Genomic DNA, 55,244 nt, shown 5'->3' on the forward strand with positions numbered 1-55,244 from the left:
TGGGCAATGTAGACTTCAGTGGAAATCAGCGTGATGGGCAGTTTGGCTTGTGCCTTGGCAGAACCGAGTTCTACACCATCAAGGCTGAAGGTGACGGTTTCGCCCGTGATGTAATTGAATTCGCCCTTGTCGTTGGTCACGCCGCTTTGGGTGGCGGTTTTGTAGGTCAAGCCTTTGACTGGCGCATCAATGAACACGCCAGTTTTGAGGCTGGTATCTGGTGTTACTGGAGTGGTAACAATCGGTGAGGTATCGCCAGTATCACCTGTCGCTGGCGTGGAACTACCACCGCCACAAGCAGACAATAGCGTAAGGCTGGAAAGTAACAGCGTGGTGGATGCCAAGGTGGTAAGGCGTGATGGATGTGTCATGAGTATTCCCCAAGTTACGGATAGAAAAAAGCCCACTGTCACTGTCAGCCGTATGTGACAACAACATAATACGACTGTAACAGAAGATAAGTAATGACCGGTTTACATCGCAAAAATTTTTATTGAAAAATATAAGAATTAATAATCTTGCAATTTCCTCAAAGCTTTGCCAGCCTTACCGCTTTACTCCTACAAGCGATGGTTATGAACCCGTTTTCTCACATCGGTCTGTTTACCAAACCCAACGATACCCGCGTTGACAAGACACTGTTCCAGTTGCACGAATTCCTTCTGGAACGCGGTTATCACGTCCATTGCGACCGCGATGCAGGCATTATTTTAGGTTTGCCCACCCTGCCATCCGACATGCTGGCTCGCAGTATTGATCTTGCGATTGTCGTGGGTGGTGATGGTACTTTACTCGCCACCGGACGCTTACTCGCCGATCATGAAGTTCCCCTGATTGGTATCAACTTGGGGCGATTGGGTTTTCTGGTCGATATTTCCCCTGACGAAATGCTCACCCAATTGGAGCAAATGTTAGCGGGGCAATACAAAGAAGAAGCCCGTTTCGTGCTCCACGCCGACGTTATTCGTGAAGATGAAATCATCGGCAGCGGCGAAGCACTCAACGACGTGGTGCTGCATGTGCGCAATGAGGTACGCATGATCGAATTCACCACCCGCATTGACGGCTATTTTGTCAATACCCAACGCGCCGACGGCATTATCATTACCACGCCCACCGGTTCAACCGCCTACGCACTTTCCAGTGGCGGTCCGATTCTGCACCCTGCCCTGCAAGCCTTGGCACTGGTGCCGATTTGCCCGCATACCCTGAGCGATCGCCCGTTGGTGATCAGCAATCAAAGCGTCATCGACATTCAATTGTGCGAAGACCGCGATATTCCCGCCCGCGTCTCTTTCGATGGGCATAACAATATTGAACTGGAATCCGGCGATGCCTTGCGCATTCATACCCGCCCGGAAAAAGTGCGGTTATTACACCCACAAGGCTATGATTACTACCATATTTTGCGTGAAAAACTGCATTGGGGAGTGCAACCGTAAGCCATGCTGACACATATCCACATCCGCGACTTTGCGATTATCGACACGCTGGAACTCGAACTGCATTCCGGCATGACTGCCTTAACCGGCGAAACCGGCGCGGGCAAATCCATCCTGCTGGATGCCATCGGTTTAGTGCTTGGCGATAAAGCCGACAGCAGCACAGTACGCCACGGTGCAGACAAAGCCGAAATCACCCTGAGCGTCGACATTACCCAAACCCCTTCCGCCCGCGTGTGGCTGGAAGCGCAAGGCATGGAAGGCGCGGATGACACCTGCATCCTCCGCCGCGTCATTTCCACGCAAGGCAAATCACGCGCTTGGATCAACGGCTCCCCCGCCAACCTCACCCAATTGCGCGAACTCGGCGAACAACTGGTCGACATCCACGGTCAGCACGAACACCAGTCGCTGATGAAAAAAGACGCGCAACGTCAAATGCTGGATGCCTTCGCCGACAACGATACCTTGTTGGAGAACACCCGTCGCGCTTGGTCGGCATGGAAAAAACTGCACGAGCGCGTCACTCTCATCAGCAGTCAAAACCAGCAGCACCAAGAACGCATCGACTTATTGCGTTTCCAGTCGCAAGAACTCGAAACCCTCGCCGTGCAACCCAACGAAGCCGAGCAGCTTGACGACGAACTCAACCGCCTCGCCAATGCCGAACAACTCCGTAGCACTGCCGCGCAAGGTTACGCACAACTCTACGATGACGAACCCTCGCTGTATTCCGTCTTGGGTCGCCTGATCCACGATCTTGCCCAACAAGTGCGCGTCGATGCACAGTTGGAACCGTCACTGGAATTGCTCACCAGCGCCCAAATTCAACTGCAAGAAGCCGCTGCACAATTGCGCAATTACGCCGAAAGCCTCGATATTGACCCCGAACGTCTGCAAGCAGTCGAAAATCGCATTGCCGACATTCGCAGCCTTGCCCGCAAATACCGTACCGAACCGGCTGAACTCCCCGCCCGTTTAGCTCAAATCCAGCAAGAACTGGCGCAACTTGGCAGCGACGATTACGACCTCGACGCGCTCGAACAACAGTTACAAGCAGCAACGACAAGCTATCAAAAACAAGCCGGTTTGCTGAGTCAAGCACGTCAACAAGCCGCGCAACAACTTTCCGCAGGGGTTTCGCAAGCCATGCAACAACTCGGAATGCAGGGCGGCAAATTCGCGATTCAAGTGGTTCACGATGCCACCAACGCTTTTCAGGCGACCGGCATGGATAGCATCGACTTCACCGTCAGCGCTAATCCCGGTCAACCCTTGAAACCACTGATGAAAGTCGCATCCGGCGGCGAACTGTCACGTATCAGCCTCGCGATTCAAATGATTGCCGCGCAAAAAGTCACCCTGCCCGCGTTGATTTTCGACGAAGTGGATACTGGCATTGGTGGTGGAATTGCCGAAGTGGTTGGCAAACAACTCCGCAGCCTCGGCACGAATCGGCAAGTATTGTGTGTGACACATTTACCACAAGTTGCCTCGCAAGCGCACCAACACTACAAAGTCACCAAGATCAAAGGCACAGAACAAACCACTACCGGTATCGAGCATCTCACTCGTGCACAACGGGTGGAAGAAGTGGCACGAATGATTGGTGGGGTCGAAATTACGCCAGCAACACGAGCGCTGGCAGAGGAGATGCTTACAACTGGTTCCTAAGCATTAACTCTTTAGGGTGCGGGTTCAGGTAATGCTGACGTTCAATATACGGTTGCGGATGTCGCCGGAAATGGTGTTTCAACAAAGTAATCGGTACCACTAAGGGTACATAGCCGTGCCGGTATTGGTGAATGGTTTCCAGCATTTCCTGCCGGTCTGCCGCATCAATACAACCTTTCAGATAGCCCATCAAATGCATCAGCACGTTGGCGTGTTGCCCGCGTGTTACCCGTTTTTCTAACGCTGTCATGAGTAAACGAAAATAAGCAGCCGCCAGTGCGGGGAAATCCTCCGCCCGCCCGACTTGAGCGACCATTTGCCCCAACTCACGAGCAATATCCTGATCGTGTGCCATAAGCACGTATTTATGATCGGAATGGAAATCAACCAAAGCACCCGGCGTTAACCCCGCCGCTAATAACTGTTGCCAACGGTAATACACAAAAATCCGCCCGATGAAATTTTCCCGCAGTACCGGGTCACACAAGCGCCCTTCTTCCTCAATCGGTAACAAGGGAAAGGTTGCACGTAAGGCTTGCGCAAAAATACCCACACCATCACGTTCCGGTGGCGTATTGGGTTTTGCCAGCGAATACACTTTGACCCGCTCCATGCCGCAACTGGGGGAGTTTTTTTTCAGGATATACCCATGAATCCCCTGCAATTGCGGCACGGCAGTGTCGATATAACGCGCCAACGCCTCGGTATGGTCAATAGTGGCATCTTTGGTATTCACCGCACGTAATGAACCGTCTTTACGCATCAAATGCAGGGTTGGGCGCGGCACACCTAACCCCGCCCCCACTTCCGGGCAGAGTGGCACAAAATCAAAGTACAAACCCAGTGTGCCGGTAATATAACCGTCATGCTTATGTCCGCCATCAAAGCGCACTTTCTGACCTAGTAGGCAGGCGCTGATCCCAATTTTTATTTTGTCTTCATGCTGCATTATGGCAAATTCGCTTCAATTAATTTCACCAATTTATCACTTTGCGGGGTCACAAAGCTGGAAAAACTGCCGATTAACTCGCCCTTGGTGTTCAACACGTATTTGTGGAAATTCCAACCGGGGTGTTCGCCTGCCATTTCCCCTAATACTTTATACAGCGGCGAAGCGTTCTTTTTAAGTACTTGGGTTTTCTCAAACATGGGGAATTTGACCCCATAGGTCAGCTCGCAGAAATCCTTAATCTCTTTTTCTGAACCGGGGTCTTGTCCGGCGAAATCATTGGAGGGGAACCCCAGCACCACCAAACCACGGTCTTTGTAATCGCTGTACAATTTCTCCAACCCCTCAAACTGCGGGGTGAAGCCACACTTGCTTGCCGTATTCACCATAATGACAACTTTGCCCTTGTAGGCTTCACATAAATTAACCGTTTTATCCGAACCCAATTCACGTAAGGTGAAATTCAGCGCCGCTGGGCAACCATTGTCGGTGGCAGGCCCTGCCACGGGTTCAGCCAGTGCATTGCTGGCGGCAAACAAACTGATTGCCAAACCGAAAAGTTGCTTAATCATGATCATCTGCTCTCTTTCATAGTGGTAAATACAAGTATTGTCCCACCTTTGTCGCACTTCTGTTAAATAGCTACAAGCAAATAAGGGGAAAATAACCGTATGCGCCAATGCAGAATAACAGTCGCCCTCAACAAAACAGCTTTGTATAATCGCCGCTTTGTTAGCCGATGATGTGACCAAACCTGATGGAAAACCGTGACTTTCTCGCCGAATGGCATCCCCAATGGGGCGTTTTACTGGCATGGCCGCACCCAGACACCGACTGGGCAGACAATATGGACGCTGCCGAAACCTGTTACGCCGAAATCGTCAGTGCCATCAGCCACCGCGAAAACGTGTTATTGCTCTGTCACGATGCACCGCATCAGGCACATATTGCCGCCGTATTAAGCACGCAAACCTACCGACCAGAACGGGTACATTTCGTGCAAATTCCTTACAACGATACGTGGGCGCGGGATTTTGGGTTTATTACCGTCATGGAAAATGGTAAACCGCTGTTGCTGGATTTCACCTTCAACGCTTGGGGCGGCAAATTCGGCGCGGAACAAGACAACGCAGTCAATCAGCAACTCGCCGCACTCCCCTTGCTTCAACACAATGCATTGGAAGCACATACACTGGTGATGGAAGGCGGCAGCCTCGAAACGGATGGACAAGGCACGTTGCTGACTACGGAAATTTGCCTGCTCAACCCTAACCGCAACCCAACACTGGATAGAACCGCAATCGAAGCCGAATTGCGCCAAACACTCGGTGTTACCCGCATTTTATGGCTGGCACACGGGCATTTGGAAGGCGATGATACCGATGCACACATCGACACGCTGGCACGCTTTGCTGACGCTGGCAGTATCGTGTACATGAGTTGCACAGATTCAGCCGATTCGCATTACTCCGCGTTGCAAGCGATGCAAGCGGAATTGCAAGCCTTGCGCCAAGCCAATGGAGAACCGTATCGACTGTTCCCGATCCCCATGCCAGCAGCGATTTACGAAGAAGGGCGGCGTTTGCCCGCGAGTTACGTCAACTTTCTGATTATTAATGGTGCGGTATTGTTACCTGTGTATGCCGATGAATGTTTTGATCCGGTCGCCATTGAGCAAATGCAAGCGGCGTTCCCACAGCATGAAATTATCCCGATTGATTGCCGCGCATTGATTGCCCAAAACGGCAGTCTCCACTGTATCACCATGCAAATTCCGCAAGAGGTCGTTAACGTATGAGTCGTCCTGTCACCGTTGCAGTGGTGCAACATAGTAATACAGCGGATTACACCGCCAATCTGGAACAGAGCATCGCGGGAATTCGCCGTGCTGCCGCGCAAGGCGCACAGTTGGTGATGTTGCAGGAATTGCATACTGGGCTGTATTTCTGCCAAGTCGAAGACACCGATTACTTTGACCTTGCCGAAACCATCCCCGGCCCTAGCACCGACACCTTGGGCAAACTCGCCGCCGAATTGGGTATTGTGATTGTGTGCTCCTTGTTTGAAAAACGCGCTACGGGTTTGTATCACAACACCGCCGTGGTGCTGGATACCGATGGCAGCATTGCAGGGAAATACCGCAAAATGCACATCCCCGATGACCCCGGTTATTACGAAAAATTCTACTTTACCCCCGGCGATCTGGGTTTCACCCCAATTAAAACCAGCTTGGCAACGTTAGGTGTGCTGGTTTGTTGGGATCAGTGGTATCCCGAAGCGGCACGGCTGATGGCACTCGCGGGCGCAGAATTGCTGCTCTACCCCACTGCGATTGGCTGGAACCCGCAAGATACGCCGGAAGAACAAGCACGGCAGCGCGAAGCGTGGATTACGATTCAACGTTCGCACGCCGTTGCCAACAATATTCCGGTATTAAGCGCAAATCGCATTGGCTTTGAAGGCGACCCCAGCGGGCAAACCGCAGGCAGTCAATTTTGGGGGTCGAGCATGATTGTCGGCTGGCAAGGCGAATTGCTAGCACAAGCCGATACCACCAACCCTACCGAACTGGTCCTCACGCTGGATTTAGACCGCATTGAGCAAGTCAGACGTTGGTGGCCTTACCTGCGTGATCGGCGGATTGATGCGTATGCCGACTTGGTACGCCGCTATCGCGATTGAGCCAAAGTCAATAAAATTTTTATCAAAAACAAAATTTCCTCTATAAATGTGAACCTGCTCACATCACAATACGACTAATGAGCGCAATAATATATCTTATTATAGAGCGTTGGGCTGGTTAGAACACCAATAGAGGAACTTATCATGTGCAAAGTTGTTGCATTAGGGGCATTATTTATTGCAACCTCACTCGCTGCGTCACCGGTTGATGCTCGTCTGAAACATCACCCGATGGCGCAAGACACCACTCACACCGCCTTTGAATTGCCTTACTTGTACGAAAAATTGCGTACTTTATTAGGTAACAGGCTTTACCAAGATTTATTGAAAAATGACGAATTCATCGTTTTACAGGATTTGGTCATGACCCATTTGGAGAATCACTACCCCGTAGTGGCAAAATAAAAGGGGCAAGAAACCTCTCGCCCCTTCTCAGCAGTGCATTTATTCGCCGGTTAAACGGAGGCGATACGCCCCAAAGCACTCTCCAGATTCGCCATGCTGGTCGCAAAAGAAATACGGATGTGCCCCTCCAGACCAAACGCTGAACCAGGCACCACCGCCACACCGGTTTTATCCAGCAAATAGCTGGCAAGCGCGGTATCGTTTTCCAACCCCAAACGTTGGATCATGCCTTCTACATTCGGAAAACTGTAGAACGTGCCGTCGGCTGGCAAACATTCCACCCCATCCATTGCATTAAAAGCTTTCACCACAAACGCGTGGCGCTGTTCAAACGCGCTGACCATCGTCTGAATGAAGCTCTGATCGCCGTCCAAAGCGACCACTGCCGCGTATTGCGAAATCGAGGTAGGGTTCGAGGTGCTTTGCGACTGAATAATATTCATCGCCTGAATCAGCTTTTCCGGGCCACCAGCATAACCAATCCGCCACCCGGTCATGGCATACGCTTTGGAAACCCCGTTCAGCACAATGGTACGCGCGTACAAATCCGGGCAAACATTCAGAATATTGACAAACTTTCTGCCTTCAAACAGTACATGTTCGTACATATCGTCAGTCGCAATCAAAACCTGGGGATGACGCCGCAATACCTCGCCGAGTGCTGCTAATTCTTCACCTGTATACGCCACCCCAGTCGGGTTTGAAGGGCTATTGATCACAAATAAGCGGGTTTTCGGGGTAATCGCCGCCTCTAATTGAGCGGCTGATAACTTGAAGTTGTCTGCCTGACCCGCAGCAACAATGACTGGCACTGCGTCAGCCAATAACACCATATCGGGGTACGATACCCAATATGGCGCAGGAATAATCACTTCGTCCCCCGCATTCAGCAGCGCTTGGCACAGGTTATAAAAACTCTGCTTGCCACCGCACGACACCAAAATCTGTTTTGGGGTGAAATCCAAACCGTTATCACGTTTGAATTTACGGATAATAGCCTGCTTCAACGCAGGTGTGCCGTCTACTGCCGTGTAGCGGGTTTCGCCTTTTTGGATGGCTTCGATGCCCGCCTGTTTAATGTGATCGGGAGTATCAAAATCGGGTTCACCTGCCCCCAAACCGATAATATCGCGGCCTGATGCTTTAAGCTGAGCTGCCAATGCCGTGATGGCAAGTGTAGGCGAAGGTTTGACGCGCCCAACGCGCTGTGAAAGTTGTATATCCACTGAAACCAACCGTATTACGTGTTATCCATAAACTCGGCAAGCGTTACTCGTTGCCGTACCTGTATACCTATTTTGCGGTGGGTAATGTTACTGCATTACAGACGTGCCAGCAATTCGGGATCAGGGTAGCCATCCACCGGCAAGCCTAATTTTTGCTGCACCTGACGCACGGCTTCGCGAGTTTCCTCACCGATAATCCCATCAATTTTGGAAATAGCCTGTCCCTGTGCTTGCAATTTCGCTTGTAACTGTTTGGTTTGCCCGACTGTCAGCACCTTAACGGGCGCATTACCTTGACGCAGCACGGGCGCACCCGCCAACCGCGTGGCAAAATAGCCCGCAGTCGTGGCATACACCGTCGATTCATTCCATTGCAGAAACACCTCGAAGTTCGGAAAGGCAAGAAATGCGGGGCCATGTCTGCCCATCGGTAGCAACAAAGCCGCCGTACCGCTGCCACTTAAAGCACTGCCATCAGCATCCTTGACACCTTGCACCGCCCAATCCTCCAAAGGCAAGCGACTATTCAAGCGGGCGAGTGACCAATCCATTGCCGCAGGTACCTTAACTTCTTGCAACCACGGCTCGCCCGCCCGCCAACCGTTAACCTTGAGCAAATTCGCCGCAGACGCCAAGGCATCAGCACTGGAATGAATCAGATCACGGTGCTTATCGCCATCAAAATCCACCGCGTAACGATCATAACTGGATGCCATGAATTGCAATTGCCCCACCTCACCCGCCCATGCACCGCGCATTTTTGCGGGGGTCAAATCACCTTTTTGCAGCAATTGCAGCGCACTGAGCAATTCGGCACGAAACATTTCCGGGCGACGGCAATCATGTGCCAACGTTACCAGCGAACGTAGCGTGGAAAAATCGCCCGTGACTGCCCCAAAATCGGTTTCCAAGCCCCATAGCGCCACCAGAATTTCAGCCGGTACGCCGTATTCCTGCTCGATGCGCTTCAGCAACGCCGCGTGTTTTTTCAGATGCGTGCGCCCCAATCCCAAACGGTTTGCACTGACTTTTTTGGTGGCAAAGGTGAGGAAATCCTGCGCGAATACTTGCTGCGAACGGTCACGCTGAATCGCAGTAGGATCAGGTTTGAGGTTATTGAGTACGTCTGCTGGCAAACCGGCGGCGGTAGCTTCTTGCTGGAAATCCGCTATCCAACCCTTAAAATCCGGTGGCGTGCAATCGGCGTACACGGCTGAACCTGACAACATCCCCATAGTGAACAACACGGTTTTTAAATACTGCATGGTGCGGCTGATTCCTTGTTAGCATCCCAATAATACGACGCATTATAGCAGGCTGATGGTTATGATGGCGGGAACTGCAAATCCCTAACAAAAATACTAGCAGCCAGCGTGAGAGTTAGGTAAGATTAGCGCCCTACCTTACTCCCCCCTGCCCGGATGGTGAAATCGGTAGACACAAGAGACTTAAAATCTCTCGCTGGTAACAGCGTGCCGGTTCGAGTCCGGCTCCGGGCACCATTTTTTTCAAGGCGTTACGCCATTTTACCCGCTGCATCATTTTCGCCCTTTTTGGTCGGGGTCATGTTGGGGTCATTGGTGTGCGATTTTCGGGGACAAGCCGCAAAAGATTAGCGCCCTACCCTATGAGCAAAAAAAAGCCGCATCAGGTGAGGCGGCTTTGTTGATCGGTTGTTGATTCGGGTCATAACATCGCGATAAACCAGCCTACCCCGGCGACGTAAAAACCTATGACAAATTGCCATGCATCGCTGCCTACTTCGTCGAGCAAATCCATGTCTAGCTTTTTTGCTTTGGGGAATATTAACCCCGCTCCGATGGTAAAAAAGACGGATTGAATAAATCCAGTTCCCCACCACAATTCCCGCGCTTCTTGCCATTTTGCAAGCTGAATTAATTGCTCAGGTTCGATTAGCCACATGACCATTAATAATAGTCCGATGGAATAAGCCGCCCTAGCCCATTGTCTTCGATCTTGATACAAAATATTTACCTCACTTACTGATTAATATAAATGTTAATACAAAAAAGCCGAGAATAATCCCGGCTCTTTGATGGTTATTTAATGCGGGTCAGGTGCTACCCTGCCCGCTTTGGTGATTATGCTTTCAAATATTTTGTTTTCCTATTTCCGGGTGTGTATTCAGGATTAATAATCAGCTTTCCCTCTGCTACGCCACGTTGCCCGAACTTGTCCCAGATAATGGCTAATTTTGCCTTGTTCAGTCCTGCCCGCTTCGAGTCGATGTGAGCGTTAACAAAGTCGGCAAATGCGCCTTCTGATGATTTAACAGTTCCATCGAGAACGCCAGTTATCCACAGACGATAGAGAGCGCTCAACTGTCCGCCCTCACTACCCTTTAGGTAGTCCGGGGTAGTCGCTGGGGTAGTCCGTTCACTACCCTTTAGGTAGTCCGGGGTAGTGGTTGGGGTAGTCGCTGGGGTAGTCCGATCACTACCCTTTAGGTAGTCCGGGGTAGTCGCTGGGGTAGTGGTTGGGGTAGTCCGTTCACTACCCTTTAGGTAGTCCGGGGTAGTGGTTGGGGTAGCGGTTGGAAGGGGTAGCGGATAGTGCTCTTCGGCAGTGCCTAACGCGGGGTTGTGCAAGCCGGTTGCCCCGGTGCGTTGGCTGAACGGCATGGCAGGGGAAGGGGTAGCAGGTGCTTCGCTTTTGGCGATTTTAGCCGCTACTTTTTGAAGGTCGCCGTCATCCAGATCAGCAGGGTTAAATAGTTTTGAATAGCCATCGAATACCGCTGCTTGAATATCGGCTTCAGATTTTGCACCTGATTTTTTTACCGCATCCACTAACGCACGGATAGTTTCAGCAACAGACTGGCGCTTGATTTCCGGGGCAGGGGATTCACTGAAAACCTTGCCCGCTTCATAATCCTGCATTTGCTCTTTATACAAGCGCTGGACATTGGCTAACTGTTCCGGTGATTGTTTCATGTTCGCTGGTTTAATTTCAGGTCTGTCTAATTCAATCGAATCAGGTTTTTTAAATGCTGATTCGATTTTATCGCCCACGGTTTTTAATGTGTCGCCAGTTTTTGCCGCCATCTGTTCGCGGGCATTTTGTGCGCGTGCATATTCGGTGGCGATAACTTCAGGGGATGATTTTAATCCCGCCTCAACTTTTGCCGCGTATTCGCCCACAGTTTGTTTGGCAGAGTTCGCGCCGCTGGTGAATGCGGATACTGGAGCGGATTCGTTCCGATCGGAATAGGTGCTGATACTGCCATCGAATTTCCGGGGCGGTTGGCGTAACTTGCGGGTCACGTCGTAACCATTGTCTATGAGTTTCTGGCGTGCGCGGTTGAAATCACCGCCCAAGTAATGAAAGGCATACTCGAACATCGAGATAATAATCACGCTGAACAACAGGCTGGCAGTTTTGCCGCTGACACCTAACCATTCCACGATCACACCCACGATGGGAAAATAATTGCTTTCGTCCTTTTCCATCGACTTGGCTTTATCCAGCAGGGCGGTGGCTTGTTGTTGGCTTGCTGCGTTGTGGGTGGCAATCATCTTGTTTACCGCATCCACACGCGCCGCGCTGCCATCACAATGTTTTTCTTTGCCTTGCGCCAGTCGAGCTTGGCACTGTGCGAGCTTCACTTCAGCGGCTTGCAGGTCGGCAGAGTAGGGGTTATAGCTGGTGCTGGCGCTATTACCGAGCGCTGCCAGTGCTGCTTGGTAGGTTGGGGACTCTTGGCTTTTGGTCTCCATGCGCACTTCGTCGCGTTCCATGCCTTGCCCGACTTCAGAGAGCAAGGAAAATGCCACTGCGACCACCACAGCGAGGACACCGACCTTGCCGCCGCCGTGCATATCGCCATTGCCATAGAGTCGGAACTGAAACCCGGTCATCACCGCTGTTACCATCACCGCTGTGATTGCATACTTCCATTCCATCGCTGTCCACTTATCAAAGTCTATGCCGCCGGTCGCGTATGACACCATGAAGTAGGAACTCATGAGAAAAGCAGCCATCGCGCCCAACAAGAAAAGTAGACCTGCCTGTTTATAATCTGCGAAGGCAAAGCCAGCATTGAAGTTTTTATCATCGTTTTTCATTTGAAATCTCCTTAAAACCAGTAGCTAAGCAGTAACACGGCGAAGGTAAAGCCGATTGCATGAACACCATGCTTGGCTTTTGCTGCGCGGAATGCTGCGAGACAGAGGGTCAAACCCATTGCGACATATGACCAATTCGACATAGCAGGGAACATGTCCGCGTAGTGAAGGTTAAATGCCGTTGGGATTAGTAGGAACATTGCCCACATGACCACTGCGCCGATGACTGCGAACCACGGGATTAGTGCATGAATGCGTTGCCAGTCGATCGGGGTGTTTTCCGTTTCCGTTTTCCAGTGTGATACGGATCCCGCGCTGGCGTTGCGTAGCGCGGTCAATTCTGTATTCTGTTGTGGTGTCAGTAGTGGATTCATGCTGAAACCCTCCGATAACCACGTTTGAGCATGTCCGCCTCAATAGCAGCAAAAGCCGCCTCACGGTTGCACTTGTGTTGATCGTGCTGATAGCAGTCGATTACCCACGGCATACGCCCACGCCCTGACCACACCACGCCTTGAAATTCATACTTGGCGGGGTAGTCCTTGAACGTGTCGCCACGGGGAACACGCACGATTAGCGGTGAACCGTCGGGTTTGTACCAGTGCAAACCGCTGATAGTTGGTTCTGGCGCAACTGGTGCAACTGTTGGCAGTGCAAAAAGGTCTAGTTGATTGAGTGGCTTAGTCACACATCACCTCCGATTCTTTGAGCGTGGGAAGTTGTTCCAACGAGTCCGAGGGGCGGTGAACCGCCCAAAGAGGAAGAGGAGGAGGGGGAGAACATGACGATTCCGGCGCGTTCTGCCAGCTTGTGCAGCTTGCCTTGTGTCTTGGCTTGATCAATCACGCCTTGAATATCGTCGCTGAAGGTCGGGGACAGGTCTGATTTTTTGGTGTCGGATTCACGAAGGAACTTTTGCACGAGCAACTTGTTCAGCGAGCCGATGTTCAGCAGATACCAATCTTTCAGGCGGGTGCGGATTTCTGCATCTTCCACGAGCAAACCGCGTACCTGATTGATGACTTCGCCGTATTGGTTGTGGGCATCGGTGGCGGTTTCTGCATCCTGCTTGGGTTGGCGCATCATGCGAATAGGACGTTCACGAGCGGAACATGCCGCGCCGCCGTTGATTTCGGTGTATGCCTTCCAGTCTTTGGCGTGTGCCGCTTGGCGGGCGGATTCGAGCAGGGGGTTCTCTTGTGCGTCGGTGATGCGGCGCAATTCGCGCCACGCCATGACGCTGGGGGCATTCCAGAAAGCGTACTGACGCAAGCCCCACACGGATTTTCTAGCCATGATTTTGATAATGGTTTGATCGGATGGGACGCCCGCTTGTAAATCATCCCAGTCTGCACCGGTTAAGCCCTTGGTGATGTATTTCACCATGTAGCTCACCATGCCCGCCGCGCTGGTCATGATTTTGAAACTGAGGCGACGTTCATTCGCGCCACGTTCGGTGGCGTCACGCGCTAGACCATAGACACATGCGCCTTTTTTGGTGAGCCGGTCAGTGTGCGCACCTCTGAGTGCTTTGTTATAGAAAATTTCAACGGCGCGTTGCACATCTTTGGACTTTACCCATATAGCGTAATGGTAGTGACTCACACCGTCATGATGGGTTTCATCCATGCGGAATCCGTAGCCGTCGATAGGGCGGATGTGCTTCGTTTTGCGCTTCCATGCGGTCTGGGTGAGCTTCCATGTTTCTTGCAACCAGTCCCGCGCATCGGCTGGGGTTTTGCTGGGGTCATAGTTGCGGTTTAGCTCCAACGTGCTGTTGGTGCGGGTGCTGTAACGATGGAAACGTGATGGGGTGGTGAGGGTGAAAAACACACCTACCCATGATTCTGGTTCAGCAGACGCAAACACATTGAGTTCCGGGAGGTCTGCCAATGCGCCGCCGCGTTTGCCGGTGGTCATGTGTTCCGGCAGTGCATCGACAATATCAGCCGACACGTAGTCGTCGCTGGCAATGGCTGACATCTCGTTAACCCTTACCATGAATTCGGCAAATTTGATGAATGCCGCCGTGTGTTCGCTGTCAGCGTCATCTAGGCTGATTTCGTCGCCTTCATTGGAAATCAGCACGGCTTGCTTTTTCCATGCTTCCAGCAGTGTTTGGCGGTACTGGTAATTATCCACAGCCTCTTGGGATGCGTAGGGGGAGGCGTCTTTGCTAACGTTGCCCGCGCGGATTTGCGCGGCTTCTGCATCCCGGCGGTGTTTTTTGGTGCGTTGCGCATCCCACCACTCAACCGAACATAGGCGCGATTTCACCGCCGCTTGGCTGTTGGGCTTGTGCGGGTCAGTTTCGACTTTGGGGTAAGTGGGGACGCGCACACCTTGACCACGCGCCCATTCTGCGGTGGTGTCCAGATCGGCAATTTGCAGCATTTTCGCGGCTGTGAGTGCGAGGCGGTGTTTGGCTTCTAAGCGTTTGTCGCCTGATGCGAGGGTCAGGGAATTGATGGTTTCCCGGAACCATAGATTGGTGTTCCGGCGGCGTTCACCTTCGGTTTGGGTGTCAGTGTTGCTCAGGTAGCGGTCAGCGTATTGTGAGCGCACGATTGCATGGAAGTCTTCCGGGATTTTGGCAAGTTGCTTGTCAATCCATACGCCGTCATGCAGGTGATGGGTGAGGTTAGCCATGAGTGTTACCCTCCATTTCGCGCTTCAAGCCGGTGCGGATTTCGTCAAGTTCATCCAAGATCAGCATGATGGTGGTGAGCATTTCTTGCTTGCGTAGATCGGTGCAGTAGTCATTGGTAGCGCCTTTCGCGAAGATAGCCAATGATGACGCGCCGCTTCTTTTGAGTTGCTCTAACAGGGTGATGATTTCAGGATTCATAGCGCCACCTCTGCATTCAGCACGTTGCGATTCAGCCAAGACACCCACAGACGCGCTACGTAGTGGGTAGGGTTGTCGGGGTTGGTTTCGGATTTGCGGCGCTGGATTTCTTCATGCACCAGCTTGACGCGATCTTCAAAGGGGATAGGGGCGACGATTGCGCCGGTAGTGGTTGGGTTACTCATTTGCTCACCCCACGTCCGTCTGTGACGGTGTGAGCAGCAAGGAATGCGTCGAGTGCTGATTTACGGTAGCGCACGCTACGCCCCACGAGGATATACGGCAGGCGGTCGGGGTAGTCGTGACGCCATTTCTCTAAGGTGCGAGGGGCAAAACCGATATAAGGAGCGGCTTCTTTCTCTTTAAAGAGCGGGTCGCCGTTGAGGGTATAGCCGGGGATTTGCTCAACGATTTGCGCCCGGCGGATTGCGTCACGATTGCGACGGATGCGACGGGTTGCGCGGCTGGGGGTGGTGGTCTGTTTGATCATTTGACACCGCCTTGCATGGCAGTTGCCGCCTTGATCAGATCGGAATAACCGAGGTTATACGTAGCGGTCTGCACGGCTTCGATGCGCTTTTCGATGGTCTCGAACAGATGCGCCAGTTCCGCCGGTTCGCATTCCTCAAACGCTGCCTTTTTGCCAATACTGGCAAGGCATTGCAACGCCCACAGTTCTTTGCTTGATTCTAAGATGGTGTCTTGCAGGTTCATTAGTTTGCACCTCCGTTGTCAGAGGCTTCACATTCTGCGAGCGCTGAAAAAGGGGTTGCGGTACTGCCTTGCTTTTCCTGTGGGATTGCAAACAGGGTGAACAGGGCGGTTTTTGCGTCTTGCAGATTGGCGCATTCAAACGTTTCAAGATTGATGCCGTGCAGGGTTTGGCGGTGGTACGCCACGTCAACAAAGGTGGTGGTCTTGGGTTTGCCGCCGACTTGACCTTGATGGTAGCCAAGCACAATCCATGCTACTGGGGTGTCTTTGCGATAGGCGATTACGCCGGTACGTGATTGCTTGAATACCAGCAGGGGCGATTCTTTGCGCTTACGTCCGATGGGTGCAATAGGGAGGTGTGGCAGGTACGCCGATAGATTGCGGGCAGTGTTGCCCATAGTGAGTGCTGTCATGATGACCGCTCCATGTTTAGTTTTACGATTGGGCAAAAGTTGCCGGGTACTCGTATCGTCTACATGGAGCACGACGCGCTTATTCCCTCCGAGGAGGTTTCTTAGTCCACGCATACCCGGCATAAAGCCGCTGTGTGCGAAGTCTACGGGCATAAAAAATCCCGCTGCGTCGTTAGGGCGGGTTTGCCGCCATGTATGGGGATACGAGTCCCAGAATTTTGCTGTTTGCCGGTGCTTTGCATCGACACGAACAGGATAGGGGAAAAGCGGGGATACGGTCAACTTATCAGCGGATAAGATGCGTTTTGTTTTTTGGGATGATCGCGCAGAATCATTCGGTTTTGTGTTTTGGCGGTGGAATGTTTGGATGTGTCGGGTTATCATGGCGGCTCAACTTTTTTGTTCAAGGCTAGCCGCATTGCTAGCCTTTTTTTATTGTGCCGATAAAAAACACCGGAAAGCCGGAATTCCGGTTTTTCCGGTTTTTGTCCCACTATTTCACTGGGTTTTTCTCCAACTCTTTCAGCGTTTCACTAATGATGTCACTGATATGCCCGACGGATACGCCGGGGTTCATGCTGCCATCAATAGCCACAGCAATAGTTTTAAGTTTGCGGTCTCGCTTGTTCTTACCAGCCGCCCACAACTCACGCGCCTTTTGTTTCATTTGTTCGTTACGCTGCTTGGTTTCTTCTTTGACTGGCGTTTTGCTGATGCTGCGTGGTGCTGGTTCGTCGGTGAGCCTTGCGCGGTCGTGGTAGCGTTTCCATAAGGTGTGGGCTTGTCGCTGGAATGTTTCGGTGGTGGTCAAACCGCGCCCTAGTTCGTTAAGTTCTATGATTGCGAACACTTGTTCTGTGAGCGGTAATCTTAGGTAAGCTTGCAGCTTTTCGCGGTCACTTAGTCCACGATCTTCTAGGGAGTCTGGATACACATAAGGCTTGAGGTTGCCGCGCTTGATTTCAATAATTATCCCTTGGCAAAGTTGCCGCCGATATATGGCAAGGTCGATCAGCGGATAAATCAGCATGGATAATTTAATAATCGACAATGCCGACGGGGTGTCACGTAAGCCGAGCGCCGCATCATGCCACAAGTCTCTTGCATCGTCGTCTCTGTTAGCGAGCCGCGCCAGACTGGTTTTAATGGCATAGGCGGGATAATGCTTGTGCTGTAGGAAGTCTCGATGCCAATCAGGGAGCAATTGCTCAAAGACTTCTTTTTCTCCAGCAGAAAGCGCTGCATTGTGATTCCTACTCACGATTCTTAGCCAGTCATTCGCTTTTTCCGAGGGTATGGCTAACTCTGTGATTGCATCGGTTAGCGTGTTGTACCTGCACCATTTTTCTTCCATACTTCGCTTGTCCTTTCTTTCACCTGAAAGACACTCTAGGGGAACGGTGTTTGCGCGTTGTTCCCCTTTTTTGTGCCTGCTTGATCGGATTCTATGGCGTGCAGCGGATTCCGGGCAAAAAAAAGCGGGTTAGGTTGCCCCATCCCGCAAAATGACCCGACGAAGGGATTCTCTCAAAAAGCATATTGTCTTGAATAAAGTGGCGAGCTACCGACAAGGGAAGAACAATAGCCCGCCGTTGGGCAAGGGTTCGAGAATGACGCGGATTTAATACACCCCGTGTTCTCGGATGGATTTCTTGATGGATAAACGGGTATGCAGTGACGCGGCTTTTAATGCCAGCCACGCCGAGAATGCTTGCATCGCGGTCACGAGTTTGAAACCTAATCGAATGTGCATGTGCTACTCCTTAAAATTCGTAAGTGTTGCTATCGTCGGCTAGGGTTTTTCCCAGTGTGCCGAGTTTGGCTTGCGCCGCTGCATTTTCGGCTTCGACTTTTGCCAGCTTTTCCGCTGTGGTGCTAATCGGTGGCGTGTTGTTGCCAACGTCCGTTTTTAGGCGGTTTTCAGCCACTTGCAGGCGATTTTCTAAGGTGGCGATTCGTTCCGCGAATGCCTCCGTTATGGGGGTAAGCGCATTTTCTAGCGCCTTATCCACCCCTTTCATGACCGCCTCAAGGTCTTGCTTTGTCATGCCCATTGTTTACGTCCTTTCTGGCGTTCACCAGATGATGTTTCATGTATGCCTTAACGTGCTTCGGATTGAAGCGGTAAAGGTGTCGAGTGCCTACCGGAATTTCTAGCCGGGGCAATAGTTCAGGGTGTTTTTTGGCATGGCGCAAAAATGCGGGTGCTGTCATGTTTGCCAGCGTTGCCGCTGCCCGTGCTGATAGGCTGTAATCCGCTATCTTTTCGGGGGCTTGACTGGGTGTCGGCTTAGCGCCCGCATCCAACGTTTTGAGGTAACGTTTCACGCCCGAATTCGGGTCAAGTTGCGCCGCTATCAGCAGCAATTCCCGTGCCTTTTCAGGATCAGTGTCCAGCCGTGCCAATGCCCGCGCTTTGTGGAGTTTCGCGGTTATTTGGTCGGTCATGTCGTAACCGCTAACCACTTGCGCCAGATCGTCGAGCACGTCGGCATGGGTGGCAGTGTCGCCCGCTTTGAGGATACCGCCCGCGATTTCTTCGGTGACGGTTTCCGCTAAGGTGCGTGAGAAGTCTTTGGGAGCGCTCAGCCGCTCAGCGAGTGCAAACCGTGCCAGTTCTAAGCCGCGTTGCCATTCGCCCACGTCGATATGCCACACGGTCAACCAGACAAACATGATGGCTGCTTTGCTTTCGTAGGCTTGTTGCACCATGAAAGTATTTAGCCATGCTTGGTACTGGGTGAGCGCTTGACGTTTGGCACTGGCACGGGTGGCACGGCTTTTAATGTGGCTCATGCGGTGATAATCCGCGCTGAATTGCGCTGCAATGATGCTGTCATGACAGGCTTCACGCGCCGGGTTCACCGTTGCCGCCGTAGCGGGCAATTCTGCCCGCGTCGTGCGTGTGCCGGTGCGGTGTTGTGCAGCGGGTGACAACATGGTTACACCCATTCGCCCGCGCCGGTCGGTAGCAAAATTGCCCCGTTGCGCACGCCTGCGAATTTGCCGAAGTCTTCCACCACATAGGCTTCATTTTCCGAGTGGTATTCTTCGAGGCGGTCACGCTTGGGGTTGTCGATAATCGCCCGGCGTAATGTGCCTAACTGGTAATAGATAGATAGGTTGCTGTAGCTGGTCACAACCACACCACGCACGGGGAAGAATGGCGGCATGATGCACGGTAAACCGGCGACGGTTTGCGCCGCGAACCATGTACTTAAGGCGTTGCGCTCAGTGGGTAAGGTGCTGTTAGACAACAAGGATAAACCGTGGCTTGTCCAGATTTCGCGCCCGACCAATACCACAAGATCGTCTGCCCCTTGATGCCATGCGTCCAGCAAGTTGGTGATCATGTCAAAGACAAGCATATCAAGTGTTTTGTAGTTGCCGCCCTCACCTACTTTGTACGTGTCAGTGGTTGCCGCGCCGTCTGAGTCATAACCGAGGATGCGGGACGGTTCACTGTTGCGCACTTTTGCGAGCCAGCCGATATTTACGTCTTGCAGCAATGGGTTAGCGGTCTTGTCGGTGACGGGAGCAGCGGTTTCTCCATTGAACCCGATCATCAGACGGTCACGTGCCTTTTGCAGGCTCAGGCTACCGTTATACGTTTTCTGGAAATTATCCATGTGCGCCCAACTGTCTAACGTCCGATAACTGATATGCGTGTCGGTGTTGGTTTGCATACAGCGGTATTCGTCGCCTTGCAGGTCGGCAATTTCGCGGGTACGGCGCTCTTCAATGTCGGTGTTAGTGCGACTGGCTAACGGTTGACTGACACCCACGCCCACACGTTGCCCCAGTTGGGCAGTGACAGGAATATGGTTCACGTTTTTGAGGAATTCCGCCCGCTCTGCTACCCGTAAAAAGGTTTTCTGTTGTGCGAGGGGTGGATAATGCGCGGTTTCGTTGCGCACCACGTTAGGATTCCCGATGGCTTGCGCGTAAGCCTTCATGTAGTTGTTCCAGACTTGCCGAGTAGATGGTTGCATGGTCATGTGTCCAATGGGTGATAATGCGTTCAATATATTCCGTCTGTTCGCAAGAATTTAGCGCTGTTATTACTGGATACCGCCGCATAGTAAAAACCGTTACAGGGGCAACATTAACAACGTTTTGGGGTGTGTCATTTTGTGCTGTTTTGTGACATTGGCGTGATGTGCTGCCCTGCTACAAGCCGCTTTCAGCCTAGAAAGTGCTAAGAATCACCAAAAAAAATGCAAAAACCCGGCAGGTGAGGAGGAGTGCGAACGCCGGGGCGGGAAAATATTCAGGTGCATGAAGAATCCAAGGCGCAAAAAAGCCGCATCAGGTGCGGCTCTTCGGGGTCAATGATGTGATCGTCTGGTATGGGTTCGCGGCGATTGTGCTTGTGTAGGCGGTTGCCTTCGCACCACGGACACCCACCGTGATTCCTACATGAATTAGCCCGGCATGAATTCTGGGTCTAGCACTTGCTCAAAGCTCCACGGGCAAGCATCTGGAAAGGTGCTTTCAGGTAGACCCGTTTCACGTTCCGCGCCGATCTTTGCCACGTCGTAAGCGTCTGCCAGCTCTTCGGCTGCATGGTGCTTTAGGCTTGGGCTTTTGCGTAGCCGCGCCGCTAAGCGCTTACGTTGCTCCACAATGGTTAACTGCCAGCTACGCCGATAGGGGTAATCCGCCTGATACTGCCACTTGAGCATGTGCATTAGCAGCACTTCGAGACGATGGGCGAATTCGTTGCGTTCACTTGCGCCCATGCTTTCAACCTCTTCTATCAGGTTTACTAAGTCGATTTCGCCTAAACGGTGCTCTTTCAAGAGTTGCGCTTGCTCTTGTGTCCATTCGTAAAAGTCGGTCTTGTATGCAATTGCGCCCATATTGCGCCCTCCGTTGGTGTCAGTGTGCGGATTGCCGGATATGCCCTAGTGCAGCACGAGCAATGAAGCCTGAACGGGTTTCGCCGTCACGTTCCGCCGCCGCGTCTATGAGTTGAAGGATACGTTCCGGCAGACTGATATTCACCCGTGTGGACTTGCCTGATAGTTTGCTCACATCCACCTTGGTGATTGACCAAATGAACCCCTCATAGGCTTTCTGGTGGCGTAATGCTTCCATTGGTGAGGGTTGCGGGAAGGGTTTCCCGTTATCCAGATACTCTTCAAGCTGCAATAGGATTGCATCCTCTGCCTGCATCAGTGCTTCATCCAAGGTATCCCCCGCTGAAAAGCACCCCGGAATGTCTGGCACAATCACGCCGTAAGCGTGGTTAGCGTCGCCTTGCTCTATGGCTATTGGGTAGTACATGGCTTAATCCTCTATTCCGGCTTGCCGTTTAATGGCTTTCACAATGCCCGCCCCTAGATCTTTCTTTGGGTGTGGCACGGTGACGGTATGCCCGTGGTCTGGGTGCTTGAATTGGTGGTGACTGCCCCGCGTTCGTGCCAGTTCCCAGCCGTGTGCTTTCAGTAGTTTTATCAGTTCACGGCTATTCATGCGCCCACTTCCTGTATTGCATTGTGTGTATGATACACACGAAAAACCCGCACCGCGTTTGATTGTTTGGTACGTTGTGGCGTTTGCGTTCGGGTGGCTCTAAGTGTTCAGCTTTTGCCCTGTAGTCGTTTGGTGATGGTGTCGGTTGCAAGCTGGCGTTGATAGTCGGTAATGGTTCCGTCGGGTGTGCCGTCGAGGTGATAGCGGTCTGTTCCGCTCTGGATGTTTTGCAGGTAAACGCCGTGATTGACGTGCATTCTCAGCAGCTTTTGCACAACCTTCTTGCTTGCGCCGGGAAATTGCTCTTCGTTCACCAGTCGGAATATATCCTTCTCTATGCCAATCGCGAGCGGATGGAAGTCGAACCAGACGCGGAAGGCGTTTAGGCGGTCGTTCAATTCGCGCAACTTGAGTTGTGAAGGTGGCGTTACCTGCTTTTTTGGGGCGGGTGGTTTGCGCGGTTTCTTGGGTTTGGCGTTGGCGGGTGGTTTGGGCTTGGGTTTGCCCTGTCCTGCCCGCTGCACTTGTGGCAGTTCTTCGCGCCGGATGATGCGCTTACCCGTGCGCTGTACCGTGCCAGCCGGTGGCGACGCGCTGGGGGTGGTCGGTTTGCGGGTGATGGTCAAGGTTTTTTTCGGGGTGTCGGTCATGTCCAAACTTCCTTCTCAGGTATTGATTGCCGCCGTAGCGGTCTTGGATGTGGATAGTTTACCGGATGTCAGGCTTAAGAGCTTGTCGGTGATGGTCTGCATGGGTTCTCTGAGGCTTTCCACGTCGGTCACGATGTAACCGCCGGTTACGTCCGCCGCGCCGGTCTTGTGATTGATCAAACGCTTTAGGGTGTAGCCGCGCACACCGCTGTTTTCGGCAGTCGTGGTGAAAGTTCTTCTCAGGTCGTGCATTGCCCACTGTATGTTAGTCCTGGCACGAATTGCCTTGATAACTTCTTCAACGCTGGACAGAGGAGAGGTGTTGTCAGTCGCCCGGAATACTAAGCCGCTGCCCTGCCCACTTCGGGCTTGCCATTGGGTTAACAGATCGCGGGTGTAGGTGGTGAGCGGTAGCGTGTGACTGTGGTGGTTTTTGGTGTCTTCCAGTTTGATCGTGTTGTTCTTCAGGTCGATATTTTCCCACAGCAATTTACTGGACTCGCTACGCCGGTAGCCACTGAACAGGGTTAGCAGGAAATAGACACGCGCTTTTTCTGCGAGTGCGCCGCCGTACCATTCCGGGAGTGAGTTCACCGCCTCATACCAGATCGGCAGTTCGTCATTTTTGATAATGGTCTGTTTGCGGTCTACCCGGTTCCATGCGCGGCTGTGTGAGAGGCGCTTGACCGGGTTGGATTTGATCAGCGGTTGTTCGCTGTCATCCAAGTATTCACCAATGGCATAGTTATAAATGCTACGTAACACGCGCATTTCATTGTTTGCCCGCGCTGCGGAATGTTGGCTTCGTTCGCGGTGGCGTTCTTCGACCATATCACGGGTGATACTGTTCAACGGCTGCGACTCCCAGTCGGGAAAGCCGACACGAATAGAGCGCTCATAATCGGCAATGGTGGCGGGCTTCAGATTCTTGTGCGATGTCAGATAATCCTTGAACACTTTTCCCAAGGTCATTTGGGCGAATTGCTGCACCTCTGCCCTGCCCTGCTTTTGCTGGTAACTGGTTTGGCGGGTGGTGGCTATCAGCGAGAGTTCCGCTAGGGCTTTTTCGCGGGCTTGGGTCACGGTCATGTCAGGGAATCGCCCCAAGGTGATACGCGCCGCCTTGCCTTCGAGGTGTTTTCTCACCTGAAACGACTTCGCGCCCGGCGGGGTAATCATCAGCAGCAAACCATTAACCTTCAGATCGTAGACGTAACGTCGCCCACTGTTAGGTGGTTCGAGCGCATCCAACACCGTCTTGGTGAAATTGAGTTTTTCCGGCATACCGCCTCCTGAATGTTTGGTTTTGGTTCGGTTTTGATGGTAGCGCAAACCGCCGCCGGGGTCATGTTTCCGATTGTGGCGGGGTCATGTTGCGGCGCGTACCTTGGCGGCGTTTGGCGTAGTGTGGCGGGTTTATGGGTGGTGTGGTGGTCGGCTTCCCGTGGGTTTTTGGGTTGTTGTGGGTTTCGGTATCCCTAGCCCTTAAAATCTCTCGCTGGTAACAGCGTGCCGGTTCGAGTCCGGCTCCGGGCACCACTCATTTCGTTATAAACCCGCTCAACCCGTGTTGTTGCACCTTCCGCCCTGCCATCTTCACGGCATAATACAACGCCTCCTCCAGCAATTGCCCCGTCGCCAATGCATGAATCAGGCAAGCGTTAAACACATCCCCCGCCCCCAACGTATCCACCACCTCAACCGCCAACGCTGGCGCATGAAAGACCACCCCAAGCTGATCAATTGCCCAAGCACCTGCCGCTCCCCACGTACACGTCATCCACACCTTGCCGTGTTTGGCTTGCCGATCACGCAAAAAACTTTCCGCATCCTGAAACCCGTGCGCCTGCGCATACGCTCGCGGAAACATCACCAGATCCACTTGCGGAATCAAATCTTCCAAGCCATCCCGCACTTTTTCGATTTCCAGCGATACCGGTTGGTCGAAAATATTGTCATGGGCATAAGCCAGCATCGCAGCGAGTTCAGCCACATTGCGCCCTTCAAAGTGCAGCCAATCGTAATGTGATACCGGAATCCGGCAAAAATCCGCTGCCGCCAATTCCACCAAATCGCGGTGATGCACAATCGTGCGACTGCCATTTTGCTGATTCAGGGTGATGTAAGACACGGGGGATTTACCCGTTTGACGCACCGCGTATTCCAAACCGATGGATTTTTCGCCCAATGCGCTAAAAATGTGATCGCCATCACCATCTTGCGCAATTAATCCGCAAAAATCACAGCGATGCAGGTGAGCTGCCAACACTTGCGCCACATTCGCCGCATTACCACCCGTCTCACGCCACTGCTGCACCGCACGCATTTCCTCGTCTTCTTGTGGGTAATGCTCAACCACATTGACAATATCCAGCGTGGCATTGCCTGTTACTAAAATAAAACTCATAAATTTTTTTCGTCCTTATGCAGTATTTTTTGAAATCCCGTGGTCGTAATCATTGGGCAAAATGATAACGTCACAGGGGATTTATAATGTACAAATTATTGGGGCTGCTACTTCTGGCACTCATGCCGCTGCAAACACTCAACGCCAACGAGTTGACCATGCGCATTGTCGGCGGGAATCCAGTTGGGCAAAACGCTTGGCCTTCGGTCGTTGCCATCAAAACCACCCACGATGGGCAAATACTCTGCGGTGGTAATCTGATCCACCCCCTGTGGGTGCTGACTGCCGCGCATTGTATCAGGGGCGAGGCGGAAGGCTTGTATTATGAATACGGCACGCCCGACTTAGTGACTTTTTCAGGGGCGACAGGGTTAGATTCTCCAAATGGGCGGCACATGCAAATCCAGCGTATTGTGGTTCACCCCCATTACAATATGAGCAATGGTGCGAATGATCTAGCGTTACTGATGCTGGCAGCCCCCTTGGAAGGTGCGACCATGCCCGTGTACGCCGACAATCCCCCACCCGGTACTGCCGCGACTGTGGTTGGCTGGGGTGCACGCGCTGCCAAAGCGAATAACGGCTATCCCGGCAATTACCCCACGCAAATGCATCAAGTCACCGTACCAATTATCCCCAATGAAATCTGCAATGCCCCAAACTCTTACGGTGGCAAAATTCAATCCAGCATGTTGTGTGCAGGCTACCCGCAAGGTGGCCGGGATGCCTGCGTCGGTGATAGCGGCGGTCCCTTGCTAGTGCAACAAAATGGGGTTTACCGTCAGGTGGGCATTGTCAGCCAAGGGGAAGGTTGCGCGATGCCGGGGAAATACGGCATTTATACCCGTGTTGCCAGTTACGCCGGTTGGATACAGCAATTTGCCCCGCCACCGTATGCACAAGCGCCGATCACACCACCCAATGACCCGCGTGCCAGCTATCCGGGTGGTGCTGGCGTATTGGAAGGCGGTTGGTTAGCCCTGCTGTTCCCCGCACTGGTGTTGTTCAGGAAGAAGACTTCAAAACATTAACAGTATTGTCGAGTTCAAGCTGCTTCAGTAACAGTTTTTTCATGCCCCAAGGCACAAACTGAAGCAGCGTCACCCCGGTGATGCCCAGTAACAGCATACTTCCCATAATATTGCCGACCAAAGTGTCGGCATTCAGCAAATTACCCATCCCCACGAAATCGAGCACAAAGCGTAGCAGGTAAAACATGAGGGAAGCCAATAGCAAAATGGTGGATATATGCACCAAAGCGCCCCCGGTCTGATTGACCCATGACCAACGCTGGCGCTCTTTTTCAGCCACTTGTTCGTAGTGACGCGAACGCAAGCGCACTTCACGGATAATGCGCTGTCTGGAGGCATCCAAAATCCGATCCCCTATTTGCTTTTCGCGCTGGCTCAAGGTCGCATAAGGCAAATGCGTCATCACCCGTTCATGCTGATCCACAACCTGGTTGAACAGCTCACCCGAATCAATCTGATCGGGCAAGGGTAAGGTTGCGAGCGCATCCTGTTTCCAGTTGGCATGAACATAATGTTGAATGCGTTGGAGGCGGATACTGCGCAAATCTTCCAACACCGTCTGGATTTCACCCTGCCCGACAAAATCGGGTTCAGCTTGCGCCTGTACATAGTGAATCGCCGAACGCCCAACCACTTGCGCCAAATGTTGTGCTGCCAAGGGGATTTCACCCGCTGCGCTCAGATAACGCGACAATTCATAACGCACTTCCAAATCATCGGGAGCCGCCTCAGGCAAAATACTCAGGGCAATCTCGGCTGCCTTGCTAAACTCTTGCCGCCCATACCAAGCAGCAGCCAAATGCCGCCGCGCAAAGCGTGCAAACAAAGGGTCAGAAGCTTGCGCCTGTTGCGCCGCTGCTTCCAGATGAAACGTGGCTTCCGGCAATTGATTCAGCATAAACAAATATGCCCAACCTAGCTCAAAATGCGCGCGGTAATTGAGTGGGTTGACCTGCAACCCATCTTTGAGCATTTGCACTGCCAGCGCTACCCGCTGCTGGGCATCATGCACCGGAACCAGCAAGGCTTCTGACAGTTTTTTCCCAGCAAAGTCAACGCTCATGCCCGCACGGTATAAGACGAAATTGCCTTGGCTATTGCTGAGCAATTGTTTGCGCTGATGTTCCTTGCCCTGCTGTAACCATGCACCTTGCTGCGCAATAATCCCAGCCATCCATTCGACTTGATGGCGTAAGCTCGGCATAACTGCATCGCTCTCTCCTGCACGTTGTAAATTGCCGCGTATACCGGTTTCTAACAGGTCACTCAAGGCTGGCGGTTGCAGCCCTTGTAAGGATGCGAGGTATTCCACATTAAGGCGATGAAAGGCATGGCGCTGGTGCGCTGGGAAAAAAATGCTACGCATCTGGCGAGCAATGCATTCGTCAGACATCATGATAGTATCCAAATTGTAATAACACTCAGGGTTGAGCTGGTGGATATTATAGCCATATGTGATGAATTTCTATGATACCCATCACAATTTCAATAGAATATCAACACGATATAATAAATAAAACCTATTAAATAAGCGGTTGTTGCTTTACCTAGGCAGGCGCTTTATCAGGATTTCAACACCATTTTTTCAGGGTGAGTTGCGAACTGTACAAGCTAATCTGTTATGCTTCACGTTGAAATTTATTCTGTAACCTCAACACTAGCAACCAGTAGAACATTTTTAGGAGCTTTAACTATGCCCTGGAACGAACCGGGTGGGAATCAACAAGATCCTTGGTCAGGAAAAAAACGTGGCTCAGGCGGCAATGACCCTGAAGAGCTAATCCGTAAATTGAATGAAAAATTAGGTAAGCTATTCGGCGGTTCCGGTGGCAATGGTGATAACGCTAATCAAAACAGTAGTAAAGGCATCATTTTCCTACTGATAGTATTTGTTGTTGGCTGGTTGTTATCAGGCTTCTACACGGTTGACGCGCGTCAACAAGGTTTAGTGCTGCGGTTCGGCGCTTATCAAGCCACCACGGATGCAGGTTTGCACTGGCGTTTACCCTACCCCATTGAAACCGTTGAAATCATCGACACCGAACAAAACCGGAGTGCACAGGATCGCAACACCATGTTGACCAAAGACGAAAATATCGTCGAAGTAGCGGTCGCGGCACAATACAAAGTGCGTAATCCTGAAGATTATGCCTTCAACCTCCTCAACCCAGATTTCTTGGCAGACCAAACCCAAGGGACACTCTACCAAGTGATGCGGGGCATTACCCGTGAGGTGATCGGGCGCAATGACATGGACTTCATCCTCAAAGAAGGTCGGGCGCAAATTGCCGGTGATATTCAAACCCAAATGCAACAGGTATTGGATAACTACCGCGCAGGCTTACAAATCATCACCGTCAACCTGACGTATGCTGAAGCGCCACCGCAAGTCAAAGAAGCGTTTGACGAAGCCAACAAAGCACGTGAAGATGCCAACCGCTATCAAAACGAAGCCCAAACTTACGCAAACAAAGTGATCCCTGAAGCGCGTGGTAAAGCCGCCCGTTTAAAAGCGGAATCCGAAGCGTTCCGTCAGGAAACGGTTAGCAGAGCGGAGGGTGACGCATCACGTTTCATGCAGTTGGTCACAGAATACCGCAAAGCACCTGAAGTTACCCGCGAACGCTTGTATTTGGAAACGATGGAAACTGTCATGGCGGGTAGCCGCAAAATCGTGATTGATTCCAACAACAATAATATGTTGTACCTGCCACTGGATCAATTGAATGGTCAAACCAGCAACACTAACACGGTTCCAGCCGCTGCTGCCGCCATGCAAAATGCGACTGACAAACAGAATGCGACACCAACACCGACTGATGCCACTACCAATAGTGCCGACCCCACAGGCACAAGTCGGGAAAACAGTGTAAGGGAGAGCCGCTAATGGATATTAAAAACATACTCGCGGTAGCCGTGGGTGCGATTGCTTTGTTGTTCTATTCCTCACTGTATACCGTGGATCAACGCGAAAAAGCAATTTTGTTCAAATTCCGTGAAATCGTGAATGCTGACATTAAACCGGGATTAAACTTCCGTATGCCTTTCATTACTACCGTCAGCAAATTTCCGGCAACCATTCAAACACTCACTTCGCGCCCGGAGCAATTCCTGACTGGTGAGAAAAAGTATGTCACGGTGGATTTCTTCCTGAAATGGCGGATTGAAGATGTCTCGGCATTCTACCGCTCAACGGGTGGTGGACGTATTGCCGATGCCGAAAATCGTCTGGAACAGCTTATGAAAGATGGCTTGCGTAACGAATTTAGTCGCCGCACCATTCAAGAAGCCTTGTCAGGTGAACGTGGCAGCATCCTCCAAGGGGTTGAAAGCAAATCCAAGGAAGTCGCCAAACAGTTAGGGATAGAAATCGTTGACGTGCGGGTTAGCCGCATCGACTTCCCCGATACCGTTAGCGATTCCGTATACAATCGGATGCGTTCCGACCGTGAACGGGTTGCCCAAGACTTCCGCTCACGCGGGCAGGAAGAAGGTGCGAAAATCGAAGCGAATGCTAACCGTGAATCCACCATCATTATGGCCGAAGCCTACAAAGAAGCGGAAAAAATTCGCGGTGAAGGTGATGCGAAAGCCGCCGAAATCTATGCACAGGCTTACCAGCAAGATGCCGAGTTTTACTCGTTCTACCGTAGCTTGAGCGCCTACCGCAACACCATCGGTAAAAACGGTGATGTCATGGTGCTAGAACCGACGTCCGAGTTCTTCCGCTATTTCAAACAGCAAGCGCTGCAACCCTAGGCAGTGACGTTTAACTGGAACGATTTGCTCACTGCTATCGCCCTCCTGTTAATTTTGGAGGGGCTTATGCCATTCTTAAGCCCCTCTCGTCTGCGTGAAACCTATCGTCAATTACTCGAATTGCCCGACAAAACCTTACGAACCATTGGTCTGGTAGGTGTAATTGCTGGTATCCTACTGCTCTTTTTGACCGATTAGCCACAAACCATGCTGAATACTCACCAATATTGGGCGCTTCCCGATGGCATCAGCGAAGCCCTGCCTGACGAAGCCGAAGCGCTGGAGCAACTGCGCCGCCGCTTACTCGATCTTTACGCCACTTGGGGCTACCGTTTGGTAATGCCGCCACTGGTAGAATTCATGGAATCGCTGCGCACTGGTCACGGCACACACCTTGACGTACAAACCTTTAAACTGACCGATCAACTGACCGGACGGATGATGGGCGTGCGGGCGGACATGACGCCGCAAATTGCACGGATTGATGCGCATAAATTGCAAACCGAACAGCCGAATCGCCTGTGTTACATCGGTAGTGTCTTGCGTACTCGCAGTTTCCATGACGGTTCACGTTCCCCCTTGCAAGTAGGTGCAGAACTGTTCGGTCATGCCGGTTTGGACAGTGATTTTGAAGTGATCAGCTTGTTGCTGGAAACGTTGACACATTGCCAAATCCCCGACTTGCTGCTGGACATAGGTCACGTTGGCATTTTCCGCAGCTTAGCGCGGGCTGCTGGGCTGGATGCGGCGCAAGAAAGTCATTTCTATGACATGCTGGTGCGCAAATCCCTGCCCGAAATTGATGCATGGCTGGCAACAACCAATTTGCCCGCTGACATCAGCACTTATTTGCAGCAATTGCCACGCTTGAATGGGGCGGTTGATGTACTCGATCAAGCCGCCGCATTGTTTGCGAATGCACCGAGCGACGTTCAGGATGCCCTCACGTATTTGCGCACCCTAACCACACGAGTAGCGGCGCACTTCCCCGCCTGCAAGATTCATGTTGATCTGGCTGAATTGAGCGGTTACGACTACCATACCGGCATTGTGTACGGTGTTTATACATCAGGCATGGGGCGCGAAGTCGCACGCGGCGGGCGTTACGACGGCATAGGCGAAGCCTTCGGGCGCACCCGACCTGCCACGGGTTTCAGCACCGATTTGCGCACCTTGGCAACATTTGCTTTGCCACAACAGCAACGCACTGGCAACGCCAGTATTTTTGCTCCAGCAGTACAAAATGCGGCGCTGGAACAACTGATTCGGACATTGCGCAGTCAGCAACAACGGGTTATCCGTGCGCTGGATGGGCAAACACATGACGCGGCAGCACTGGGTTGCAGCCAACAAATACTTCAGCAAGACGGGCACTGGAACGTCGTGGCTGTTTAATCTTTACTAACACCTTTTGGCACATTTGAGCGAGAGAGCGAGACTGACATGGGAAAATTCGTCGTTGTATTGGGCACGCAGTGGGGTGATGAAGGCAAAGGCAAGATCGTGGATCTGCTGACTGAAAATGCCTCCGCCGTAGTACGTTTTCAAGGTGGGCATAATGCCGGACACACGTTGGTCATCAACGGTGAAAAAACCGTGCTGCATTTAGTACCTTCCGGCATTTTACGTGAAGGCGTGGAGTGCATGATCGGCAATGGCGTGGTCGTCGCTCCTGATGCCTTGCTCAAAGAAATCGAAATGCTGGAAGCGCGTGGCGTTCCGGCGCGTGACCGTTTGAAAATTTCCGCAAGCTGCCAATTGATCCTGCCATACCACGTTGCGTTGGATGCAGCGCGTGAAAAAGCACGTGGCAAACAAGCCATCGGTACGACGGGGCGCGGCATTGGCCCGGCTTACGAAGACAAAATTTCCCGCCGTGGGTTGCGCGTTGGCGATTTGCTGAACCCGGAACAGTTTGAAACCAAGCTGCGCGGCATCATGGAATACCACAATTTCATGCTGGAACATTACTTCAAGTGCGACACGGTTGATGCCGATGCGGTACTTGTCGAAGCGATGCAAATGGCAGAAATCATCAAACCGATGATTACCGACATTCCTAACCGTTTGGCTGAATTGCGCAAAGCGGGCAAAGACGTGATGCTGGAAGGTGCGCAAGGCACGTTGTTGGATATTGACCACGGCACTTATCCGTTTGTGACTTCCTCCAGCACTACCGCTGGTGGGGCTTGCACAGGTTCGGGTATTGGCCCGCGCAATCTGGATTACATTCTGGGTATTACCAAAGCCTACACCACGCGGGTGGGTTCGGGACCTTTCCCGACGGAGTTGTTTGATGACGTGGGCGCGTACATTGCCAAGCAAGGTAATGAGTTTGGTTCTACCACAGGTCGTCCGCGCCGTTGTGGTTGGTACGATGCGGTTTCTTTACGTCGCGCTATGCACATCAACTCCATCAGTGGGCTGTGCATCACTAAGCTGGACGTGTTGGACGGTTTGGAAACAGTACGGATTTGTACTGCTTACAAGCTGGATGGCAATATCCTTGATGTTCCACCCGTGGACACGGATGAATTCGCGCGTTGCGAGCCTATCTACGAAGACATGCCGGGTTGGACAGAATCCACGTTTGGCGTGACCAGTTATGATGCGCTGCCAGCGAATGCTAAGGCATATCTGGCACGTTTGGCAGAAGCGGTGGAAACACCTATCGACATTATTTCGACAGGGCCAGACCGCGACCAGACGATTATTCTGCGCGATCCTTACGCGGGGTGAAGAATACCCCCCCATCCCCAACCCTTCCCCCGCAAGGGGTGAAGGGAGAAGGAGTTGATGTTAGCCGTCGGTTTGGCGGCATCATCCGCACTTACGGTGAGGCGGCGTTTGACCGCTTCACTGCTGCGCATGTTTGCGTGATTGGCGTGGGTGGTGTTGGGTCTTGGGCTGTCGAAGCCTTGGCACGTAGTGGGATTGGTACACTCACCCTGATTGATCTCGATAACGTTGCCGAATCCAATATCAATCGCCAATTACCTGCCCTCGGCAGCACGATTGGACGTGCCAAAATTGCCGTATTGCAAGAGCGTTGCCTCGACATTAATTCTGCTTGCCAATTGCATCTCGTTGAAGATTTTATCGACAAGGATAACCTTGCGAACCTCATCAAACCCGAATTCGATTACGTGCTGGATTGCATCGACAATGCCCGCACCAAAGCGGCACTGATTGCCTATTGCCGTCGTAACAAAATCCGCTTAATTACCGCCGGTGGCGCGGGAGGGCAAAAAGACCCGACCAAAATCCGCCTGACCGATCTGACCAAAACCTTGCAGGACCCGTTGCTCTCCAAAGTGCGTAAGGAATTGCGCCAACATTACGGTTTCAGCAGCAACCCCAAACGTCGCTTTGACGTACCTGCCGTATGGTCGGAGGAAGCGATGACCCTGCCTGAACGGACGGAGGGTGCAAGCGCGTGTGATTTGAGTTGCGCGGGAGGCATCGGTTCGGTGACAACGGTGACGGCGAGTTTTGCATTTATCGCCGTCAGCCATGTGTTGGGTAAGTTAGCGGCTACGTCTTTGGCAACGTAACGCCGGTTTGCCCTTGATACTTGCCACCACGGTCTTTGTAGGATGTGGAGCACACCTCATCCGACTCAAAAAACAGCATCTGCGCCACGCCTTCGTTGGCGTAGATTTTCGCCGGTAGCGTCGTTGTGTTGGAAAATTCCAGCGTAACGTGACCTTCCCATTCGGGTTCTAAAGGCGTTACATTCACAATTATTCCGCAACGTGCATACGTCGATTTACCCAAACACACTACCAATGTGCTGCGTGGAATGCGAAAATACTCCACCGTCCGCGCCAGTGCAAATGAGTTCGGCGGGATAATGCAAACATCACCCTTGAAATCCACAAAGCTCTTTTCGTCAAAGTTCTTCGGGTCAACGATGGTGCTGTTAATGTTGGTGAAAATCTTGAATTCGTTAGCGCAACGCACGTCATAACCGTAACTGGAAGTACCGTAGGATACGATTTTTCCGCCGTTGGCAGTGCGCACCTGCCCCGGCTCGAATGGCTCAATCATGCCCTGCTCGGTTGCCATGCGGCGAATCCAATGGTCGGATTTGATACTCATTGACGTACCCCTACCCCGCCTTGGCGCTGGAACGGTACGCTGATAAACGGCAATTTTACCGCACCGCTCAAGTCATAACGCAAACTACGGGTTTGCAAAGCTTCGGGAGCCAGTTGCAGCAATTGCATAAAATCCAAGCGCACCGGAATATTAACCGGCACTTCCTGACGCGCCCCAATACTCATTTCCTGCGCCTGATCCCCGCTGGCTACCTGACGACCGTTCAAGCTTAAACCGTACTGGATGCCCTTCAATGGAATCGGGAAGGCATTCGGATTCGCCACATTGAGCGTCACGATAGCAGTCCCTTGTGACAGGGAAATTTCCTGCAAACTGACGTTTTGGATGGATATTTTGGGTTGCTCGACCACACCGGGAACGCCACTACAAGCCGATAACAGCAGTGACGTAAACAAAAGAGGCAACATTCGCTTTAGCATAAACAGTCATTCTTCCTATTCGTTGGAATAGTCAATACTAAACGAAACGCGCTCTCAATACACCTGTCGGGCAAATAGCCGTTCCAAGCGATGTTGCCAACGCTGCATCCGCTCTTCACGCTGGACTTGCGGGGCACACAAACGCCGGGAACGTAACCCTTGCCGCAATAGCAAGGGAAATTTGTTATCACTTTTAACCGTTGCTGTTCTAAGACTCATGATGCGCCACACTCCTGTTTATCTTCTAGTTAAATACTTTGATAAGCATAACGCGAAGATGTGCAGAAAATGTGTAGAGCCGATGGAAGGTTTTTGCAGCAAGTCCGCGTTAACGGTTGGCTTGAGACTCCAGTGGACGAATTTGTGTCGCCACTTTATCCAACACCCCATTCACGAATTTATGGGATTGTTCCGCACCGTACTTTTTCGCCAGATTCACGTATTCGTTCACCACGACTTTGTAAGGTGTTTCAATATGATTGAGCAACTCACACGTAGCCACGCGCAATACCGCATGTTCAATTGGGTCAACTTGTGCCAAGGTACGATCCAGATACGGCGTAATCCGGTTTTCCAGCTCCTCCCCTCCCTCAATCGCGCAACGCATCAACTTATGAAAAAATGCTGCGTCACACTTGCGAAAATCGGCGGCTAACTCCTGTTCTTCCTGAAAATACACATAAACATCGTGGAAGCCGTTACCGGTAATTAACCACTGGTAAGTCCCTTGCATCGCCAAACGCCGCGCCACTCGGCGACGCGCGATTAACTGCTGGGACTCCGAGAGGGGTTTGTGTCCTGCCATGTGTGTTTATTTCCTAATCTTGCGCAATAAGGAAACCATTTCAATCGCTGACAGTGCCGCTTCAGCGCCTTTATTGCCTGCTTTCGTACCTGCACGCTCAATGGATTGCTCAATCGTATCCGTGGTCAACACGCCAAAAATAATCGGCAATTCATGGCTCAAACCCACTTGCGCCAAGCCTTTGGAAGCTTCGCCCGCTACGTAATCAAAATGCGGCGTACTGCCACGGATGACTGCACCCAACGCAATAATGGCATCGTAATCACCATTTGCCGCCATCGCCTGCGCCACTAAGGGGAGTTCATACGCCCCCGGAACGCGCACCACGTCGATGTCTTCCTCTTTCACACCGCCGTGACGCTTGAGCGCATCCACCGCACCTGCCAGCAGGCTTTCGACGATAAAACTGTTGAAACGTGCTACGACGATGCCGTACTTGGCTTCTTGGGGTGCAAAATCACCTTCGATGACATTGAAGCTCATTGAACCATCCTAAACTCATTATTAAAGAACACACAGAAGCGGCTGGGGTAAGCCGTTTCTCACTTAATCCTGAACATAATCCACAATTTCTAAACCGAAACCGGCAATGCCATGCAAACGGCGCGGCGCACTCATGACACGCATCCGGTGTACGCCCAAATCCGACAAGATCTGCGCACCAATACCGTAGGTTTTTAATTCAGCCGGTGAAGAACGGGTATTGTCCTGCACTACTGCTTGAGATTCAAACCCTTTCAAACGTTTCAGCACATCTTGCGTCTGAATCGGTTCGCGCAAGATAACAATCACGCCCTTGCCTTCACGCTCAATCCGCTGCATCACGCCGCGCAATGGCCAGCCACAACCCGGTTCTGCCAATGCCAACAGGTCACACAATTCATTTTCCAAATGCACCCGCACCAACACGGTATCGTCAGCACCGATGTCAGCTTTGACCAGCGCTAAATGAATGTCATGCTTGGCTTGTTCCTGATACGCGACCAAATGGAATGCGCCGTATTCGGTTTGCACCTCTTTTTCAAAGACTCGCTCAACCGTTTTTTCATGCTGCACGCGGTAGCGAATCAGGTCTTCGATGCTGCCCATTTTCAAACCGTGCTTTTCGGCGAAAATCTCCAAGTCAGGGCGACGCGCCATCGTGCCATCTTCGTTGAGAATTTCAACAATTGTCGCCGCCGGTTCAAACCCTGCCAAACGCGCCAAATCGCAACCCGCCTCGGTATGCCCTGCACGAGTCAACACGCCACCGGGTTGCGCCATCAACGGGAAAATATGCCCCGGCTGTTCAATATCGGTAGGTTTCGCATTCGGTGCCACCGCAGTACGCACCGTGTGCGCCCGATCATAAGCCGAAATACCGGTCGTGACCCCTTCAGCGGCTTCAATGGACACGGTGAAATTGGTGCGGTGTTCTTCATCCGTCGCAGAAATCATCAGTGGCAAATTCAATTGCTTGCAACGCTCACGGGTCAAGGTCAGGCACACCAAGCCGCGCCCTTCCTTCACCATGAAATTAATGTCTTCAGGGCGAGTGAGCGATGCCACCATCAACAGGTCGCCTTCATTTTCGCGGTCTTCGTCGTCAACGATAACGACCATTTTGCCTTCTGCGAGGTCTTTAAGAATCTCTTCTGTGGTGTTGAATTGCATGGTTTCTCACTTCATAAAGCCGTGTTCGGCAAGGAATGCTTCGGTAATTGCGCCGCTGTGAGGCATCATCTCAGCAGCGTTATCACCCAGCAACAAACGTTCAAGGTAGCGGGCGATGACATCGACTTCCAGATTAACCGCTGTGCCGCTACGGTAATCGGCGATAATGGTTTCGCTCAAGGTGTGCGGCACGATATTAAGTTCAAATGTGCTGCCTTCGACTTTATTGACGGTCAGGCTAGTGCCATCCATGGTGATCGAGCCTTTCGCGGCAATGTACTTTGCCAACTGTGCCGGAGCGCGGATGCTAAAACGTACTGAACGCGCATCGTCATGGCGACTAATCACTTCGCCCAAACCGTCCACATGCCCGCTGACCAAATGCCCACCGAGGCGGGTTTGCAAGGTTAAGGCTTTTTCCAGATTGACCTTGGAACCGCGTGCCAAATGCCCCAGACTGGTTAGGGACAAGGTTTCGCGGGAAACATCCGCGCTAAAACTGCCACTATCCAACGCCACCGCTGTCAAACACACGCCATTGACCGCAATGCTATCGCCCAGTGCCACATCGCTCATGTCCAACTTGCCTGTCGCAATCGTCAGACGCATATCACCGCCTTTGGGCTGCATATCGCGGATTGTGCCGATGGATTCAATAATACCGGTAAACATCAGTTTTTCACCTCTGGTTTCAGGCTGGCAATAATACGCCAATCTTGCCCCACTGCGCGAATATCGCGAATTTCCAGCGGAATACGCTCGCTCATTTGGGCAATCGCCGGTAAATGGAACAAAGGCCGGGCGCTAGACCCCATTAGATGTGGCGCAAGGTAGATAACCAGTTCATCTGCCAAGCCCTGTTCCACTAATGCACCCGCCAATGTTGCACCCGCTTCAACATGGACTTCGGTAATACCATCCTCGACCAATGCCGCCATGACATCAGGCAAATGCAATTGTTGACCTGAAAACTGGCGGATAATAACCCCAGCCTGCGCTAACAGTGCCATTTTTTGCGCGTCATGACTGCACGTATATAGCCGAATTTCACCCGGTAATTCGAGCAACTTGGCATTCAGCGGGAATTGTAACGCCGAATCCAGCACCACCCGCACCGGCTGACGCACCTTGCCCGCAATACCTAACTCGTCCGCAGTCAGGCGTACATTGAGGGATGGATCATCCGCCAGCACCGTGCCAATGCCGGTTAACACCGCACCTGCCTGCGCCCGTAGCAACTGCACATCACGCCGCGCCGCTTCCCCGGTAATCCACACACTTTCACCGGATTCCATTGCGGTACGCCCATCCAGACTCATCGCCATTTTCAGCCGCACATACGGGCGATTGCGTTCCATACGGGTAATAAAACCGGGATTCAAAGCCCGCGCCTCGTTTTCCAGCAAACCGGAGGCGGTTTTGATCCCCGCTTGCGCTAACAAACGCAAACCATTACCTGCCACCAAGGGGTTCGGATCCACCATCGCAGCCACGACCCGTGCTACACCCGCTTGTAATAAAGCATTGGCACACGGCGGCGTGCGCCCATAATGCGAACAAGGTTCAAGTGTGACATAAACATCGGCATCACGGGCTGCCGCACCTGCCATGCGCAAGGCGTGGATTTCGGCGTGGGGTTCACCGGCACGTTCATGCCAGCCTTCACCGACAATTTGCCCATGACGCACAATCACACACCCCACACGTGGATTCGGTTGCGTGGTATACCAACCGCGTCGCGCCAGTTGCAGCGCGTATGCCATGTAACGGTGGTCGTCAGGGGTAAAATTCATGCTTTGGAAGGAATCGGCAGTAAATTGATTTGGCGATTACGTTGCTCTGAAGTGGGATCGCTTTCCAGATGCTCGATCATGCTGCGGAACTCTTCAATGGCATCGAAGCGGCGGTACACCGACGCAAAACGGATGTAGGCGACTTCATCCAATTGACGCAACTCATCCATGACCAATTCACCGATCATGGATGAAGGCACTTCGCGTTCCCCGCTAATCAAAATGCGTTTGCGAATATGCGTTAATGCCGCTTCGATACGGTCTATCGACACCGGGCGCTTTTCCAACGCCCGCATAATGCCGCCGCGCAATTTATCGTCGTCGAAAGGTTCACGCGCCGCATTGGATTTAATCACTCGCGGCATCGTCAGTTCTGCCACTTCATAAGTTGTGAAGCGCTCATCGCAAACCGAACAGCGCCGCCGACGGCGCACTTGGTCGCCGTCATTCGCTAAACGCGAGTCAACGACCCGCGTGTCATCTGCACCGCAAAAGGGGCAACGCATCCTAGATTACGCCGGATGATCGCCAAAACTACTGGAACGGTATACAGGGAAACGCTCACAAATACTGAGCACTTGCCCTTTCACCCGGTTAATGGTGGCTGCGTCTTCGACGTTATCCAACACATCCGCCATCCAGTTCGCCAATTGGGTGCATTCCGCCTCCTTGAAACCACGGGTGGTAATCGCTGGCGTACCCACACGGATACCGCTGGTGACAAATGGCGATTGCGGGTCATTCGGTACTGAGTTTTTATTGACGGTGATATTCGCTGCACCCAACGCCGCATCCGCCGCTTTACCCGTAATACCTTTGTCGATCAGGTCAATCAGCATCAAATGGTTATCAGTGCCACCCGACACAATCTTGTAGCCACGCCCCATCAAGGTTTCCGCCATGATTTTCGCGTTTTTAGCCACTTGCTGCTGGTAAACGGTGAATTCAGGCTCTAAGGCTTCCTTGAAAGCTACCGCTTTTGCGGCGATAACATGCATCAACGGACCGCCTTGAATACCAGGGAAGACCAACGAGTTGAATTTCTTTTCCAACTCAGGGTTGGCTTTTGCCAGAATAATGCCACCACGCGGACCACGTAAGGTTTTATGCGTGGTAGAAGTGGTCACGTCAGCAATTTGCACCGGGCTAGGGTATACACCAGCGGCAACCAAACCCGCAACGTGTGCCATATCCACCATCAAATATGCGCCGACTTTATCCGCGATTTCACGAAATTTGCCCCAATCAATCACACGGGAATATGCTGAAAACCCCGCGACGATCATTTTAGGCTTATGTTCTACAGCCAGACGCTCGACTTCGGCATAATCAATGTAGCCTTCGTCGGTAATGCCGTACTGCACTGCGTTGTAAATCTTGCCGGAGAAGTTAACTTTTGCACCATGCGTCAGATGACCGCCATGCGCCAAGCTCATACCCAACACCGTATCACCGGGGTTTAACAGTGCCATGTAAACCGCTGCATTGGCCTGAGAACCGGAATGGGGTTGCACATTGGCATAATCCGCGCCAAACAATTGCTTCACCCGGTCAATCGCAAGCTGTTCTGCGGTATCGACGTATTCGCAACCACCGTAATAACGCTTGGCAGGATACCCTTCCGCGTATTTATTGGTAAGCACTGAACCCTGTGCCTCCATTACACGCGGGCTGGCGTAGTTTTCGGAGGCGATCAGCTCAATGTGCTCTTCCTGACGGCGCACTTCGGACTGCATAGCACTCCACAATTCATCATCGTAACCCGCGATTGTCATCTGGCTGGAAAACATGCCGCTTTTCTCCTGCACGTTGAAAGCTAAAAAAGCGTTATAGCATACCACCGTTTTTGCCCTCAACCTATGCTGTTTTACACGCTGACAGGTGTCTCAAACCAAAATAGCAATGCATTAATTGGTAGTAGTCGCTGGTTTCTCTTCAGCAGGTGGGGCAACTTCGGGCTGATCGGCATCTGCACCACCGAACTTCTTACCAAAAATGACCGAAGGCTCACCGCTACGGTTATAAAAATGCAGGGTATTACCAATGGTTTCGACACTGCCCGCACGCTGCAAAGTGCGCAGATAAGCCCCTTCCCAATCCCCTACATTGATGGTCTGCTGACCTGCACCGGGGCGTAATATTGGGCAACCCTCACGCCCCTTATCAATTCTCGTAATCATGAAACCGGTATGCCCGACCTGTTTAAAGTTCGCAGCATACTCATTGCACCCACCAGAACCAGCGAGCGCCACCTCACTCACGTTCATACTAATGTTTAATTCATTGGGAACTTTGTTACCGTAAACAGACAGCAAACGCCATTCTGTACCCAATAGTGAAGGCCCGCCACTATTCAGTGGACAAGCCCCCGCTGGGAGTGGTGTTACCGCGCCTTCAGGAGGGGGAGCCGTTTCTGCGCAAACAGCAACGCTACTTAACAATAAAGGGAATAATAAAGCGCGGCAGAGCCGAACGGAAAAATTAGGCTGTGTAGTATTAGTCTTCATGAGTTTCCCTCAATGATTTAGTGATGGTTATGTGGGGCAAACATACGTCTCACACATGTGACACCCTCTGAGTATAGGAAAAATGTTAGACTTTCACCACATTGAATATTTTCTACCCCTGAGTGTTGGCTTTATACAACACCACGGAAAAGGGTAATTTTTAGGCTGGCAACGCTACTCCCAACGCCTCGCTCAAGTGCTTCCAATCGAAAAATGGTCCAGGATCGGTTTTGCGCCCAGGAGCGATATGTTCATGACCCGTAATGTGTTCCAGACTTAATCCCGGATAAGCACTGACCAACACGGGCAACAACCCTTCCAGTTGAGCGTATTGCGCTACTGTAAATGGCTCAAAATCCGACCCTTCAATTTCTATACCTACCGAAAAGTCATTACATTGATTCCTACCCCGATAGTTTGACACACCGGCGTGAAAAGCGCGTTTATGGAAAGGTACATACTGGACAAGCTCGCCATTTCGCCGGATTAACAGATGGCTCGCCACCCGCAAGTGACAAATTTCGGCAAAAAACGGGTGGGCAGCGGGATCAAGTTGATTGGTAAACAAGTGGTCGATCCACGACCCGCCAAATTCGTAGGGTGGCAGGCTAATGTTGTGCAAAACGATTAATTCAGGAATGCAACCTGCCGGGCGTTCATCGTAATTGGGGGATGGACATTGGCGAGCGCTGTCCAACAAGCCAGTTTCTAGGTCTATGTTCAAGGTTCATCCTCAGCAGGTTGTGCTAGGGCAGTTTGAATCGCCGTGTGAATCCGTGCGGGCAAGGGTTCACAATGCAATTCGCAATGGTAATGCCCATCAACGTACAGAAACATCGCAGGCAGGTGAAAAATATCCAGCGCATTCACCAGCCCACCGTTATGGACGGCATCCACCTCAAACACAGGCAAAGCGGGGTATTCATGCAAATACCGACTCAGTGCCAACTTGAGATTGCGACACGCACCACAGTTAGGGGCAGTAAAAAATACCAGTGCGGAACCGGGCGTTTCCGCCAGCACATGGTGAAAGTTAAGATCAGTCAGGTGGGTAAGATTTTTCATGCCGCGCATTATACATCCACTTGTTACCGTGCCTGCACGAAACTTGCTATAGTTTGGGGACTTATGGATGAAGGATACACGCCATGCTCGACAGCTTACACATCAAAAACTTCCGCTGCTTTGAAGATTTGACCATCCCCTCGCTGGGGCGGGTAAACCTCATCGTGGGGAAAAACAATAGCGGCAAGAGTACGTTGTTGGAGGCGGTTGCACTTTTTTCACAGCATGGTCATTCACAGGCTTTAAAGGATATTGCAAAAATGAGAGGTGAAGTATTCTCAAAAAAAACCCTAAGTACTTTAGAGGGAGATTCCTATATTGGGGATTCACCTAAAAAAAACTATATTCAATATGAACATCATTTAAAAAATGGTCGCGTAGATGTTATTGTAGTGATAAATGGTAAGAACCTTACGGAAAAGCATGTACACGAACAACTATTCCCCGAAGAAAACCATACATTTTCCTTCATTAAAACAACTATATATCCAGAAAAAGAACTAGCTAAGGCATGGGATAAAATAAGAATACAAAAGAAAGACCAGCTACTAAAAAATGCTTTACAGATTATAGACAAGAATATTGATGATGTTTTTTACACAACAAATCAAGTGACTATGATTTCTGTTTCAGGCGAAGAAGAAGCTCGCTCTATAAAATCTATGGGTGAAGGTATGAGTCGTCTACTACAAATATTTCTGTACGCTTATCAAGCTAAAGGTGGTTACTTGATGATCGACGAATTCGAGAATGGCTTGCACTACTCGATTCAGGAAGAGGTATGGGAGAAGCTGTTCGACTTGGCAAAGGAGCTTGATATTCAGGTGTTTGCAACGACTCACAGCCAAGATACGATCAAGGCATTCAGCAAGATTGCACTTCAGTCTGAAGAGGAAGGGCGCTTAATTTCATTGGGGCGTAACGAACGTGAGATTGATAAAGGCAAAATCACTGCGCTAACGTACAACGAAGATGAAATCAAACTGATTGCTGAGACAGGGATGGAAGTACGCTGATGCAAGCAAAAAACATCTTATTAGTCGAAGGGGCTAGTGATCAGAAGTTTTTTAATCAATTACTGATAGGCGTTTCTAGCCAGGTCGAAATCGAACCTAAGATACCTCGTGATGTTGATGCCCGAATTTTTCGAAATGGGCTTCAACCGCTATATTTACAACTCAAACTGCAAGTTGATTTACTGATTCGTGGACAAATTTCAAGATTAGGTGTCATTGTTGATGCCGACCACTCTACTCAAGAACTGAATGGTTTTAATAATCGCCGGGATCAGCTTACATCAATTTTACGTGGCAAAGGGTTTATCATTACCGATACACCCACCCAAAAAAATAATGGCGAGATATTCACACATCCATCAGGAGCAGAAATTGGTATTTGGATCATGCCGAATCACTTTTCTGACGGGATGATTGAAGATTTATTCATCAGCACCACAAAGCCAAATCAGAGCGACTTACTGAATCATGCCGAAACTACCATTGGCAATCTTGGTGAACTCAAAGCATTTGCTGAACATCACAATTCAAAAGCTCACCTCTCCACATGGCTCGCATGGCAAAAAGAACCGGGCACATCCCCCTCATACGCTTATCATCAAGGGTTGTTTGAAAAGAATCACCCCAATTTCATTGCCCTTATTACTTGGTTAGAAAAAGTATTCAACCCAACCCCATGAACGGACTTAACCCCCAACAACAAGCCGCCGTCACCCACCTCGGCTCTCCCCTCCTCGTTCTCGCTGGTGCTGGCAGTGGCAAAACCCGCGTCATCACCCAAAAAATCGCGTGGATGATCCGCAAAGGGGTGCATTCTGCCGATCAAATCGCGGCGATCACGTTCACCAATAAAGCCGCCCGTGAAATGCGCGAACGCGCCACCCAACTCTTGACCAAAGAAGAAGCCAAAGGCTTGACCGTTTCCACCTTCCACACCCTAGGCTTAAACATTATCAAGCGTGAAGCCAAACGCTTAGGCTACAAAGCCAATTTCAGCATTCTTGATGCCCAAGACAGCGAAGCCATCCTCAAAGAACTCGCCCACAAAGAAGACGTGGAAGAAGCCGACAACCTACGCTGGATAATTTCGCGCTGGAAAAATGACTTCATCTCGGTCGAACAAGCCGCCCTGCTGGCAAATACCACCGATGAAAAACTCGCCGCGATTTTATATGAAAAATACCAACGCCAAATCAAAGCCTACAACGCCGTCGATTTCGACGACCTCATCGTCTTGCCAGTACAACTTTTCGAGCAACACCCCGATGCCCTGCAACACTGGCAACACAAATTACGCTACCTGTTGGTCGACGAATACCAAGATACCAACGCCTGCCAATACCGCCTGATTCGCCTGTTAGCAGGCATTCGCGGTGCACTCACGGCGGTTGGAGATGACGACCAATCCATCTACGCTTGGCGCGGCGCACGCCCGGAAAACATTGCTCAATTGCAAACCGATTACCCAATGCTCAAGGTGATCAAGCTGGAACAAAACTACCGTTCCACCAGCCGCATTTTGCAAAGTGCCAACAAACTCATCGGCAACAACCCGCATTTATTTGAAAAAAATCTGTGGAGTACCCTCGGTGAAGGCGACCCAATCCGTATTATGCCCGCCCGCACCCCCGAACACGAAGCCGAAAAAGTCATCGGTGAAATCCTCAAAGCCCGTTTTCGTGACCGCGCTGATTTTAAAGATTTTGCCATTTTGTACCGTGGCAACCACCAAAGCCGTTTATTTGAAAAAGCTCTGCGCGAGAACAATATTCCCTACAAAATCAGCGGCGGTACCTCGTTTTTCTCCCGCGCTGAAGTCAAAGACATCCTCGGCTACCTGCGCCTCATCGCCAACCCCGACGACGATGCCGCTTTCCTGCGCATTATCAACACCCCTAAACGCGAAATTGGCACCTCTACACTGGAAAAACTTGGCGAATACGCGCACGAACGCCACGCCAGCTTGTTCACCGCCGCTCAAGAACTCGGCTTTGCTCAGCGCATTTCCGCCAAAGCCCAACAACGGGTAGAAACCTTCGGCTTCTGGCTGCACGAAATGATCCGTGCCGCTGAAAACGCCGACCCCACGCAAATTGTTAAACAAGTCATCAACGACACTGGCTACGAAGACTGGCTCAAAAACACCTGCAACACCCCCAAACAAGCCGAATCACGCATGAAAAATGTCTGGGAAATTGTCGAATGGGTACGCAAACTTCATGACGACGGGGCGGGCAAAGAAACGCTCAGCGACATCATTGCGCACATGAGCTTGGTCGATATGCTGGAACGCAATAGTGAAGAAAAAGAACAAGATGCGGTTGCCTTAATGACCTTACACGCTGCCAAAGGACTGGAGTTTCCCAACGTGTTTTTGGTCGGCGTGGAAGAAGAATTACTCCCCCACGCCAACAGCGTCGACGAACAAAGCATCCAAGAAGAACGCCGCCTCGCCTACGTGGGCATTACCCGCGCCCAGAAAAACCTCACCATCAGCTACGCCAAAGTACGCTCACGCTACGGCGATGCCTCCACCGTTGAACCCAGCCGCTTCCTCGATGAACTTCCCCCCGAACATCTCGAATGGGAAGACAAAAAAGTCGTGTCGCCGGAAGAACGCCAGGAAACAGCGCGGGCGTATATTTCTAACTTACAGGCATTATTAGGGGATTAAGTAGCGACCACGTGAAAGTTTTAGATTGCACACTTCTGGTGCAAGTGGGAATATAAAACTTACATTTCACATGGAAAAGGAGACCTGCATGACCACCAAAATCTACCTGCCTGAAAACGAGATGCCAACCCATTGGTACAATGTGATTGCTGATATGCCCAACCCGCCTTCACCCTATCTGGGGCCAGACGGCAAGCCAGTTCCACCCGAAGCGATGTTGGCTATTTTCCCCGAAGCTTTGGTCATGCAAGAAGTCAGCACCGAACGTTGGATCAAAATCCCCGACCCGGTGCGTGAAGCCCTGACGATGTGGCGACCATCGCCGCTGTATCGCGCTCACCGCCTTGAAAAGCTCCTCAATACTCCGGCAAAAATTTACTACAAAAACGAAGCGGTTAGTCCGGCGGGTTCGCACAAACCCAACACAGCGGTTGCGCAAGCCTATTACAACCAGCAAGCGGGCATCAAACGTTTATCCACCGAAACGGGGGCGGGTCAATGGGGTTGCTCATTAGCCTTGGCCGGGCAAATATTTGGTATTGACGTGCGGGTTTACATGGTCAAAATCAGCTACGAACAGAAGCCCTACCGCCGTTCCATGATGCAAACGTGGGGAGCGGAAGTCTTTGCCAGCCCTACCGATATGACAGAATCCGGGCGTGCCATTTTGGCGGCACATCCCGATTCCAATGGCTCATTGGGGATTGCCATTTCCGAAGCCGTGGAAGAGGCCGCCAGCCGCACGGACACCAATTACGCCTTGGGTTCTGTCCTCAATCATGTGTTGTTGCATCAAACCATTATTGGGTTGGAGGCTAAAAAACAACTGGCGATGGTCGGTGATTACCCCGACATGATTTTCGCGCCTTGCGGCGGTGGTTCTAACTTTGGCGGTGTTGCGTTCCCGTTCTTAGCCGATAATGCAGCGGGTAAAAATGTGCGCTTGGTGGCTGTCGAACCCACGTCCTGCCCAACGCTGACCAAAGGTATTTACACCTACGATTACGGTGATACGGCTGGTCTGACTCCGCTGATGAAAATGTACACCTTGGGTCATGATTTTATGCCGCCGGGAATTCACGCGGGCGGTTTGCGTTACCACGGCGAATCCGCGTTAGTGAGTCAGTTGTATCACGAAGGTTTGATCGAAGCCGTCGCCGTTCCGCAACTGGAAACCTTTGCCGCCGGGGTGCTGTTTGCAAAAAGTGAGGGGATTATCGCCGCTCCTGAATCCTGCCACGCGATTGCCGCTACGATTCGTGAAGCACAAAACTGCGCAAAAACGGGTGAAGCTAAAACCCTGTTGTTCAACCTGTCAGGTCACGGGCATTTCGACATGACTTCCTATGACCGTTACCTGCAAGGTGATCTGACCGACTTCGATTACCCGGAGGAAGCGATCAAGGAATCACTCGCTCATTTGCCGAAATTCGGTTAGCCCACTCGCCAGAATCCAAGCATCGGGGTCATCGTTATTGAACCCGATGCGACACATTAGCCAGACAAAGCGCTCCATTCCACCCATTTTTCCACCCGTTTTTTGCCATCAAAACGTACTAAAAACCACTCCACACCGTCATCACCCTCGCGATGATCCAGTAGCGTCACTTTGTCACCTTTGATCAGGTACATTTTGGTTTTCGTTTTGGCATCCGGCTTATCGTACAAAGCCGCTTTGTCGACGGTTATTTTGCGGGTAGCAGCGGGCGTTTTCGCTGTTACGTCAGAGGAATCTTGCGTATCGGCGATGACTTTTTTCAGCACTTTTCCTGCTGAATCGTAGATTTTGACGAAATACAAATCGCCATCAGTACCCACCATCGCACCTTCTGACCACACATAGGGTTTGCCCTTGTTGAAGCGGTAATCCGTGCTGTACCAACGTGGCCCCGAGCGTTGCGCGGTGCTCAGTGTTTTGGTTTCTGGCGTCAACGTGGGGTTGCTGATTGGCTCTTTGTATTCCTGAAATTTACCCTGCGCTTTATTCCACAAGTGCAAGCGGTAAAACAGATTGACACCGCCATAACCCACGCCTTCTAGCACTGCCACGTCACCGTAGCCGTCAAAGTTGAAATCGGCTTGCAGCAATAAACCATCAATGGTTTGGCTACCTTCGGGGACATCGGGCATTTCTCCCAATTGTTGCGTTTTCCCCTTAGGAAGTTTGGCAATAATGGTATTGCCCTGCTGTTCCACGACCACGTTCACCTTAGATTCGGGGGAAAACGTGATGGGCAATTTGGCATGACCTTGGGGTTCGGTGAATGCCGCTGCATTCAAGGAAAATAGGCTTGCGCCCAGTAAAAACAACCCGGCTGGAATGGGCTTGTGCATGGTTTTACCTCGCTGATTTAAACATTTACACCTTAGACCTTTATACCGGATTTCGTTCGGATTAGTCTGGGTAAAGTGAAGCCAGCTCTGAGGTTTTCACCGTTGCCTGTCCGGTGGATAACTTAAATCCTTGCAAGGCTTGCCACAAACCTGCGCCGCGCCAGCCACCGCTGCTGCGACCATAGAGCACCGCATTAAGCGCATCAATTTCAGCCAGCAATACCGGCGGCGCTTGTTCACGGAAATTTGCCAGCAAGGCAGGTCGTAAGTGCAGCCCGACTTCCAGCCATTGCAGTAAGGCATCGTGGGCAGCTTGCGGTTGGTTTTGCTGACAAGCTTGTTCCAGCCGTTGCCAGGCTGTTTTGGCATCTAGTTTACGGACTTTTGGCGGCATACTGGCGGTTTTAGCCGATTTATTAAGGGTCGTTTGGGATTTTTTCCAGAAATACCACAGCAACCACCCGACTGATAATACCCCCCAAATGATCAGCAGTGCAGTGGCATACCAGTCCCACGAAAACCAAGCAAACCAACCAGCGGAGGCTGCTGGTGTATCCGGGTTTTTAACAGGTTGCGGCGTTTGGGGCGCTGCCTGCGCCGGTTCCGCTGCGGTGGGTGCATTCGCAGCAGCGGGTGTTGCCTGTCCACCAGTCACCACGAGTTTCACTGGGTCAAGTGTGGTCGTTTCCTGTTTACCCGTGGCGGTATTCCACCAATCAATACTCAAGCCGGGAAATTCGTACTCGCCATTGTAAGGGGCAACCACCACCCACTTTTCCTGACGCACGCCCACAATTCCGTTGCTACCGGGGTCGTTACGCAATTCGGGTTGATCAGTGTATGCCTTGATACCCGCTGGCGCTTGGATGTCGAGCTTGGGCAGTTGTTCGGCAGCCAAACCATCCGCCACAATCGCCAACGTCAACGTAACGGGTTCACCCGCTTTCAATTTATCAGCAGGTGTCTGCCAGTGCGCATTCAAGGTAATGCTGTTAGCAGGCAGCCATTGCTTGCCAGTATAGCTGGCGGGCTGACCTTGCACTTGCAACGTCAATGGTTCGGAAAAACGCCGGATGCGCTTGCCATTCAAGCCAAATGGGTCAAATTCATTGCTGTTTTTGTCAGCAACAATGCCATCAAAGGTAGTGCGCCCTAAGGTTAGCGTACCGCTTTGCTGCGGGGTAAGCGCGTAACGGCGCTCAATCACCTGATAGTTACGCCCATTGCGCATCAAGGTCGTGTTGCGAGTTTTGCCCAGTTGCTGGATATTGCCTTTGCCTGCTTCCACTTCGGGGTGACTAAGGCTGGCTTGCGGTTGTAAGGGGGTGATGTGCAACATGCGTTGGGTAATCACGATTTGCTGCTGCACATACGGCTGCTGCGGTTCGGCGGTGAGTTCAATCAAAATATCGGGTGCGCCCCCGGTGCTCACCTGCGGGGGTGGCTGATCCATAACCTGCAAATCCAGCGCCTGACTTTGATCTGCGCCAAAAGCAATCGGGGGAATCGGCACAGTACCGGTGCGACGCGGGTATAAACGCAACTCCCACGTGGTGGTGATACTGCTGACGCCATTCACCATGCTAAAACTGTTGCTTTGCGAACGTCCGCGTATGTCAAAGTCTTGTTCTAAAGGCGAAAAATCTGGCTCACCGGATACGATGCCATCCGCCGTAAACGTGAGTACCACAGGATCACCCAATGCCACCGGATTGCGGTCAAGCTGTGCCATAATCGCAGCAGCTTGCGCCCCGAATGGCAACAGCCATAACCACGCTATCAAGAGTAACCTTACCATTCATCACCCCTTGCCTGCGCACCACGTTGTTGATATTGGTACTGAAACTTGCGCCGCCACAAACCGGATGGGTCGTCAGGAATACGCCGCAACCATTGCTCAGTGGCTTGTGCCTGCTCGCGCTGCTGCGGGTCGTCAGCATCGGCTTCCGCTGCTTCCTCTGACTTTTCACCGTCTTGCTCACCTTGTTTGGCTTGCTCTTCTTCCTCTTTAGCTTGTTCGTCAGCGGCTTGTTGTTGCGCTTGCTGCTGTTCATCCGGTGAAGAATTGGGTTGCGGCGTTTGTGAACCTTGACCCTCCGCCCCTTGCTCTTGCTGCTGCCCCCCACTCTGTTGGTCTTGCTGCGGTTGCTCTTGAGGCTTTTTCTGAGAATTTTGTTGGTTCTGCTGTTCCTGCTCCTGCTGTTGCCGAAGCGCGTCTTCGACTATTTTCAGGTTATGACGCGCATCGTCATGCTTAGGGTCGGCTTCCAATACCCGCTTGTAGGCAATAATTGCCTCCTTAAACTTACCGGCTTTCGCTTGCGCATTGCCATAATTGTACTGTCCGGTAATGCTTTGTTGCGCGGCATATTGTTGTGCAGCGGTTTGATAGTCCTTGTTTTTATACGCTGACGCCCCCTTCCATTCAGGGTGCTGAAAAAGTTCTGAAGCGCGGGCGGGTTGCCCGTTATCCAGCGCTTCTTGGGCTTGTTGATCGGGCGTCAGCCATAAATCATCCCAACTGAACGCCAAAGCGGTTTGCGGTTGGGGCAACAATATGCAGACCAGTAGCGCCCCTAGCCAGCCACGCCTGAACATCAGCGCTGCCAGCGGCAATAGCAACAAAACCAACCAATACCCCTCATTCACCCACGCATCGGTTTGACGACCTTGGCTCTTGCTTAACTGCTGTTGGCTGAGCGACTGCCACTGCTGACTTAAGGTATTCACATCAGCATCACCCAACGCCGCTTGCGTGAAAACCCCGCCACCGGCTTTCGCAATACGTGCCAAATCGTCCAGATTCACGGTCGCAATCACGGTTTTGCCCGCACTGTCCAGCAAAAAACCACCTCTGGGGCGTGGTATCGGCGTACCATCCGCCGACCCCAATGACAATACGGATACGTTGTAACCCATTCCCCATGCCTTATCCGCTGCGGCAATCGCGGCTTCCGTATCCGCCACACCGTCAGTCATCAGCAAAATACTGCCGGTTTTCATGCCCGCTTGTTGCAGCAATTCAACCGAGCGTTCAATCGCCGGAGTCAACAAACTGCCGGGGGCTGGCATAATATCGGGTGAAAGGTTTTTCACCTGCTCCTGAATCGTGGCGATGTCATCAGTCAGGGGGGAAACCACAAACGCATCTCCGGCAAATACTAGCAGCCCGTTTTGCGCATCTTGACGCGCATTGAGAATATCGAGCAATTTGAAACGCGCCAAGGTAATACGGTTAGGTTTTTCATCATCGGCATACATCGAGGTAGAAAAATCCATCGCCACCACCAAGGCTTGTTGATCACGAAATACCGGCACTTCGCGCTTTTCCCACGCGGGGCCTGCCATTGCCACAATCGCCACCAGCAACGCCAGTGACAACCAAACCAACGGCAACCATCCCCAACTACCCGCCGTGCCACTCAACACAAACGGCATCAATTGCTTATCGACAATGCGTTCCCAGCCGCCTTGCTGACGCGCCTGAAACCATTTCATGCCAAAAACCAGCGGCAGCACCAGCAATAACCACAGCCATTCCGGGTGGAGAAAATGCAGATTATTCAACATAAAGCCCTCACTCCCGTTCTATCCGCAATACGGCGGCTAACAGCGTCAGCACCAGTGCCGCCAGTAACGGCCAACGGAACAATTCTTGCTGCGGTCGCCATTGCTGCGCTTCTTTTTCCACGGGTTCGAGCCGATCCAGTTCCGCGTAAATTTTGTGGAACTCTTCGGTATCACGCGCTCGGAAATACATCCCACCCGTGCCGGTGGCAATCGCTTTCAAGGTACGCTCATCCAAATCCGCCGACGGATTCATCAACTGAAACCCAAACACGCTACGCATCTGGTCGCTTTCCGATCCAATCCCCACCGTGTAAATTTTTAAACCCACGGCTGCTGCCATTTCCGCCGCTTCCAAGGGGCTGACACTGCCAGCGGTATTCGCGCCATCGGTCATCAGAATCAGGACGCGGTTTTTTTCAGGGCTATCTTGCAAGCGTTTCAGCGCCAGCCCAATCGCATCACCAATCGCGGTACGTTCGCCTGCCAAACCAATTTGTGATTCATTCAACAAACGCAGCACGGTTTGACGGTCAAAAGTTAACGGCGCTTGCAAATACGCCTGATCACCGAACAACACCAAACCGATGCGGTCGCCGGTGCGTTTGCGCACAAACTCCCCCGCCACGGCTTTGGTTGCCACCAAACGGTCAACCACCTGCCCATTGAGGATAAAATCTTGCTCTTGCATACTGCCTGATAAATCGACAGCCAACATCAAATCGCGCCCTGACACCGGCATTGTCACCGTATCGCCCACCCACACCGGGCGGGCAGCAGCCACCACCAATAAGATCCACGCCGCACTCGCCAGCAACAATGCCAACAAACCAAACCACGAACGCCCCAATACCTTGCCGCCCTGCTGAAAATCCTCCAAAAACGGGACTTTCAAGGCAACCCCTTGCTTGGGTTCTGCCGGTTTCAGCCACCAACGCACCACCAACGGTAAAGGTAGCAAAATAAACATCCACCACCAGAGGAATTCATACATGATCTTTCCCCCGTTGTAGCTTGATCCATTCACGAGTGGCTTGCAGCACGGCTTTGGTTTCGGCTTGCGTTTCTGGGCGATAGGGCACTTCGGTGAGTAAATGTGCCAACTTGCTGCCAAATAAGGGCTTACCTGCTTTGTCGTCTAAAAATTTGACCCAAGCCGCGCCGGTCAGCCCTGACACGGTTTGCCGCCCATACTGACTGATCGCAACCCGCCGTAGCAAAACGGACAGTTCGCGCAATAAGTCTTTGGTATTCGTGCCGTATTGACGTTGCAAGCGTTCCAGCTCCAGCAATGCACTTTCCAAGCCTTGCTCCGCGCGTTTTTGCTGCCGCCAACGCCAGAATAACCACGCAATCACCGCCAACATCAACACCACTAACATCCACCAGCCCGGCGCTGGCGGCCACCAGCCAATCGGGTCGGGCAAATGAATATCGCGTAACGGGAGTTCTTCCGGGTTCATCGCAACCCCCGTGACAATTTGAGCAAGCGTTCGTTATCGCTGTCAGCGGTCGACAATTGCACCAATGGAATGCGGTAGCTGCGGCTGAATTCCTGCAAAGTTTTCGCCGCTTGCGCCACACGATTGCTATAACGGTCGCGCCACAGCCGCAAACCCAAATTCAGTAACAAATGCCGTTTACCGTCGGTCAAACGCAAGCTGCCGTTATTAGGCAATTTCTCTTCAAACGGATCGTGAATCTCAATCAAGGTTAATTGCGAATGTTGCGCAATCATTGCCAACTGCCGCAACGCTGCGGGTGTCACTTGCCGAAAATCACTCAGAATAAACAATTGACTACCCGGCTGTGTCACCCGCCGCAAGCGTGTCCAACTGGCTTGCAAATCACTGCGATTGCGCTCAGCGACCGTCACACGGGTCATATCGCTCAACTGGCGCAATAAATGCAAAGCAGAGGAACGACTCCGCGACGGTTTGAATTCGGTATGCGTGCCATTTTGCAAAATACCGCCGATGCGATCGCCATCATCAAGGGTTTTCCATAGCAATAACGCCGCAATCTGTGCTGCCAACACCGATTTAAAACGCCCACGGGTGGCAAAAAACATCGACGGGCGTAAATCCACCCACAATAACACCGGCTTTTCGCGCTCTTCCTCAAACACTTTGGTATGTACGCGCCCACTACGCGCCGTTACCCGCCAGTCAATGGTACGAATATCGTCACCGGGCTGGTACATGCGCGACTCAGCAAAATCCATGCCGCGCCCTTTGTGAACGGAACGGTGCAAGCCCGCGTGACGCGCCCGAATATGCTTTTTCGCCAAATGCAAAGTGCGCACCTGCCCCTGTAAGCGCAACAAGGATTGCAGGGAACTAAAGACAATCCCTTCGCCAGCTACACCTGCCATCAAGGGACTGCCACCAAAGCCAGCAATTCATCAATAATATGGTTGGCGGTCATGCCATCGGCTTCCGCTTCAAACGTCAGCAATAAACGGTGGCGTAACACGTCATGCGCCACCGCCTGCACGTCTTCGGGGCTGACGAAATCGCGCCCCGCCAACCATGCATGAGCGCGGGCGCACCGATCCAGTGACAACGTGGCACGCGGGCTACCGCCATAGGCAATGCTGCCCGCCAAGGATTTACCGTAACGTTCGGGATTCCGCGTTGCCAAAACCAATTGCAAGAGGTAGGTTTCCACCTTGTCGGTCATGTATATATTCAGCACATCCTGCCGCGCTAACGCTACGTCATTCCGACTGACCAGTGGCGCAACGGCTTCTTTTTCATGACGCACTTGCTGCATGGCTTCTTTGCGCCCCAGATGCAGAATGACTTTTTCTTCGGCAGGCGTTGGGTAATCAACAATCACGTGCATTAGGAAACGGTCAAGTTGCGCTTCCGGCAAACGGTACGTGCCTTCCTGCTCAATCGGGTTTTGGGTCGCCATCACCAAAAACGGTTCGGGCAATTTCCAGGTCGTACCCGCAACGGTAATCTGGCGTTCTGCCATCGCTTCCAACAGCGCCGATTGCACTTTGGCAGGTGCACGGTTGATTTCATCCGCGAGGATCAAATTGTGAAACAACGGGCCTTTCTGGAAGTGGAACGAGCCATCATTGGGGTGAAATACTTCCGTGCCGGTAATATCCGCTGGCAATAGATCCGGCGTGAACTGCACACGGTGAAAATCGCCCTCGATTCCCTGCCCCAACACCTGAATGGCGCGGGTTTTCGCCAAGCCCGGCGCACCTTCCACCAGCAAATGCCCGTCTGCCAGCAACGCGATCATCAGACGATTGATCAGGGATTTTTGCCCAATGATTTTGCTTTGCAAATACTGGGACAACTTGTCAAAGTTTTCTTTTTGGTTCATGTTCACAGCTAGTTATGTGGGTGTAGGGCGGAATATACGCGCCCCGTTCCCGTGGTTTCAAGTTAATCATCGTTAATTCAAGTGTAGAGAGTATGAACATCCAAACCCAAATTGAACAGAAAATCCAACAGGCCATGCAACCTGACTTCCTCGAAGTCGTTAACGAAAGCCACATGCACAA

The 55,244-nt window shown here is 51.9% G+C and carries 64 protein-coding genes and 1 tRNA gene (2 of these 65 cut by a window edge); 18 read left to right on the forward strand and 47 right to left on the reverse strand.

Annotated elements, in window-relative coordinates; all coding sequences use genetic code 11:
- Positions 1-371, reverse strand: the 5' portion of a protein-coding gene (locus tag L2Y54_RS15555) for a hypothetical protein (RefSeq protein ID WP_236497374.1). It extends 907 nt beyond the left edge of the window; the window shows 371 of its 1,278 coding nt (coding positions 1-371); the start codon lies at positions 369-371; its stop codon lies beyond the left edge, outside the window.
- A 204-nt stretch (positions 372-575) separates the two neighbouring features.
- On the opposite strand from L2Y54_RS15555, the gene L2Y54_RS15560 reads away from it, so the two are divergent.
- Together L2Y54_RS15560 and recN are read left to right on the forward strand one after the other, a co-directional pair.
- On the forward strand, positions 576-1,442 hold the full coding sequence (locus L2Y54_RS15560; RefSeq protein WP_236497376.1) for an NAD(+) kinase: 867 nt from the start codon (positions 576-578) through the stop codon (positions 1,440-1,442).
- 3 nt (positions 1,443-1,445) lie between these two features.
- Positions 1,446-3,116, forward strand: a complete 1,671-nt coding sequence (gene recN / locus L2Y54_RS15565) for a DNA repair protein RecN (RefSeq protein ID WP_236497377.1) — start codon at positions 1,446-1,448, stop codon at positions 3,114-3,116.
- On the opposite strand, the gene L2Y54_RS15570 is transcribed toward recN, so the two are convergent.
- On the reverse strand, positions 3,100-4,065 hold the full coding sequence (locus L2Y54_RS15570; protein ID WP_236497380.1) for a YbgA family protein: 966 nt from the start codon (positions 4,063-4,065) through the stop codon (positions 3,100-3,102). The genes recN and L2Y54_RS15570 overlap by 17 nt on opposite strands.
- Positions 4,065-4,637, reverse strand: coding sequence for a glutathione peroxidase (locus tag L2Y54_RS15575; protein ID WP_236497383.1), 573 nt, complete (start codon positions 4,635-4,637; stop codon positions 4,065-4,067). Before L2Y54_RS15575 ends, L2Y54_RS15570 begins: the two co-directional genes overlap by 1 nt.
- A 185-nt stretch (positions 4,638-4,822) precedes the next feature.
- On the opposite strand from L2Y54_RS15575, the gene L2Y54_RS15580 reads away from it, so the two are divergent.
- From L2Y54_RS15580 to L2Y54_RS15590, 3 genes are all read left to right on the forward strand, one after another.
- A complete protein-coding gene (locus L2Y54_RS15580; protein WP_236497386.1) occupies positions 4,823-5,863 on the forward strand; it encodes an agmatine deiminase family protein in 1,041 nt (346 codons plus the stop codon).
- The gene (locus tag L2Y54_RS15585) at positions 5,860-6,747 is read left to right on the forward strand and encodes a carbon-nitrogen hydrolase (protein ID WP_236497389.1); all 888 of its coding nucleotides are present in this window, start codon (positions 5,860-5,862) and stop codon (positions 6,745-6,747) included. Before L2Y54_RS15580 ends, L2Y54_RS15585 begins: the two co-directional genes overlap by 4 nt.
- 144 nt (positions 6,748-6,891) lie before the next feature.
- Positions 6,892-7,152, forward strand: coding sequence for a hypothetical protein (locus tag L2Y54_RS15590; RefSeq protein WP_236497391.1), 261 nt, complete (start codon positions 6,892-6,894; stop codon positions 7,150-7,152).
- Between the two features lie 50 nt (positions 7,153-7,202).
- On the opposite strand, the gene L2Y54_RS15595 is transcribed toward L2Y54_RS15590, so the two are convergent.
- Together L2Y54_RS15595 and L2Y54_RS15600 are read right to left on the reverse strand one after the other, a co-directional pair.
- Positions 7,203-8,378: a pyridoxal phosphate-dependent aminotransferase gene (locus L2Y54_RS15595; protein WP_236497395.1), complete on the reverse strand. Its 1,176-nt coding sequence runs from the start codon at positions 8,376-8,378 to the stop codon at positions 7,203-7,205.
- 95 nt (positions 8,379-8,473) lie between these two features.
- Positions 8,474-9,643, reverse strand: a complete 1,170-nt coding sequence (locus L2Y54_RS15600) for a lytic murein transglycosylase (RefSeq protein WP_236497399.1) — start codon at positions 9,641-9,643, stop codon at positions 8,474-8,476.
- Between the two features lie 150 nt (positions 9,644-9,793).
- On the opposite strand from L2Y54_RS15600, the gene L2Y54_RS15605 reads away from it, so the two are divergent.
- A tRNA-Leu gene (locus tag L2Y54_RS15605) sits at positions 9,794-9,880 on the forward strand.
- A 184-nt stretch (positions 9,881-10,064) separates the two neighbouring features.
- Here L2Y54_RS15605 and L2Y54_RS15610 read toward each other — a convergent pair.
- The 21 genes from L2Y54_RS15610 to L2Y54_RS15705 form a co-directional block, all read right to left on the reverse strand.
- Positions 10,065-10,364 carry a hypothetical protein gene (locus tag L2Y54_RS15610; RefSeq protein ID WP_236497402.1) on the reverse strand — a complete coding sequence of 100 codons (300 nt, stop codon included), beginning with the start codon at positions 10,362-10,364 and terminating at the stop codon, positions 10,065-10,067.
- Between the two features lie 116 nt (positions 10,365-10,480).
- Positions 10,481-12,463, reverse strand: a complete 1,983-nt coding sequence (locus L2Y54_RS15615) for a hypothetical protein (RefSeq protein WP_236497406.1) — start codon at positions 12,461-12,463, stop codon at positions 10,481-10,483.
- A gap of 11 nt (positions 12,464-12,474) precedes the next feature.
- Positions 12,475-12,837, reverse strand: coding sequence for a hypothetical protein (locus tag L2Y54_RS15620; RefSeq protein ID WP_236497411.1), 363 nt, complete (start codon positions 12,835-12,837; stop codon positions 12,475-12,477).
- Complete coding sequence (locus L2Y54_RS15625; protein ID WP_236497414.1) at positions 12,834-13,151, reverse strand: H-NS histone family protein; 318 nt, start codon at positions 13,149-13,151, stop codon at positions 12,834-12,836. Before L2Y54_RS15625 ends, L2Y54_RS15620 begins: the two co-directional genes overlap by 4 nt.
- Entirely contained in the window at positions 13,148-15,112 is a 1,965-nt protein-coding gene (locus tag L2Y54_RS15630; RefSeq protein ID WP_236497416.1) for a replication endonuclease, read from the reverse strand. Before L2Y54_RS15630 ends, L2Y54_RS15625 begins: the two co-directional genes overlap by 4 nt.
- Positions 15,105-15,311 (reverse strand): hypothetical protein, encoded by a 207-nt coding sequence (locus L2Y54_RS15635; protein ID WP_236497419.1) that lies wholly within the window; start codon positions 15,309-15,311, stop codon positions 15,105-15,107. Before L2Y54_RS15635 ends, L2Y54_RS15630 begins: the two co-directional genes overlap by 8 nt.
- Entirely contained in the window at positions 15,308-15,496 is a 189-nt protein-coding gene (locus L2Y54_RS15640) for a hypothetical protein (protein ID WP_236497420.1), read from the reverse strand. Before L2Y54_RS15640 ends, L2Y54_RS15635 begins: the two co-directional genes overlap by 4 nt.
- The gene (locus L2Y54_RS15645; protein WP_236497421.1) at positions 15,493-15,801 is read right to left on the reverse strand and encodes a helix-turn-helix domain-containing protein; all 309 of its coding nucleotides are present in this window, start codon (positions 15,799-15,801) and stop codon (positions 15,493-15,495) included. The genes L2Y54_RS15640 and L2Y54_RS15645 overlap by 4 nt, the downstream gene beginning before the upstream one ends.
- The gene (locus L2Y54_RS15650; protein WP_236497434.1) at positions 15,798-16,025 is read right to left on the reverse strand and encodes a hypothetical protein; all 228 of its coding nucleotides are present in this window, start codon (positions 16,023-16,025) and stop codon (positions 15,798-15,800) included. The genes L2Y54_RS15645 and L2Y54_RS15650 overlap by 4 nt, the downstream gene beginning before the upstream one ends.
- A complete protein-coding gene (locus L2Y54_RS15655; RefSeq protein WP_236497435.1) occupies positions 16,025-16,438 on the reverse strand; it encodes a hypothetical protein in 414 nt (137 codons plus the stop codon). Before L2Y54_RS15655 ends, L2Y54_RS15650 begins: the two co-directional genes overlap by 1 nt.
- A 493-nt stretch (positions 16,439-16,931) precedes the next feature.
- Positions 16,932-17,699, reverse strand: coding sequence for a hypothetical protein (locus L2Y54_RS15660; RefSeq protein WP_236497438.1), 768 nt, complete (start codon positions 17,697-17,699; stop codon positions 16,932-16,934).
- A 360-nt stretch (positions 17,700-18,059) separates the two neighbouring features.
- Positions 18,060-18,191 (reverse strand): hypothetical protein, encoded by a 132-nt coding sequence (locus L2Y54_RS21720; RefSeq protein WP_255697756.1) that lies wholly within the window; start codon positions 18,189-18,191, stop codon positions 18,060-18,062.
- 10 nt (positions 18,192-18,201) lie between these two features.
- Positions 18,202-18,486 carry a hypothetical protein gene (locus L2Y54_RS15665; protein WP_236497439.1) on the reverse strand — a complete coding sequence of 95 codons (285 nt, stop codon included), beginning with the start codon at positions 18,484-18,486 and terminating at the stop codon, positions 18,202-18,204.
- Positions 18,467-19,378: a phage terminase small subunit gene (gene gpM / locus L2Y54_RS15670; RefSeq protein ID WP_236497441.1), complete on the reverse strand. Its 912-nt coding sequence runs from the start codon at positions 19,376-19,378 to the stop codon at positions 18,467-18,469. Before gpM ends, L2Y54_RS15665 begins: the two co-directional genes overlap by 20 nt.
- A gap of 2 nt (positions 19,379-19,380) precedes the next feature.
- On the reverse strand, positions 19,381-20,430 hold the full coding sequence (locus tag L2Y54_RS15675; RefSeq protein WP_236497442.1) for a phage major capsid protein, P2 family: 1,050 nt from the start codon (positions 20,428-20,430) through the stop codon (positions 19,381-19,383).
- 432 nt (positions 20,431-20,862) lie between these two features.
- Positions 20,863-21,300, reverse strand: a complete 438-nt coding sequence (locus tag L2Y54_RS15680; RefSeq protein WP_236497444.1) for a DUF29 domain-containing protein — start codon at positions 21,298-21,300, stop codon at positions 20,863-20,865.
- 19 nt (positions 21,301-21,319) lie between these two features.
- Positions 21,320-21,727 (reverse strand): type II toxin-antitoxin system HicB family antitoxin, encoded by a 408-nt coding sequence (locus tag L2Y54_RS15685; RefSeq protein ID WP_236497446.1) that lies wholly within the window; start codon positions 21,725-21,727, stop codon positions 21,320-21,322.
- A 3-nt stretch (positions 21,728-21,730) separates the two neighbouring features.
- Positions 21,731-21,916, reverse strand: coding sequence for a type II toxin-antitoxin system HicA family toxin (locus tag L2Y54_RS15690; protein ID WP_236497449.1), 186 nt, complete (start codon positions 21,914-21,916; stop codon positions 21,731-21,733).
- 107 nt (positions 21,917-22,023) lie between these two features.
- Entirely contained in the window at positions 22,024-22,566 is a 543-nt protein-coding gene (locus tag L2Y54_RS15695) for a ProQ/FINO family protein (RefSeq protein ID WP_236497452.1), read from the reverse strand.
- A 15-nt stretch (positions 22,567-22,581) separates the two neighbouring features.
- Positions 22,582-23,850, reverse strand: coding sequence for a tyrosine-type recombinase/integrase (locus L2Y54_RS15700; protein ID WP_236497453.1), 1,269 nt, complete (start codon positions 23,848-23,850; stop codon positions 22,582-22,584).
- Between the two features lie 256 nt (positions 23,851-24,106).
- Complete coding sequence (locus L2Y54_RS15705) at positions 24,107-24,973, reverse strand: PfkB family carbohydrate kinase (protein ID WP_236497455.1); 867 nt, start codon at positions 24,971-24,973, stop codon at positions 24,107-24,109.
- Between the two features lie 86 nt (positions 24,974-25,059).
- Between L2Y54_RS15705 and L2Y54_RS15710 the strand changes: the two genes are divergently transcribed.
- Complete coding sequence (locus tag L2Y54_RS15710) at positions 25,060-26,004, forward strand: S1 family serine peptidase (RefSeq protein ID WP_236497456.1); 945 nt, start codon at positions 25,060-25,062, stop codon at positions 26,002-26,004.
- Here L2Y54_RS15710 and L2Y54_RS15715 read toward each other — a convergent pair.
- A complete protein-coding gene (locus L2Y54_RS15715; protein WP_236497458.1) occupies positions 25,979-27,400 on the reverse strand; it encodes a tetratricopeptide repeat protein in 1,422 nt (473 codons plus the stop codon). The two genes, L2Y54_RS15710 and L2Y54_RS15715, sit on opposite strands and share 26 nt — an antisense overlap.
- A gap of 297 nt (positions 27,401-27,697) precedes the next feature.
- On the opposite strand from L2Y54_RS15715, the gene hflK reads away from it, so the two are divergent.
- The 6 genes from hflK (at position 27,698) to L2Y54_RS15745 (ending at position 33,317) form a co-directional block, all read left to right on the forward strand.
- Positions 27,698-28,891 carry an FtsH protease activity modulator HflK gene (gene hflK, locus L2Y54_RS15720; protein WP_236497460.1) on the forward strand — a complete coding sequence of 398 codons (1,194 nt, stop codon included), beginning with the start codon at positions 27,698-27,700 and terminating at the stop codon, positions 28,889-28,891.
- Positions 28,891-29,763, forward strand: a complete 873-nt coding sequence (gene hflC, locus L2Y54_RS15725) for a protease modulator HflC (protein ID WP_236497461.1) — start codon at positions 28,891-28,893, stop codon at positions 29,761-29,763. The genes hflK and hflC overlap by 1 nt, the downstream gene beginning before the upstream one ends.
- 66 nt (positions 29,764-29,829) lie before the next feature.
- Positions 29,830-29,961, forward strand: a complete 132-nt coding sequence (locus tag L2Y54_RS15730) for a DUF2065 domain-containing protein (RefSeq protein ID WP_236497464.1) — start codon at positions 29,830-29,832, stop codon at positions 29,959-29,961.
- A gap of 9 nt (positions 29,962-29,970) precedes the next feature.
- Complete coding sequence (locus L2Y54_RS15735) at positions 29,971-31,158, forward strand: ATP phosphoribosyltransferase regulatory subunit (protein ID WP_236497466.1); 1,188 nt, start codon at positions 29,971-29,973, stop codon at positions 31,156-31,158.
- A gap of 48 nt (positions 31,159-31,206) precedes the next feature.
- Complete coding sequence (locus tag L2Y54_RS15740; protein WP_236497468.1) at positions 31,207-32,502, forward strand: adenylosuccinate synthase; 1,296 nt, start codon at positions 31,207-31,209, stop codon at positions 32,500-32,502.
- A complete protein-coding gene (locus tag L2Y54_RS15745) occupies positions 32,499-33,317 on the forward strand; it encodes a tRNA threonylcarbamoyladenosine dehydratase (RefSeq protein WP_236497470.1) in 819 nt (272 codons plus the stop codon). Before L2Y54_RS15740 ends, L2Y54_RS15745 begins: the two co-directional genes overlap by 4 nt.
- On the opposite strand, the gene dcd is transcribed toward L2Y54_RS15745, so the two are convergent.
- The 13 genes from dcd to L2Y54_RS15810 all read right to left on the reverse strand — a co-directional run bounded on the left by dcd (position 33,298) and on the right by L2Y54_RS15810 (position 42,136).
- Complete coding sequence (gene dcd / locus L2Y54_RS15750; RefSeq protein WP_236497473.1) at positions 33,298-33,864, reverse strand: dCTP deaminase; 567 nt, start codon at positions 33,862-33,864, stop codon at positions 33,298-33,300. The two genes, L2Y54_RS15745 and dcd, sit on opposite strands and share 20 nt — an antisense overlap.
- The gene (locus tag L2Y54_RS15755) at positions 33,861-34,304 is read right to left on the reverse strand and encodes an LEA/WHy family protein (protein WP_236497475.1); all 444 of its coding nucleotides are present in this window, start codon (positions 34,302-34,304) and stop codon (positions 33,861-33,863) included. Before L2Y54_RS15755 ends, dcd begins: the two co-directional genes overlap by 4 nt.
- A gap of 54 nt (positions 34,305-34,358) precedes the next feature.
- Positions 34,359-34,523 (reverse strand): hypothetical protein, encoded by a 165-nt coding sequence (locus L2Y54_RS15760; protein WP_236497476.1) that lies wholly within the window; start codon positions 34,521-34,523, stop codon positions 34,359-34,361.
- Between the two features lie 109 nt (positions 34,524-34,632).
- Positions 34,633-35,109 (reverse strand): transcription antitermination factor NusB, encoded by a 477-nt coding sequence (nusB, locus tag L2Y54_RS15765; protein WP_236497478.1) that lies wholly within the window; start codon positions 35,107-35,109, stop codon positions 34,633-34,635.
- Between the two features lie 6 nt (positions 35,110-35,115).
- Entirely contained in the window at positions 35,116-35,592 is a 477-nt protein-coding gene (gene ribH / locus L2Y54_RS15770; RefSeq protein ID WP_202716934.1) for a 6,7-dimethyl-8-ribityllumazine synthase, read from the reverse strand.
- A gap of 63 nt (positions 35,593-35,655) precedes the next feature.
- Positions 35,656-36,762 carry a bifunctional 3,4-dihydroxy-2-butanone-4-phosphate synthase/GTP cyclohydrolase II gene (ribBA, locus tag L2Y54_RS15775; protein WP_236497479.1) on the reverse strand — a complete coding sequence of 369 codons (1,107 nt, stop codon included), beginning with the start codon at positions 36,760-36,762 and terminating at the stop codon, positions 35,656-35,658.
- A gap of 6 nt (positions 36,763-36,768) precedes the next feature.
- Complete coding sequence (locus L2Y54_RS15780) at positions 36,769-37,434, reverse strand: riboflavin synthase (protein ID WP_236497481.1); 666 nt, start codon at positions 37,432-37,434, stop codon at positions 36,769-36,771.
- Positions 37,434-38,555 carry a bifunctional diaminohydroxyphosphoribosylaminopyrimidine deaminase/5-amino-6-(5-phosphoribosylamino)uracil reductase RibD gene (gene ribD, locus L2Y54_RS15785; RefSeq protein WP_236497482.1) on the reverse strand — a complete coding sequence of 374 codons (1,122 nt, stop codon included), beginning with the start codon at positions 38,553-38,555 and terminating at the stop codon, positions 37,434-37,436. The genes L2Y54_RS15780 and ribD overlap by 1 nt, the downstream gene beginning before the upstream one ends.
- Positions 38,552-39,061, reverse strand: coding sequence for a transcriptional regulator NrdR (gene nrdR, locus L2Y54_RS15790; protein ID WP_236497484.1), 510 nt, complete (start codon positions 39,059-39,061; stop codon positions 38,552-38,554). The genes ribD and nrdR overlap by 4 nt, the downstream gene beginning before the upstream one ends.
- A gap of 6 nt (positions 39,062-39,067) precedes the next feature.
- Positions 39,068-40,345 carry a serine hydroxymethyltransferase gene (gene glyA / locus L2Y54_RS15795; protein WP_236497487.1) on the reverse strand — a complete coding sequence of 426 codons (1,278 nt, stop codon included), beginning with the start codon at positions 40,343-40,345 and terminating at the stop codon, positions 39,068-39,070.
- 117 nt (positions 40,346-40,462) lie between these two features.
- Entirely contained in the window at positions 40,463-41,062 is a 600-nt protein-coding gene (locus tag L2Y54_RS15800) for an META domain-containing protein (RefSeq protein ID WP_236497489.1), read from the reverse strand.
- A gap of 160 nt (positions 41,063-41,222) precedes the next feature.
- Complete coding sequence (gene ampD / locus L2Y54_RS15805; protein WP_236497492.1) at positions 41,223-41,786, reverse strand: 1,6-anhydro-N-acetylmuramyl-L-alanine amidase AmpD; 564 nt, start codon at positions 41,784-41,786, stop codon at positions 41,223-41,225.
- Positions 41,783-42,136: a thioredoxin family protein gene (locus L2Y54_RS15810; RefSeq protein ID WP_236497494.1), complete on the reverse strand. Its 354-nt coding sequence runs from the start codon at positions 42,134-42,136 to the stop codon at positions 41,783-41,785. The genes ampD and L2Y54_RS15810 overlap by 4 nt, the downstream gene beginning before the upstream one ends.
- A 74-nt stretch (positions 42,137-42,210) precedes the next feature.
- Between L2Y54_RS15810 and L2Y54_RS15815 the strand changes: the two genes are divergently transcribed.
- From L2Y54_RS15815 to L2Y54_RS15830, 4 genes are all read left to right on the forward strand, one after another.
- Positions 42,211-43,143 (forward strand): AAA family ATPase, encoded by a 933-nt coding sequence (locus L2Y54_RS15815; protein ID WP_236497495.1) that lies wholly within the window; start codon positions 42,211-42,213, stop codon positions 43,141-43,143.
- Positions 43,143-43,823 (forward strand): DUF3226 domain-containing protein, encoded by a 681-nt coding sequence (locus L2Y54_RS15820; RefSeq protein WP_236497498.1) that lies wholly within the window; start codon positions 43,143-43,145, stop codon positions 43,821-43,823. Before L2Y54_RS15815 ends, L2Y54_RS15820 begins: the two co-directional genes overlap by 1 nt.
- Positions 43,820-45,817 carry a DNA helicase Rep gene (gene rep, locus L2Y54_RS15825; protein WP_236497500.1) on the forward strand — a complete coding sequence of 666 codons (1,998 nt, stop codon included), beginning with the start codon at positions 43,820-43,822 and terminating at the stop codon, positions 45,815-45,817. The genes L2Y54_RS15820 and rep overlap by 4 nt, the downstream gene beginning before the upstream one ends.
- Positions 45,818-45,905: 88 nt before the next feature.
- Positions 45,906-47,255, forward strand: a complete 1,350-nt coding sequence (locus L2Y54_RS15830; protein ID WP_236497503.1) for a TrpB-like pyridoxal phosphate-dependent enzyme — start codon at positions 45,906-45,908, stop codon at positions 47,253-47,255.
- A 56-nt stretch (positions 47,256-47,311) separates the two neighbouring features.
- On the opposite strand, the gene L2Y54_RS15835 is transcribed toward L2Y54_RS15830, so the two are convergent.
- The 7 genes from L2Y54_RS15835 to L2Y54_RS15865 all read right to left on the reverse strand — a co-directional run bounded on the left by L2Y54_RS15835 (position 47,312) and on the right by L2Y54_RS15865 (position 55,063).
- Positions 47,312-48,151, reverse strand: coding sequence for an XAC2610-related protein (locus L2Y54_RS15835; protein ID WP_236497505.1), 840 nt, complete (start codon positions 48,149-48,151; stop codon positions 47,312-47,314).
- 61 nt (positions 48,152-48,212) lie between these two features.
- On the reverse strand, positions 48,213-49,949 hold the full coding sequence (locus L2Y54_RS15840) for a BatD family protein (protein WP_236497507.1): 1,737 nt from the start codon (positions 49,947-49,949) through the stop codon (positions 48,213-48,215).
- On the reverse strand, positions 49,943-51,721 hold the full coding sequence (locus tag L2Y54_RS15845) for a VWA domain-containing protein (RefSeq protein WP_236497510.1): 1,779 nt from the start codon (positions 51,719-51,721) through the stop codon (positions 49,943-49,945). Before L2Y54_RS15845 ends, L2Y54_RS15840 begins: the two co-directional genes overlap by 7 nt.
- A 7-nt stretch (positions 51,722-51,728) precedes the next feature.
- Complete coding sequence (locus tag L2Y54_RS15850; RefSeq protein ID WP_236497511.1) at positions 51,729-52,712, reverse strand: vWA domain-containing protein; 984 nt, start codon at positions 52,710-52,712, stop codon at positions 51,729-51,731.
- Positions 52,705-53,181 carry a DUF4381 domain-containing protein gene (locus L2Y54_RS15855; RefSeq protein WP_236497514.1) on the reverse strand — a complete coding sequence of 159 codons (477 nt, stop codon included), beginning with the start codon at positions 53,179-53,181 and terminating at the stop codon, positions 52,705-52,707. Before L2Y54_RS15855 ends, L2Y54_RS15850 begins: the two co-directional genes overlap by 8 nt.
- Positions 53,178-54,092: a DUF58 domain-containing protein gene (locus tag L2Y54_RS15860; RefSeq protein WP_236497515.1), complete on the reverse strand. Its 915-nt coding sequence runs from the start codon at positions 54,090-54,092 to the stop codon at positions 53,178-53,180. Before L2Y54_RS15860 ends, L2Y54_RS15855 begins: the two co-directional genes overlap by 4 nt.
- Positions 54,092-55,063 carry an AAA family ATPase gene (locus L2Y54_RS15865; protein WP_236497517.1) on the reverse strand — a complete coding sequence of 324 codons (972 nt, stop codon included), beginning with the start codon at positions 55,061-55,063 and terminating at the stop codon, positions 54,092-54,094. Before L2Y54_RS15865 ends, L2Y54_RS15860 begins: the two co-directional genes overlap by 1 nt.
- 92 nt (positions 55,064-55,155) lie before the next feature.
- Here L2Y54_RS15865 and L2Y54_RS15870 point away from each other — a divergent pair, with 92 nt between their 5' ends.
- Positions 55,156-55,244 carry the start of a BolA family protein gene (locus L2Y54_RS15870; protein ID WP_236497519.1) on the forward strand. It continues 226 nt past the right edge of the window, so 89 of the gene's 315 nt are visible here — the first part of the coding sequence; its start codon is at positions 55,156-55,158; its stop codon lies beyond the right edge, outside the window.

Source organism: Thiothrix winogradskyi (genome assembly GCF_021650935.1).
GTDB classification, from domain to species: Bacteria; Pseudomonadota; Gammaproteobacteria; order Thiotrichales; family Thiotrichaceae; genus Thiothrix; species Thiothrix winogradskyi.

Bases quoted from the DNA above. Each gene is read 5' to 3' on its own strand.
- L2Y54_RS15560 (WP_236497376.1), top strand. From the start codon at position 576: ATGAACCCGTTTTCTCACATCGGTCTGTTTACCAAACCCAACGATACC.
- recN (WP_236497377.1), top strand. From the start codon at position 1,446: ATGCTGACACATATCCACATCCGCGACTTTGCGATTATCGACACGCTG.
- L2Y54_RS15570 (WP_236497380.1), bottom strand. From the start codon at position 4,065: ATGCAGCATGAAGACAAAATAAAAATTGGGATCAGCGCCTGCCTACTA.
- L2Y54_RS15575 (WP_236497383.1), bottom strand. From the start codon at position 4,637: ATGATTAAGCAACTTTTCGGTTTGGCAATCAGTTTGTTTGCCGCCAGC.
- L2Y54_RS15580 (WP_236497386.1), top strand. From the start codon at position 4,823: ATGGAAAACCGTGACTTTCTCGCCGAATGGCATCCCCAATGGGGCGTT.
- L2Y54_RS15585 (WP_236497389.1), top strand. From the start codon at position 5,860: ATGAGTCGTCCTGTCACCGTTGCAGTGGTGCAACATAGTAATACAGCG.
- L2Y54_RS15590 (WP_236497391.1), top strand. From the start codon at position 6,892: ATGTGCAAAGTTGTTGCATTAGGGGCATTATTTATTGCAACCTCACTC.
- L2Y54_RS15600 (WP_236497399.1), bottom strand. From the start codon at position 9,643: ATGCAGTATTTAAAAACCGTGTTGTTCACTATGGGGATGTTGTCAGGT.
- L2Y54_RS15615 (WP_236497406.1), bottom strand. From the start codon at position 12,463: ATGAAAAACGATGATAAAAACTTCAATGCTGGCTTTGCCTTCGCAGAT.
- L2Y54_RS15620 (WP_236497411.1), bottom strand. From the start codon at position 12,837: ATGAATCCACTACTGACACCACAACAGAATACAGAATTGACCGCGCTA.
- L2Y54_RS15630 (WP_236497416.1), bottom strand. From the start codon at position 15,112: ATGGCTAACCTCACCCATCACCTGCATGACGGCGTATGGATTGACAAG.
- L2Y54_RS15635 (WP_236497419.1), bottom strand. From the start codon at position 15,311: ATGAATCCTGAAATCATCACCCTGTTAGAGCAACTCAAAAGAAGCGGC.
- L2Y54_RS15640 (WP_236497420.1), bottom strand. From the start codon at position 15,496: ATGAGTAACCCAACCACTACCGGCGCAATCGTCGCCCCTATCCCCTTT.
- L2Y54_RS15645 (WP_236497421.1), bottom strand. From the start codon at position 15,801: ATGATCAAACAGACCACCACCCCCAGCCGCGCAACCCGTCGCATCCGT.
- L2Y54_RS15650 (WP_236497434.1), bottom strand. From the start codon at position 16,025: ATGAACCTGCAAGACACCATCTTAGAATCAAGCAAAGAACTGTGGGCG.
- L2Y54_RS15655 (WP_236497435.1), bottom strand. From the start codon at position 16,438: ATGACAGCACTCACTATGGGCAACACTGCCCGCAATCTATCGGCGTAC.
- L2Y54_RS21720 (WP_255697756.1), bottom strand. From the start codon at position 18,191: ATGCACATTCGATTAGGTTTCAAACTCGTGACCGCGATGCAAGCATTC.
- L2Y54_RS15665 (WP_236497439.1), bottom strand. From the start codon at position 18,486: ATGACAAAGCAAGACCTTGAGGCGGTCATGAAAGGGGTGGATAAGGCG.
- gpM (WP_236497441.1), bottom strand. From the start codon at position 19,378: ATGTTGTCACCCGCTGCACAACACCGCACCGGCACACGCACGACGCGG.
- L2Y54_RS15675 (WP_236497442.1), bottom strand. From the start codon at position 20,430: ATGCAACCATCTACTCGGCAAGTCTGGAACAACTACATGAAGGCTTAC.
- L2Y54_RS15680 (WP_236497444.1), bottom strand. From the start codon at position 21,300: ATGGGCGCAATTGCATACAAGACCGACTTTTACGAATGGACACAAGAG.
- L2Y54_RS15685 (WP_236497446.1), bottom strand. From the start codon at position 21,727: ATGTACTACCCAATAGCCATAGAGCAAGGCGACGCTAACCACGCTTAC.
- L2Y54_RS15690 (WP_236497449.1), bottom strand. From the start codon at position 21,916: ATGAATAGCCGTGAACTGATAAAACTACTGAAAGCACACGGCTGGGAA.
- L2Y54_RS15695 (WP_236497452.1), bottom strand. From the start codon at position 22,566: ATGACCGACACCCCGAAAAAAACCTTGACCATCACCCGCAAACCGACC.
- L2Y54_RS15700 (WP_236497453.1), bottom strand. From the start codon at position 23,850: ATGCCGGAAAAACTCAATTTCACCAAGACGGTGTTGGATGCGCTCGAA.
- L2Y54_RS15705 (WP_236497455.1), bottom strand. From the start codon at position 24,973: ATGAGTTTTATTTTAGTAACAGGCAATGCCACGCTGGATATTGTCAAT.
- L2Y54_RS15710 (WP_236497456.1), top strand. From the start codon at position 25,060: ATGTACAAATTATTGGGGCTGCTACTTCTGGCACTCATGCCGCTGCAA.
- L2Y54_RS15715 (WP_236497458.1), bottom strand. From the start codon at position 27,400: ATGATGTCTGACGAATGCATTGCTCGCCAGATGCGTAGCATTTTTTTC.
- hflK (WP_236497460.1), top strand. From the start codon at position 27,698: ATGCCCTGGAACGAACCGGGTGGGAATCAACAAGATCCTTGGTCAGGA.
- hflC (WP_236497461.1), top strand. From the start codon at position 28,891: ATGGATATTAAAAACATACTCGCGGTAGCCGTGGGTGCGATTGCTTTG.
- L2Y54_RS15730 (WP_236497464.1), top strand. From the start codon at position 29,830: ATGCCATTCTTAAGCCCCTCTCGTCTGCGTGAAACCTATCGTCAATTA.
- L2Y54_RS15735 (WP_236497466.1), top strand. From the start codon at position 29,971: ATGCTGAATACTCACCAATATTGGGCGCTTCCCGATGGCATCAGCGAA.
- L2Y54_RS15740 (WP_236497468.1), top strand. From the start codon at position 31,207: ATGGGAAAATTCGTCGTTGTATTGGGCACGCAGTGGGGTGATGAAGGC.
- dcd (WP_236497473.1), bottom strand. From the start codon at position 33,864: ATGAGTATCAAATCCGACCATTGGATTCGCCGCATGGCAACCGAGCAG.
- L2Y54_RS15755 (WP_236497475.1), bottom strand. From the start codon at position 34,304: ATGCTAAAGCGAATGTTGCCTCTTTTGTTTACGTCACTGCTGTTATCG.
- L2Y54_RS15760 (WP_236497476.1), bottom strand. From the start codon at position 34,523: ATGAGTCTTAGAACAGCAACGGTTAAAAGTGATAACAAATTTCCCTTG.
- nusB (WP_236497478.1), bottom strand. From the start codon at position 35,109: ATGGCAGGACACAAACCCCTCTCGGAGTCCCAGCAGTTAATCGCGCGT.
- ribH (WP_202716934.1), bottom strand. From the start codon at position 35,592: ATGAGCTTCAATGTCATCGAAGGTGATTTTGCACCCCAAGAAGCCAAG.
- ribBA (WP_236497479.1), bottom strand. From the start codon at position 36,762: ATGCAATTCAACACCACAGAAGAGATTCTTAAAGACCTCGCAGAAGGC.
- L2Y54_RS15780 (WP_236497481.1), bottom strand. From the start codon at position 37,434: ATGTTTACCGGTATTATTGAATCCATCGGCACAATCCGCGATATGCAG.
- ribD (WP_236497482.1), bottom strand. From the start codon at position 38,555: ATGAATTTTACCCCTGACGACCACCGTTACATGGCATACGCGCTGCAA.
- nrdR (WP_236497484.1), bottom strand. From the start codon at position 39,061: ATGCGTTGCCCCTTTTGCGGTGCAGATGACACGCGGGTCGTTGACTCG.
- glyA (WP_236497487.1), bottom strand. From the start codon at position 40,345: ATGTTTTCCAGCCAGATGACAATCGCGGGTTACGATGATGAATTGTGG.
- L2Y54_RS15800 (WP_236497489.1), bottom strand. From the start codon at position 41,062: ATGAAGACTAATACTACACAGCCTAATTTTTCCGTTCGGCTCTGCCGC.
- L2Y54_RS15810 (WP_236497494.1), bottom strand. From the start codon at position 42,136: ATGCGCGGCATGAAAAATCTTACCCACCTGACTGATCTTAACTTTCAC.
- L2Y54_RS15815 (WP_236497495.1), top strand. From the start codon at position 42,211: ATGCTCGACAGCTTACACATCAAAAACTTCCGCTGCTTTGAAGATTTG.
- L2Y54_RS15820 (WP_236497498.1), top strand. From the start codon at position 43,143: ATGCAAGCAAAAAACATCTTATTAGTCGAAGGGGCTAGTGATCAGAAG.
- rep (WP_236497500.1), top strand. From the start codon at position 43,820: ATGAACGGACTTAACCCCCAACAACAAGCCGCCGTCACCCACCTCGGC.
- L2Y54_RS15830 (WP_236497503.1), top strand. From the start codon at position 45,906: ATGACCACCAAAATCTACCTGCCTGAAAACGAGATGCCAACCCATTGG.
- L2Y54_RS15835 (WP_236497505.1), bottom strand. From the start codon at position 48,151: ATGCACAAGCCCATTCCAGCCGGGTTGTTTTTACTGGGCGCAAGCCTA.
- L2Y54_RS15840 (WP_236497507.1), bottom strand. From the start codon at position 49,949: ATGGTAAGGTTACTCTTGATAGCGTGGTTATGGCTGTTGCCATTCGGG.
- L2Y54_RS15845 (WP_236497510.1), bottom strand. From the start codon at position 51,721: ATGTTGAATAATCTGCATTTTCTCCACCCGGAATGGCTGTGGTTATTG.
- L2Y54_RS15850 (WP_236497511.1), bottom strand. From the start codon at position 52,712: ATGTATGAATTCCTCTGGTGGTGGATGTTTATTTTGCTACCTTTACCG.
- L2Y54_RS15855 (WP_236497514.1), bottom strand. From the start codon at position 53,181: ATGAACCCGGAAGAACTCCCGTTACGCGATATTCATTTGCCCGACCCG.
- L2Y54_RS15860 (WP_236497515.1), bottom strand. From the start codon at position 54,092: ATGGCAGGTGTAGCTGGCGAAGGGATTGTCTTTAGTTCCCTGCAATCC.
- L2Y54_RS15865 (WP_236497517.1), bottom strand. From the start codon at position 55,063: ATGAACCAAAAAGAAAACTTTGACAAGTTGTCCCAGTATTTGCAAAGC.